At 40.3% G+C, this 46,912-nt stretch carries 52 protein-coding genes; 13 read left to right on the forward strand and 39 right to left on the reverse strand.

The genetic code is table 11. The features are described from left to right. The first annotated feature begins 332 nt into the window (after positions 1 to 332). Positions 333 to 797, forward strand: coding sequence for a MarR family winged helix-turn-helix transcriptional regulator (locus A9Z07_RS02210; RefSeq protein ID WP_004772470.1), 465 nt, complete (start codon positions 333 to 335; stop codon positions 795 to 797). Between the two features lie 55 nt (positions 798 to 852). On the opposite strand, the gene A9Z07_RS02215 is transcribed toward A9Z07_RS02210, so the two are convergent. From A9Z07_RS02215 to A9Z07_RS02235, 5 genes are all read right to left on the reverse strand, one after another. Beyond that, positions 853 to 1,518 (reverse strand): SOS response-associated peptidase, encoded by a 666-nt coding sequence (locus A9Z07_RS02215; RefSeq protein ID WP_069576581.1) that lies wholly within the window; start codon positions 1,516 to 1,518, stop codon positions 853 to 855. A gap of 77 nt (positions 1,519 to 1,595) precedes the next feature. Further along, positions 1,596 to 2,216 carry a 2OG-Fe(II) oxygenase gene (locus A9Z07_RS02220; protein ID WP_004772473.1) on the reverse strand — a complete coding sequence of 207 codons (621 nt, stop codon included), beginning with the start codon at positions 2,214 to 2,216 and terminating at the stop codon, positions 1,596 to 1,598. A 180-nt stretch (positions 2,217 to 2,396) separates the two neighbouring features. Next, a complete protein-coding gene (locus tag A9Z07_RS02225) occupies positions 2,397 to 4,559 on the reverse strand; it encodes a malate synthase G (RefSeq protein WP_069576583.1) in 2,163 nt (720 codons plus the stop codon). A gap of 290 nt (positions 4,560 to 4,849) precedes the next feature. Beyond that, positions 4,850 to 5,995, reverse strand: coding sequence for a cell division protein ZapE (gene zapE, locus A9Z07_RS02230; RefSeq protein ID WP_004772477.1), 1,146 nt, complete (start codon positions 5,993 to 5,995; stop codon positions 4,850 to 4,852). 118 nt (positions 5,996 to 6,113) lie between these two features. Then, positions 6,114 to 7,133 carry an AraC family transcriptional regulator gene (locus tag A9Z07_RS02235; RefSeq protein ID WP_004772479.1) on the reverse strand — a complete coding sequence of 340 codons (1,020 nt, stop codon included), beginning with the start codon at positions 7,131 to 7,133 and terminating at the stop codon, positions 6,114 to 6,116. A 155-nt stretch (positions 7,134 to 7,288) separates the two neighbouring features. On the opposite strand from A9Z07_RS02235, the gene A9Z07_RS02240 reads away from it, so the two are divergent. Both A9Z07_RS02240 and A9Z07_RS02245 read left to right on the forward strand, forming a co-directional pair. Beyond that, positions 7,289 to 8,803 (forward strand): flavin-containing monooxygenase, encoded by a 1,515-nt coding sequence (locus tag A9Z07_RS02240; RefSeq protein WP_069576585.1) that lies wholly within the window; start codon positions 7,289 to 7,291, stop codon positions 8,801 to 8,803. 231 nt (positions 8,804 to 9,034) lie between these two features. After that, complete coding sequence (locus A9Z07_RS02245) at positions 9,035 to 10,261, forward strand: multidrug effflux MFS transporter (protein ID WP_047427859.1); 1,227 nt, start codon at positions 9,035 to 9,037, stop codon at positions 10,259 to 10,261. 25 nt (positions 10,262 to 10,286) lie between these two features. Here A9Z07_RS02245 and A9Z07_RS02250 read toward each other — a convergent pair whose 3' ends face one another. Beyond that, positions 10,287 to 10,862 (reverse strand): TetR/AcrR family transcriptional regulator, encoded by a 576-nt coding sequence (locus A9Z07_RS02250; RefSeq protein ID WP_047427862.1) that lies wholly within the window; start codon positions 10,860 to 10,862, stop codon positions 10,287 to 10,289. A 227-nt stretch (positions 10,863 to 11,089) separates the two neighbouring features. Between A9Z07_RS02250 and A9Z07_RS02255 the strand changes: the two genes are divergently transcribed. Further along, a complete protein-coding gene (locus tag A9Z07_RS02255; RefSeq protein ID WP_047427864.1) occupies positions 11,090 to 12,007 on the forward strand; it encodes a lysine exporter LysO family protein in 918 nt (305 codons plus the stop codon). A gap of 12 nt (positions 12,008 to 12,019) precedes the next feature. On the opposite strand, the gene pyrF is transcribed toward A9Z07_RS02255, so the two are convergent. Together pyrF and A9Z07_RS02265 are read right to left on the reverse strand one after the other, a co-directional pair. Beyond that, positions 12,020 to 12,700 (reverse strand): orotidine-5'-phosphate decarboxylase, encoded by a 681-nt coding sequence (gene pyrF / locus A9Z07_RS02260; protein WP_004772489.1) that lies wholly within the window; start codon positions 12,698 to 12,700, stop codon positions 12,020 to 12,022. Between the two features lie 113 nt (positions 12,701 to 12,813). Continuing rightward, entirely contained in the window at positions 12,814 to 13,362 is a 549-nt protein-coding gene (locus tag A9Z07_RS02265; protein WP_004772490.1) for a helix-turn-helix domain-containing protein, read from the reverse strand. Between the two features lie 89 nt (positions 13,363 to 13,451). Here A9Z07_RS02265 and A9Z07_RS02270 point away from each other — a divergent pair, with 89 nt between their 5' ends. Continuing rightward, entirely contained in the window at positions 13,452 to 14,108 is a 657-nt protein-coding gene (locus A9Z07_RS02270) for an AzlC family ABC transporter permease (RefSeq protein ID WP_005257890.1), read from the forward strand. After that, a complete protein-coding gene (locus A9Z07_RS02275; protein ID WP_069576587.1) occupies positions 14,105 to 14,431 on the forward strand; it encodes an AzlD domain-containing protein in 327 nt (108 codons plus the stop codon). Before A9Z07_RS02270 ends, A9Z07_RS02275 begins: the two co-directional genes overlap by 4 nt. Before the next feature lie 85 nt (positions 14,432 to 14,516). On the opposite strand, the gene A9Z07_RS02280 is transcribed toward A9Z07_RS02275, so the two are convergent. The 28 genes from A9Z07_RS02280 to A9Z07_RS02415 form a co-directional block, all read right to left on the reverse strand. Then, positions 14,517 to 14,882: a lipopolysaccharide assembly protein LapA domain-containing protein gene (locus A9Z07_RS02280; RefSeq protein ID WP_004772496.1), complete on the reverse strand. Its 366-nt coding sequence runs from the start codon at positions 14,880 to 14,882 to the stop codon at positions 14,517 to 14,519. A gap of 14 nt (positions 14,883 to 14,896) precedes the next feature. Continuing rightward, entirely contained in the window at positions 14,897 to 15,199 is a 303-nt protein-coding gene (locus tag A9Z07_RS02285) for an integration host factor subunit beta (protein ID WP_004653854.1), read from the reverse strand. Between the two features lie 157 nt (positions 15,200 to 15,356). Continuing rightward, positions 15,357 to 17,039 carry a 30S ribosomal protein S1 gene (gene rpsA, locus A9Z07_RS02290; RefSeq protein ID WP_004772497.1) on the reverse strand — a complete coding sequence of 561 codons (1,683 nt, stop codon included), beginning with the start codon at positions 17,037 to 17,039 and terminating at the stop codon, positions 15,357 to 15,359. Positions 17,040 to 17,154: 115 nt separating this feature from the next. After that, the gene (gene cmk, locus A9Z07_RS02295; RefSeq protein ID WP_069576589.1) at positions 17,155 to 17,835 is read right to left on the reverse strand and encodes a (d)CMP kinase; all 681 of its coding nucleotides are present in this window, start codon (positions 17,833 to 17,835) and stop codon (positions 17,155 to 17,157) included. A gap of 9 nt (positions 17,836 to 17,844) precedes the next feature. Beyond that, positions 17,845 to 18,285, reverse strand: a complete 441-nt coding sequence (locus A9Z07_RS02300) for an SRPBCC family protein (RefSeq protein WP_004772501.1) — start codon at positions 18,283 to 18,285, stop codon at positions 17,845 to 17,847. A gap of 66 nt (positions 18,286 to 18,351) precedes the next feature. Beyond that, positions 18,352 to 18,861 (reverse strand): tRNA adenosine(34) deaminase TadA, encoded by a 510-nt coding sequence (tadA, locus tag A9Z07_RS02305; RefSeq protein WP_069576591.1) that lies wholly within the window; start codon positions 18,859 to 18,861, stop codon positions 18,352 to 18,354. A gap of 6 nt (positions 18,862 to 18,867) precedes the next feature. Beyond that, positions 18,868 to 19,992 (reverse strand): enoyl-CoA hydratase/isomerase family protein, encoded by a 1,125-nt coding sequence (locus A9Z07_RS02310; protein WP_171067027.1) that lies wholly within the window; start codon positions 19,990 to 19,992, stop codon positions 18,868 to 18,870. Further along, positions 19,989 to 20,702 (reverse strand): uracil-DNA glycosylase, encoded by a 714-nt coding sequence (gene ung / locus A9Z07_RS02315; protein WP_005257897.1) that lies wholly within the window; start codon positions 20,700 to 20,702, stop codon positions 19,989 to 19,991. The genes A9Z07_RS02310 and ung overlap by 4 nt, the downstream gene beginning before the upstream one ends. 43 nt (positions 20,703 to 20,745) lie before the next feature. Continuing rightward, positions 20,746 to 21,342, reverse strand: a complete 597-nt coding sequence (locus tag A9Z07_RS02320) for a 6-pyruvoyl trahydropterin synthase family protein (RefSeq protein WP_069576593.1) — start codon at positions 21,340 to 21,342, stop codon at positions 20,746 to 20,748. 107 nt (positions 21,343 to 21,449) lie between these two features. After that, a complete protein-coding gene (gene gspK, locus A9Z07_RS02325; protein WP_069576618.1) occupies positions 21,450 to 22,409 on the reverse strand; it encodes a type II secretion system minor pseudopilin GspK in 960 nt (319 codons plus the stop codon). Between the two features lie 4 nt (positions 22,410 to 22,413). Then, on the reverse strand, positions 22,414 to 23,031 hold the full coding sequence (gene gspJ / locus A9Z07_RS02330) for a type II secretion system minor pseudopilin GspJ (RefSeq protein WP_069576595.1): 618 nt from the start codon (positions 23,029 to 23,031) through the stop codon (positions 22,414 to 22,416). Further along, positions 23,031 to 23,456 carry a type II secretion system minor pseudopilin GspI gene (gene gspI / locus A9Z07_RS02335; protein WP_227516925.1) on the reverse strand — a complete coding sequence of 142 codons (426 nt, stop codon included), beginning with the start codon at positions 23,454 to 23,456 and terminating at the stop codon, positions 23,031 to 23,033. Before gspI ends, gspJ begins: the two co-directional genes overlap by 1 nt. A gap of 67 nt (positions 23,457 to 23,523) precedes the next feature. Further along, positions 23,524 to 24,072: a Tfp pilus assembly protein FimT/FimU gene (locus A9Z07_RS02340; RefSeq protein WP_069576597.1), complete on the reverse strand. Its 549-nt coding sequence runs from the start codon at positions 24,070 to 24,072 to the stop codon at positions 23,524 to 23,526. An 11-nt stretch (positions 24,073 to 24,083) separates the two neighbouring features. After that, positions 24,084 to 24,692: a TetR/AcrR family transcriptional regulator gene (locus tag A9Z07_RS02345; RefSeq protein ID WP_004772516.1), complete on the reverse strand. Its 609-nt coding sequence runs from the start codon at positions 24,690 to 24,692 to the stop codon at positions 24,084 to 24,086. 40 nt (positions 24,693 to 24,732) lie between these two features. Beyond that, positions 24,733 to 25,506 (reverse strand): TatD family hydrolase, encoded by a 774-nt coding sequence (locus tag A9Z07_RS02350; protein WP_069576599.1) that lies wholly within the window; start codon positions 25,504 to 25,506, stop codon positions 24,733 to 24,735. A 24-nt stretch (positions 25,507 to 25,530) separates the two neighbouring features. Then, on the reverse strand, positions 25,531 to 25,875 hold the full coding sequence (locus tag A9Z07_RS02355; RefSeq protein ID WP_004772519.1) for a PilZ domain-containing protein: 345 nt from the start codon (positions 25,873 to 25,875) through the stop codon (positions 25,531 to 25,533). Positions 25,876 to 26,232: 357 nt separating this feature from the next. Continuing rightward, the gene (locus A9Z07_RS02360; protein WP_004772520.1) at positions 26,233 to 26,538 is read right to left on the reverse strand and encodes a hypothetical protein; all 306 of its coding nucleotides are present in this window, start codon (positions 26,536 to 26,538) and stop codon (positions 26,233 to 26,235) included. 201 nt (positions 26,539 to 26,739) lie between these two features. Then, positions 26,740 to 27,723: a DNA polymerase III subunit delta' gene (locus tag A9Z07_RS02365; protein ID WP_047427893.1), complete on the reverse strand. Its 984-nt coding sequence runs from the start codon at positions 27,721 to 27,723 to the stop codon at positions 26,740 to 26,742. Between the two features lie 4 nt (positions 27,724 to 27,727). Then, on the reverse strand, positions 27,728 to 28,489 hold the full coding sequence (gene kdsB / locus A9Z07_RS02370) for a 3-deoxy-manno-octulosonate cytidylyltransferase (protein ID WP_047427897.1): 762 nt from the start codon (positions 28,487 to 28,489) through the stop codon (positions 27,728 to 27,730). Between the two features lie 9 nt (positions 28,490 to 28,498). Further along, complete coding sequence (lpxK, locus tag A9Z07_RS02375; RefSeq protein WP_069576601.1) at positions 28,499 to 29,506, reverse strand: tetraacyldisaccharide 4'-kinase; 1,008 nt, start codon at positions 29,504 to 29,506, stop codon at positions 28,499 to 28,501. Between the two features lie 2 nt (positions 29,507 to 29,508). Then, positions 29,509 to 31,236, reverse strand: a complete 1,728-nt coding sequence (gene msbA, locus A9Z07_RS02380) for a lipid A export permease/ATP-binding protein MsbA (protein ID WP_062847443.1) — start codon at positions 31,234 to 31,236, stop codon at positions 29,509 to 29,511. Then, positions 31,233 to 31,661: an ExbD/TolR family protein gene (locus A9Z07_RS02385; protein WP_005257922.1), complete on the reverse strand. Its 429-nt coding sequence runs from the start codon at positions 31,659 to 31,661 to the stop codon at positions 31,233 to 31,235. The genes msbA and A9Z07_RS02385 overlap by 4 nt, the downstream gene beginning before the upstream one ends. Before the next feature lie 14 nt (positions 31,662 to 31,675). Continuing rightward, positions 31,676 to 32,305 carry a MotA/TolQ/ExbB proton channel family protein gene (locus tag A9Z07_RS02390; RefSeq protein WP_069576603.1) on the reverse strand — a complete coding sequence of 210 codons (630 nt, stop codon included), beginning with the start codon at positions 32,303 to 32,305 and terminating at the stop codon, positions 31,676 to 31,678. 47 nt (positions 32,306 to 32,352) lie between these two features. Next, complete coding sequence (locus A9Z07_RS02395; RefSeq protein ID WP_069576605.1) at positions 32,353 to 33,240, reverse strand: ParB/RepB/Spo0J family partition protein; 888 nt, start codon at positions 33,238 to 33,240, stop codon at positions 32,353 to 32,355. Next, complete coding sequence (locus tag A9Z07_RS02400; protein WP_004772534.1) at positions 33,237 to 34,019, reverse strand: ParA family protein; 783 nt, start codon at positions 34,017 to 34,019, stop codon at positions 33,237 to 33,239. The genes A9Z07_RS02395 and A9Z07_RS02400 overlap by 4 nt, the downstream gene beginning before the upstream one ends. 17 nt (positions 34,020 to 34,036) lie before the next feature. Then, the gene (gene rsmG, locus A9Z07_RS02405) at positions 34,037 to 34,672 is read right to left on the reverse strand and encodes a 16S rRNA (guanine(527)-N(7))-methyltransferase RsmG (RefSeq protein WP_069576607.1); all 636 of its coding nucleotides are present in this window, start codon (positions 34,670 to 34,672) and stop codon (positions 34,037 to 34,039) included. A 458-nt stretch (positions 34,673 to 35,130) separates the two neighbouring features. Beyond that, on the reverse strand, positions 35,131 to 35,820 hold the full coding sequence (gene murU, locus A9Z07_RS02410; RefSeq protein ID WP_069576609.1) for an N-acetylmuramate alpha-1-phosphate uridylyltransferase MurU: 690 nt from the start codon (positions 35,818 to 35,820) through the stop codon (positions 35,131 to 35,133). Continuing rightward, the gene (locus tag A9Z07_RS02415; protein ID WP_069576611.1) at positions 35,820 to 36,833 is read right to left on the reverse strand and encodes an aminoglycoside phosphotransferase family protein; all 1,014 of its coding nucleotides are present in this window, start codon (positions 36,831 to 36,833) and stop codon (positions 35,820 to 35,822) included. The genes murU and A9Z07_RS02415 overlap by 1 nt, the downstream gene beginning before the upstream one ends. Before the next feature lie 118 nt (positions 36,834 to 36,951). Between A9Z07_RS02415 and A9Z07_RS02420 the strand changes: the two genes are divergently transcribed. Both A9Z07_RS02420 and A9Z07_RS02425 read left to right on the forward strand, forming a co-directional pair. Further along, positions 36,952 to 39,414, forward strand: coding sequence for an LPS-assembly protein LptD (locus A9Z07_RS02420; RefSeq protein WP_069576613.1), 2,463 nt, complete (start codon positions 36,952 to 36,954; stop codon positions 39,412 to 39,414). Next, entirely contained in the window at positions 39,414 to 40,730 is a 1,317-nt protein-coding gene (locus A9Z07_RS02425) for a peptidylprolyl isomerase (RefSeq protein WP_069576615.1), read from the forward strand. Before A9Z07_RS02420 ends, A9Z07_RS02425 begins: the two co-directional genes overlap by 1 nt. Before the next feature lie 114 nt (positions 40,731 to 40,844). Here the strand turns inward: A9Z07_RS02425 and fba are convergent, their stop codons facing one another. The 3 genes from fba to A9Z07_RS02440 all read right to left on the reverse strand — a co-directional run bounded on the left by fba (position 40,845) and on the right by A9Z07_RS02440 (position 43,561). Beyond that, on the reverse strand, positions 40,845 to 41,882 hold the full coding sequence (gene fba / locus A9Z07_RS02430) for a class II fructose-bisphosphate aldolase (protein WP_005230849.1): 1,038 nt from the start codon (positions 41,880 to 41,882) through the stop codon (positions 40,845 to 40,847). Between the two features lie 213 nt (positions 41,883 to 42,095). Continuing rightward, positions 42,096 to 43,247: an ATP-dependent RNA helicase RhlB gene (gene rhlB / locus A9Z07_RS02435; protein WP_005257937.1), complete on the reverse strand. Its 1,152-nt coding sequence runs from the start codon at positions 43,245 to 43,247 to the stop codon at positions 42,096 to 42,098. Between the two features lie 101 nt (positions 43,248 to 43,348). Then, positions 43,349 to 43,561, reverse strand: a complete 213-nt coding sequence (locus A9Z07_RS02440; RefSeq protein ID WP_004653893.1) for a cold-shock protein — start codon at positions 43,559 to 43,561, stop codon at positions 43,349 to 43,351. Between the two features lie 356 nt (positions 43,562 to 43,917). Between A9Z07_RS02440 and A9Z07_RS02445 the strand changes: the two genes are divergently transcribed. The 5 genes from A9Z07_RS02445 to A9Z07_RS02465 all read left to right on the forward strand — a co-directional run bounded on the left by A9Z07_RS02445 (position 43,918) and on the right by A9Z07_RS02465 (position 46,647). Then, positions 43,918 to 44,157: a sulfurtransferase TusA family protein gene (locus A9Z07_RS02445; RefSeq protein ID WP_047429137.1), complete on the forward strand. Its 240-nt coding sequence runs from the start codon at positions 43,918 to 43,920 to the stop codon at positions 44,155 to 44,157. 131 nt (positions 44,158 to 44,288) lie between these two features. Continuing rightward, positions 44,289 to 45,158, forward strand: a complete 870-nt coding sequence (gene rpoH / locus A9Z07_RS02450; protein ID WP_004772546.1) for an RNA polymerase sigma factor RpoH — start codon at positions 44,289 to 44,291, stop codon at positions 45,156 to 45,158. A gap of 107 nt (positions 45,159 to 45,265) precedes the next feature. Then, complete coding sequence (locus A9Z07_RS02455) at positions 45,266 to 45,631, forward strand: DUF423 domain-containing protein (RefSeq protein ID WP_069576616.1); 366 nt, start codon at positions 45,266 to 45,268, stop codon at positions 45,629 to 45,631. A 9-nt stretch (positions 45,632 to 45,640) separates the two neighbouring features. Next, positions 45,641 to 45,838: a sulfur carrier protein ThiS gene (gene thiS / locus A9Z07_RS02460; RefSeq protein WP_005286303.1), complete on the forward strand. Its 198-nt coding sequence runs from the start codon at positions 45,641 to 45,643 to the stop codon at positions 45,836 to 45,838. A gap of 23 nt (positions 45,839 to 45,861) precedes the next feature. Then, positions 45,862 to 46,647 (forward strand): thiazole synthase, encoded by a 786-nt coding sequence (locus A9Z07_RS02465; protein WP_004639328.1) that lies wholly within the window; start codon positions 45,862 to 45,864, stop codon positions 46,645 to 46,647. Positions 46,648 to 46,912: the final 265 nt, after the last annotated feature.

Genomic DNA, 46,912 nt, shown 5'->3' on the forward strand with positions numbered 1-46,912 from the left:
AGAAATTTTTATAAAAATGTCACGTCAAAATTCGTATTTTTTTTCTACAATACGAGTATTCTATAAACAAGCAGCAATGCGAAACTGTAGAACCCCCTTTAGGGTTAGACGACTGGATAGTTCATCTTTAATAGCTGATTTATGTGAATTTTATGATGACTTCTCTATTCAGAACAAAGATAATTTAAAGATTATCTTTAGGCAAAGATGTTAAAAATGGGATGTTAAAAAAATCAGGAAAAGGATTTTTGTTAACAGGCAAATTGTAGACATTTCATGGAATCTAAGAGCTAAATTGGATTAGCTCCTTGTGCAAGCATAGGAAATAAGTAATGCCAAAAAAATATGCGCGTTTTTTACCTACAGCCGATTCATTTAATCTGGAAGACTTCCCTTTTTACTGGATTTCTCAAGTAAATGCTCAGTATGTCCAAAACATCGACAATGTGCTGAAAAAGTACGGTCTAGACAATTCACGTCGCCGCATTTTGATTGCCTTGCACGTCAAACCGCATGCCAGCGTATCTGAACTTTCCGAGATGGTCATTTCAAAAATGTCGACCACCACCAAGATCGTTTATCGCCTGAAAGATGAAGGTTATATTGACACCTATTCATGCAAGGAAGATGGACGTATTACTCGTGTTTACCTTACTGAAAAAGGTCAAGAAATGATTACCAAGATCAATGACCTGACTGCAGTCATCTTAGAACAATCTTTTGACGGTTTAACACCATTGCAAATTGAAAAGACCATGGAAATTCTGCGTCATATGTTTAAAAATCTTGCACGTTAATACAATGATAAAAGATAAAAAAGGCTTCCATCATGAAGCCTTTTTTATTTGAAAATTAAAAATCAAACATATTTAACTGCGGTGTCACTTTCTCAATTTTTGCTTTGGGAACATGTAGACACTCAAACTCTTCCACAGGGAAACCCGTCATAAAATTATAAAGCTGATGGGGCTGTTTTAAGCTTAACCATTCATCTAAACGCTCATACGGAATCACCACTACAGATCGTTTGACATCACCTGGTTCATGAAAATCCTTCATCATCGGGTGGTCTATGGCATCCATCGTTAGCATGGTGGCTGAGCGGATCACCTGATCATTTAGCTTTCTGATCTCATATAACGCCGCAATAAAGAAAGCCTTTCCATCTTTACGGCGTACTGCCCAACGTTGCGGTTTATTATCAATGTACTTACTTTCATAAAACTCAGTGACTGGAATGACGCCAAACTTACATTTGGAAGCAGCTTCCAGAAAACTCGGCTTTTGAAACAGTGTTTCATGTCGGGCGTTATAGGTATGCTTGGAAATATTAATATCTTCCGACCATTTCGGCACCAAACCAAATAACACATTGCGCCACTCAAACCCTTGTTCCGATTTAAACAACAAAGGGGTTTTATAGCTTGGATAAACCTCTTCTACATATTCAAATGGAATCGGAGGCAAACCAAGCTGCTTCGCTTGCTCGTCTGTCAGTGGTTTAAAGTTGGCACACATAGTTCGTTCAGTATTCACCTTCGAAAATAAAGTTAAAAAAAGGAGGTATCAACCCTCCTCTTTCTATTCAGCCAATATTAGCCAAATAATTTTTTCATTTTTGCACTTAAACCATGAATAAAGCGGTGCTTGGCATTGGCTTTATCACTGGTTAAAAAGTTAATCTGGATTGATTGACGTTGTCCTTCATAAGGGACATAACCATGCCAGCCGTTATCGGTAACTTTAAAAGCAACCAATGTACCCGGGCCAGCATCGATCTCTGCAACATAATCATCCATGTTCTTTTCATCATTCAAGATACGTAGACGACCTGTAGGTGCATCCCAAGATTCATTTAAATAAATCAGGATGGTCAAAAGTTTGGTTTTTGAATCCGAGTGGATACGACCATCTTTTTGACGTGAATAACCACGTAAAGTGATCATCATCGGATGTTCCATCACATCCACATCAAATTTTTCAGTTAAAATCTGACGAAATTCTTTGGTATCTAATGATTTTAAGAAACGATCAAAATTAGGCTTAATCTCAACATCTTCAATGTTATAGCTTCCACCTTGCTCAATCTTTGGAAAATCCTGAATCACAGCTTTCACTTCGCTGTCTACAATTGAATTTTCCACCACAAAGTAAGGATATGGCGAAGTTGAAACTTGCGCCTGTTTTAAAGCATCTAATTTTAAAATTTGTGACATCGCTATGATTCGGCTAAATGATCAAACTGCAATAATTATAACAAATATTTCGGTGCTAATCTGTTTTATCCTGTTTTTAAAACATTCGATGCTTAGCTCAATAACAATGAATAAACCTTATCTTTCCAACTCGTAGACATAAAAAAAGCCTCCGAAGAGGCTTTTTTTATTTAGATGAAATTAATCACCTGTATAACCTTTTAATTTTAAACGCGCTGCGTGTAGCAATGGCTCTGTATAGCCAGATGGCTGCTCTGCACCTTTGAAGATCAAGTCAGAAGCAGCTTGGAACGCAATACCATCAAAGTTAGGTGCCATTGGCGTATAAAGTGGATCATTAGCATTTTGCTGATCAACAATCACAGCCATACGCTTAAGCACTTCTTCAACCTGTTCACGCGTTACGATACCGTGACGCAGCCAGTTTGCAACGTGTTGAGATGAAATACGTAATGTTGCACGGTCTTCCATTAAACCAACGTTATTGATGTCTGGCACTTTAGAACAACCAACACCTAAATCTACCCAACGAACTACATAACCCAAGATACCTTGACAGTTATTTTCAAGTTCATTGTTTAACTCTTCCGCAGTCCAGTTTGTTTCTGGTGCAAACGGCGGTGTTAACAAGTCATCTAAAGACAACATGTTTTCAGCAGCTAATTCATCTTGGCGCGCTTTTACATTGATCTGATGGTAATGCAAGGCATGAAGTACCGCACCTGTTGGAGATGGAACCCATGCACAAGATGCACCCGCGTTTGGATGAGCCGTTTTGGTTGCCAACATATCTTTCATGCTGTCTGGTTTTGGCCACATGCCTTTACCAATTTGCGCTTTGCCTTGTAAACCACATGCCAAACCAATTGCAACGTTACGGTTTTCGTAAGCAGCAATCCATTTTTGTGTTTTAACTGCTTCTTTACGAACAACTGGCGCAGCTTCCATAGACGTATGAATTTCATCACCCGTACGATCCATAAAACCAGTATTGATGAAGATCGTACGATCTTTTGCAGCAGCAATACAGTTCTTCAAGTTTACAGATGTACGGCGTTCTTCATCCATAATCCCGATTTTGAGCGATTTTGCAGGTAAACCAATCGCTTGTTCAGCACGTTCAAACAATTCAACAGCAAACGCAACTTCTTCTGGACCATGCATTTTGGGCTTAACGATATACATTGAACCTTTACGAGAGTTTTTGTTCTCGTTTTGACCACGGATATCAGCAACTGTAAGTAATGGCGTCACTAATGCATCCATGATGCCTTCAAATACTTCTTCACCATCTACAAGGATCGCAGGGTTAGTCATTAAATGCCCAACATTACGAAGCAACATCAATGAACGACCATGTAAAGTAGTTGTACCACCAATCAGGTTTTGTACAGTACGATCTTTATTCAAAGCACGGGTAATGGTTTTACCATTTTTCTCGATTGACTCTTGTAAGTCACCTTTCATCAAGCCTAACCAGTTACGGTAGCCTTCAACTTTCTCTTCTGCATCAACCGCAGCAACCGAGTCTTCCAAATCCTGAATCGTGGTTACAGCAGCTTCAAGTGTTAAATCTTTTACACCCGCCGCATCAGTTTTACCCACTGGGCTATTCGCATCGATCTCAATGATCACGTGCAAGCCATTATTTAAGAGTACGATTTCTGCAGGAGCCGCAGCATCGCCATTAAAGCCAACAAATTGAGATGGATGAGCCAAATCAGTGGTTGAACCATCTTTTAAAGTCACAGCCAAAGCGTTGTTTACAACTGCATATTTGGTTGCATCTGCATGTGAACCTTGTGCCAATGGAAAAGTTTGATTCAAGAAGTCTTTAGCAAAAGCGATAACCTTGTCACCACGAACTGGGTTATAACCCTTACCTTTCTCTGCACCACCTTCTTCAGAGATGACATCTGTACCGTAAAGCGCGTCATATAAAGAACCCCAACGTGCATTGGCTGCGTTTAGGCAGTAACGTGCATTACGTACAGGTACAACCAATTGAGGGCCTGCAAGTAAAGCAATTTCTTCATCTACATTTTCAGTGCTTACTTTAAAGTCTGCAACTTCTGGTACCAGATAACCAATCTCGATTAAGAATGCTTTATAAGCATTAAGTTCAAATTTATTATTACGGTGCCATTCATCAATCTTCGCTTGAAGATCATCACGCTTAGCCAATAATGCCTTGTTCTTTGGGCTAAGGTCGACAACGACTTGCTCGAAGTTTTTCCAGTAAGTTTCACTCTCTAAACCAGTCCCTGGTAAAGCTTCATTTTCGATGAAATCATAAAGTTCTTTAGCAATCGCTAGCTTGCCTTTTTGAATACGTACAGTCATTGTCTTTCCTGATGGTGCTAACTTTTTATAACAAGAATTCTAGTATACTGATTTATACTAGCCTGAATAGTAATATCACATTCCTAAATAGTAAGCATTTTCCCCATTAGAAGTATTGACAAACAAGATTTTTTATATTTATCAAAATATCAAATGTCGATGCTTTTCTTTCTAGTTCTGCAACATACTCCCTTTTCAAACTCATCTAGTTATAACAAAAATCAGTCAGGAATAAAGCCTTATCAATGTAAGTTTATAAAAAAAGGCATTCAGAAGAATGCCTTTTTAATTTATGAAGTTTGTGCGACCTGAATCTGTCGATGCTCGGAATGTAGATAATCATCCGATTGCATTTCCAATAAACGTGAACGCGTCCGTTCAATTTCAAATGCCAGTTTCTCACCCTCATACAGATCAATGATTGAATCTTCAGAGGTAAGAATCAGTTTTACACCACGGTCATAGAATTCATCGACCAGATAAATAAAACGGCGTGTTCCTTCTGACAAGAAATCTGTCAAATGCGGAACATTACTCACCAGCACGGTATTGTAAATGTTGGCAATTTCAATAAAGTCGGCTGGACTACGCGGTTTAAAACATAATTCAGAGAATTCACACCACAATACATCTTCAGTATGGCCTAAAGTCTCTACCACACGATTATTGATCATGATTGGAGAATTAGATTGCGCCTGCGTTTGGGTTAAGGCTTTAAAACGACCAGATAACCAAGCTTGAGCATCATCCGTTAATGGATACTTGAATAATTGTGCTTGTTTCAAAACACGTAAACGATAATCCACACCGGCATCTACGTTTAAAACGACACAGTTTTTCTTGACCAGCTCAATGGTTGGCAAGAATCGGTCACGATGAATCCCGTTCTTATACAAACCATCTGGTGCAATATTTGACGTTGCAACCAGCGTAATGCCACGCTCAAATAACTTCTGGAACAAATCGCTCAGGATCATTGCATCTGTAACGTTCGATACGAAAAATTCGTCAAAGCAAATTACAACAGCATCTTTATAAATCTGATCCGCAACCAAATCTAAAGGATTGCGTTGACCTGAAAGCTTATTCAACTCTTTGTGGACATGTTGCATAAAGTGATGGAAATGCATACGCATTTTACGGCGGAATGGAACAGATTCGTAAAACTGATCCATCAGCCACGTCTTGCCACGGCCTACACCACCCCACATATAAACGCCTTTCGGATAGGTTTGACGACGGAAACGTCGAAACGCTTTCTTAGACGCCTTATAGCGAGTGAGTAACTCTTTCCATACTCGGTCTAACTCTCGCACAGCCTGAGCTTGTGCTTCATCTGGCATGAATTGTCCTGACTCAAGTGCTTGAGTATAACGCTCAGCAGGTGACGTTGGGATAAATGCAGTGCTATGTGAGTCTGGTTTAGAATTTGACATAAGGTGTTATTGCAATTTTAATTGGTGAAAATTATATCGAACATTCCGTTCAATGACATTAGATTTTAGGCTTAATTATCATAGAGTTTAAACATCATAATGTACCATTTTTAATCATTTAATGATTGCGATTATATTGTCTTGGGCTCAATCCAAACCACCTTTTAAAGGCATGATTGAACGCTGCCGGCTCAGAATAACCCAACATTTCAGCCACCTGTTCAATCGAATATGAACTGTTTTCGATGAATTTTATGGCCTTCTGCTGGATCAGCTTTTCACGAATTTCTTTATAGCTGGTCTGCATTTGCTGCAATTGGTGCCTTAAAGTTCGCTCAGGAATATGCAAAGCACAGGCCGTTTCTGCCATCGTCGGAATGACCCCATTTTGCATTTCCAGATAATCCTTAACATATTCGACCACTGTCAATTTTAGACTGGCACTTTTTTCTAGATTTTGAATATCCGCTAGGCATTTTTCTTCATAAATGCGATAGGTCAATACATCAGCAGATGGGATCTTAATGTTGAGTATTTGAGTATTTTCTAATATGAAAGCAGCCTCTCTACATCCAAATTTGACATCTATTCCATAATAATCCTGATAGGCTGCAAGCAAATTTAAGTCTTTCGGACGGGTAAATGGCAATTCAATCCGAATATTAGGGATCTCTAATCCCATCATTTTAAAAATATCTTGTAAGAACTTATACGTACCTGAAATTTCGCATTGTGCTCGCAATTGACCTAAATGCGTATTCAGATCAACAGGCTGATAGAACAAATGAATAAAATCTTCTTTAATTTCGAGATGCAAAGAACCAAATAAATGAGTCAACTGCTGAAATTGCACACCATTCAGTAAAGCCTTATGGAGAGTTTCACTGGTGACCAATAACATCAGAAATGGCCCATAACCTGCCAACGCATAATGTTGTCCGATGAACAGACCTTGTTCAGGTGAAATATCCTGACTAATATGTTGCAAGATATCCCATTCGATCTCATCAGGAATAATTGAAGCTGGATCTAAAGCATCGGCTTGTATACCCATATTTGCTAAACGTGCATCCACATCAATGCCGACATGACGCATGCCTTGAATCAAATACATCAATCCGAGGATAGATCTCTTCATAGTTCCGAATACAGTTCTCAAAACTTTAATGTTTTACTATAAAAGTCTGAGCAAATGAATTGCCGAAATGGTCAAGTTTTACGTCGGTACAATCATATTTAATCTGGATAAAACCGTTAAACTTGCACAAAATTTAGCTGTGCAGGATATACGCTATGCGTGATGTAACCAAAAATGCGATTCAAAAAACAAAAGTGGCAATTATTGGTGCAGGTTTTGGTGGTTTAGCAATGGCCATTCGCCTGTTACAAAGTCAAATCCATGATTTTGTAATTTTAGAAAAAACCAATGACGTGGGTGGCACGTGGCGTGAAAACCAATATCCAGGCGCAGCATGTGATGTGCAGTCGCATATGTATTCCCTTTCATTTGCGCCGAAAACCGATTGGTCAAAACGTTATGCAGAAGCAGATGAGATCTTTACCTATATTCAAGACATCACTGAACAATACAAATTAAAAGACTATTGTAAATTCGGACATGAAGTGACCAAAGCCGAGTTTGATGAAAACCGCAATATCTGGACATTGGACTTTAAAGACCAAGCCACTATTGAAGCACAATTTGTGATTTTTGCTTCTGGCCCGTTACATGTTCCACAAATTCCTCATGTCAAAGGAATTGAGAACTTTAAGGGTAAAGTGTTCCATTCATCTCAATGGGATCACGATTATGATTTAACAGGTAAATCAGTTGCATCCATTGGTACAGGTGGTAGTGCCATTCAGTACATTCCAGAAATTGCACCCGAAGTGAAGCAGCTCTATGTATTACAACGTACCGCAGCTTGGGTAATTCCACGTGATGAACGCAAATACTCACAGCTCAGCAAAACACTCTTTAAAGCTTCAAACATCTATCGTCAAATTCATCGTACCCGTCTGTACTGGACCAATGAATCTCGTGTCGTGCCGATTGTACAGCCACAAATAATGAAATATGGTCAAAAACTGGCGGAAGCTTTTATCCGTTTTCAGGTAAAAGACAAAGCACTGGCAAAAAAATTAACCCCAGACTTTGTGATGGGCTGTAAACGTATTTTGATTTCTAATAAATACTTCCCGACCTTTAACCGTGACAATGTTGAACTAGTGACGGATGCTATTCAGGAAATTACAGCGAATGGCATCATCACTAAAGATGGCAAAGAACGCCAAATTGATTGCCTAATTTATGGAACTGGCTTTATTACTGACCCACGTATTTACTTAAAGCATTTCAATTGCATTGGTCGTAACGGTATTGAACTCAAACAAGCATGGAAAGATGGCGCGGAAAGCTATTATGGTATCAGCACCAAAAACTTCCCGAATTTGTTTCAGTTACTTGGGCCAAATACTATTCTTGGTCATAACTCTGTGATTTTCATGATCGAATCACAGGTGAACTACATTCTGCAATTGATTCAAACTGTCGATCAAACCAAGACTCAAGCTGTCGAAATCAAGCAGGATGTTCAAGATCAGTTTAATGAGCGTGTACAAGAGCAACTGAAAGGTACGGTCTGGCAAGCGGGTGGCTGTAGCAGTTGGTATCAGGCTGCTGATGGCAAAAACTTCTCACTATGGCCAACCTATACGTGGATATATTGGTTAGAGACACGCAAAGTAAACGTGGCTGATTATAATTTTATCAATAGCTCAACTGCTGCCAAATCCAATGCTGCATAAATAGCAAAATACAGTTAAAAAGCCCTTGAACTTCTTAGGGGCTTTTTTATTTCTGAATGATACAACGACTTATACCTCCTGCTTACCCGCTCTTTATTCCTTTATCTTTTCCAATTTAAAGCCACATTTCTTTTTATAGGCAAAAACAAAAAATTCATGCTAAGATTTTAACTACCTACCGTTAGGTAGTTACTAATACCTGTTCGCTTTCTGCACTCGAGTTTACAAGATATGCAATCTGCTCCTCCAATTTCAAAAATCAGTTGGTCTTTGTTACTGCTGCTCTCCTTATTTACCGCTTTAGATGCGCTGGCGATTGATATTTATTTACCTGCATTTCCCCTACTTGCAGAAAGCTTTGCAACCACGCCTGGACAAGTTCAATTGACGCTCTCGGTCTTCTTGATTGGTCTTGCAATTGGTCAAGGGATTTACGGGCCTTTACTTGATCGTTTTGGACGCCGTAAACCTTTGCTAATCGGTATTGCGATCTTCATTTTAGGTTCATTACTGGCTGCAATTGCACCGTCGATTGAATGGTTACTGGCTGCTCGATTCTTACAAGCCATCGGCGCATCCGCGGGTTTAGTTGTACCTAGAGCGATTATTTCGGATGTATGCGATGCACAAAGTAGTGCCAAAAACTTTTCCATCCTGATGCAGGTGATGATGATCATTCCAATCATTGCCCCTTTATTTGGTAGCTTTATTCTTCGCTTCGGATCATGGACACTTATTTTCTATACATTGGCCGTACTTGGTACAATCTTATGGTTCTGGGGCAATTACGCCATACCCGAAACCTTAAAGCCTGAATATCGTCAGCCACTCCAACTCGCCACAATCAAAACCAGTTATCAAACCTTGAGCTTAAATAAAAGCTTTACGGCCTACACTCTTGCTGGTGGTCTTATCTTGGGTGCTTTCTTTGTTTACCTAAGCCAGTCACCTTTTATTTTTATTCAGCATTATCATATTCATAATGAAACTTTTAGTACCTTATTCGCAGCCAATGCGATTGGACTAATCATTCTTGGGCAAGTTTCAATCCTGTTATTAAAACGCTGGTCGGCGCAACGCTTACTGATACTTGGAATGTGTATATTTAGTGGGGCCAGCTTGATTCTGCTAACGAGTGTGTCTTTTTATGATTTAAGCTTGTGGCAATACATTATTCTTTTGGGACTAAGTATTTGGTCTACAGGATTTATCTTTGGTAACGTCACCGCACTTACCATGCAACAAAGCCCACAGCATTTAACCGGTGCAGCCTCATCATTAATGGGCTTACTCCAATATGCTTTTGCTTCACTGATTGGTTTTATTGTCAGCTTTATGGACGTTAATATCAGCCTGCTTCCTGCAAGTTTATTCATCTGTGGCAGTATCGCACTGGGCTTATCTATTTTTGCCGCCTCAGGACAACGGGCTCGCTTTCCTGTTGCAGAAGCTGAATAATGATATTCACACGCATCAGTACCTTTTAAATTGAGGTACTGATCAATACATTCAATGCTTTTAAGATGGCATCCAGACGAAGTCGGAACTTTTCTTGACCGCCATAAATCAATTCACTTTGCAATGCATCCACAAAACTCATGCATACCCGAGCAAGTGTCTGGGAATCGAGTTGATGCTGATTTTTAGCCACTTCAGAATTCTGAATCGCTTGCGAAAATAACTGTTCCAGATCAGCCATAAACACATGCATCGGCTCAATCACCTGATCATACAAATGCACGGGTGGACTGATCAAAGCATTCATCCAGAACTGAACCGCATAAGACTCATTAAAGCGCTGTTCGATGCTGATAAAATAATCATGCAATTGTTGTTGTAGATGCTCCCCACCTTGCAAAATTGTTTTGGCATATCCCAGTTCTTCATCAATCATGATGGGAATCAGGCTGAGATAGAGCTCATCCTTATTCTTAAAATGTGCATAAATCGAAGGTTTTTTTATACCAACATCAGTCGCAATTTCATTCAATGACGTGGCGGCAAAGCCCTGTTTTGCAAAACGTTCCAATGCATATTTTTGAATCTTAGCTGCTGTCACAAATCATCTACCTCTTGTACTGATAAAAGTATATTTCACCTCATGCGATATTCATAGATGAATCAGCTCATTCAATCTGCATCTAAAAATAAAAAATGTGCGAGATGCTCTGTTCAATTCTTTCGCATTGTTTCAGCCCCAAATTTTGTTGATCAAATGATATATAAATCTACCCAACTATCAGATTTCCCTGCATAATAAATCAGCACTTTCAACGCTCTGATCGTATGACCTCTTTTGTTCTGATTTTCCAAATTTTTGTTTGTATCAGCTTAGGCTATTTTATCGCACCGCATTTATCTCAATCACTAAAAAAATTTGTATTTAAAATTCTTCCTTATTTCTCTTATATTTTACTGGTCAGTGTTGCGTTTGAACTCACGCAAGCACTCAACCATATTCAAAATCCAGCCGCAATCTTGCCACCAGCAGTACTCATTGCATTTACCACTTCGATTGGTTCTTTTTTTATTTGTTTAATGACGTATAAGCTAATTGATCGCCAAAGCGTGCAAGGGAAAATTTCACTCCACTTGTTTCTAAATGCACTGAAAAACATTGGAAAAGCCTTTCTGGCCTTAGCCGTGGGTATTGGCTTGGGTATGCTTATTCAAAAATTAGATCTGCATATTGCCTTTAATAGCTGGTATTTATTATTAATCTTTATTTTCTTGATTGGTATTGAACTGGCCTTTACTCAATTCGATCGTAGCTGGTTAAGCTGGAAAATCTTATTGGTGCCTGTCGCAGCGTTTATTGGATCTTGTCTTGCAGCAATTGTTAACTATTTTATTCTATCGAATCATTACAGCCTGAATGAAGTTATGGCTTTAGCTCAAGGTTATGGCTGGTATTCAATGTCCGGAATTTTATTTACCGAACTGCATTCGGCCAAACTAGGTGGTATTGCCCTGTTAACCGATTTATTTAGAGAAATCTTTGCGATTTTATTGATGTATTGTTTAGGTTGGCGCTTTCCACGCTCTGCGATTTCCAGCGCAGGCGCTACCTCAATGGATGTAACGCTTGCGATGGTGAAACAGTCATGTGGCACACATTATGTACCACATGCCATGATGAGTGGATTGATTCTGTCGCTCCTCGCACCACTCTTAATCAGCTTATTTCTCAGTATGAAGTTTTAAACTTTGACTTCATTAAATCGAAGCCAAAATTGATTTCAACATCTCAGTCGGTTTTTCCGCTTTAGTGATTGGACGACCAATTACTAAATGCGTTGAACCATCAAGCATAGCCTGTTTTGGGGTAACAATACGTTTTTGGTCATCTGCATTTGAACCCTCTGGACGAATCCCTGGTGTCACCAATGCAAACTGTTGACCTAACATATCGCGAAGGATCTTAGCTTCTTGTGCTGAGCATACCACACCATCTAGCCCGCTTTCCTGAGTGAGTTTTGCTAAACGCTTCACTTGTTCAACTGGCTCGATATCCAGACCGATATCACGCAAATCTTCACGTCCCATTGACGTTAATACAGTCACTGCAATCAACTGAGTCTGATAGTTGCCGGCCTTCAATCGTTCAACGCAAGTTTCCATCATCTTACGGCCGCCTGAAGCATGCACATTCACCATCCATACACCTAAGTCGGCAGCAGCACATACTGCTTGAGCGGTAGTGTTCGGGATATCATGGAACTTTAGATCAAGAAAAACTTCAAAACCTTTGTCTTGCAAGTTTTTCACAATTGATGGACCTTCATGAGTAAAAAGCTCTTTGCCAACTTTCACACGGCAAAGTGACGGATCAAGCTGATCAACAATTGTTAAGGCGTCATATTGGCTTTTTGCGTCTAGGGCAACAATAATACTCACGAATCTAGTTCCATCACATAAAAATCAGTTAATTATAAAGTGATTCACAGCATGAACAAAGCAAGAAAGCACCCATAATGCAAAAAAGCGTTTCGATCATACAGAAATAGCCCTTATCTCTGCTCGGAAATAAGAATTGCTCTAGTATCGTCTTGCAAAGCCTCAAAAATATGGGGCTGATCGGCAGGATAACAAATATAGTCTCCTTCATTCAGCAAAACTGGCTCGGAAATTAAGCCTACTCTGGCCTGACCTTTCATAATCACAATATGCTCAATACTGCCAATCGGATGCGGCTGACTGCAACGTGGTTCACCAGGCTGTGTGGTGAGCATATATACATCACGTCTGGCGCCCGTAGGACAATTGGCCAATAGGATCGCTTGATAATGGGCAATTTCAGAGGAAACAGATGGCCCTTCGCCAAAACGAATGACCTGAGTTTGTGCAATATTGCTTTCCATTAACTTTGCAAATGGAATATCTAAAGCCACACACAAGGCCCACAATGTTTCCAGACTAGGATTTCCTTGTGCAGCTTCCAATTGTGACAAGGTTGATTTGGCTATACCCGCCCGACGCGCGACTTCTGCCAATGACAGTCCTGCTTTTTGTCTCTCTCTTTGCAAACCCTTTGCAACAATTTCAATTGGCAATGCCATAAATCACCATAAAAAACGATTGTTCGTTTTGACGAACGATATAAAATTAATCTATTATATCGTACGGTCGTTTGATATAGAAAATAAAGATGCAAGATAAAGAACGCTATAACTTAATCAAAGCCATCATTCTCATCTCAGTCGCAACAGGAATTGTCGGGATTTCTCTTGGATCAGTTGCAGCCAGTTTTGACCTGCCCATGTGGATTCCTCTCGCTCTTTCCTTAACTGTATTGGCAGGTGCAGCTGAATTTACTTTTATTGGCATGATTGCAACAGGAGCAAATCCTGTATTTGCCGCATTCACAGGTATACTCATCAATTTGCGTCATTTGCCTTTTGGATTATCGGTTGCAACATTTATTGAGAAAAATGTCTATCACTTTATTGCCTGTCACATCATGAATGATGAAAGTGTGATGTTCGGACTGAGTCAACAAGAAGCACATTTGAAAAAATGGGCTTACTGGATGTGTGGCCTAGGCATCAGCATACTTTGGCCACTCGGTGTATTCATCGGTTATCTGCTGAGCAAAAATATTCCTGATATCTACGTCTTTGGCATTGATGCAGCATTCCCAGCCATTCTTTTTGCCTTGATCCTGCCGATGCTCAAGAATAAAACCACACGAAATCGAGTATTTCTAGGCACATCACTTTCCTTAGCTTCTATTCCCTTACTGCCAACAGGACTTCCTGTTTTAGTGTCCATGCTTGGTTTAATGATAGGTCGAAAAACAAAATGAAATACAGCGAAAGTTATATCTTCATCGGCATTGTTGTACTTGCTTTAGGGACGTACCTGATCCGTTATTCAGGCTTTTATCTGGCAAATCGCATTGAGATCAAAGAGCATCATAAACAATTATTGGCTGATTCTGCCTGTGTTCTGCTGTTCACCTTAGCGGTATTTAATACAATTTTTACTGAAGCTCATTTTAGTGGCATCAGTAAAATTATTGGCGTTTCGGTTGCAATCATTTTTGCATGGAAAAAATATTCTCTTATTGTGGTGATTTTAGTCGCCATGCTCATTACCGCTATGTTGAGATATTTCGGTTTAACATAAAAACAAAAAAAGCTCTTTAATCCAATAAAGAGCTTTTAAGGGCCTTATACAATCATCAAGATTTTATAAGGCTACAATATAAAATTTATAACGGAGTACGCGGCTGACTTTCTGGGTTAATATCCAAAACCGTTTTCTCATGTCTTACACTCGCAGCAGCTTCTGCGGCAGCTTGCTGTGCAAGTTGAATTTGCTCTTTACGAAGATGATCAATATCTTTGCGCAATCTCTTAATTTCCCAACTGGTTTGGAAAACGCGGAAAACCTGTACGCCTAGAAGTAAACCAACAACAACACCTAAGACTAACGTCAATAAAAGTAATAACCCCAAACGCATCGCTGGAACTTGAGTAAATAACAAGTCTACTTGTAGCTCAGCCGGGTTTTGAAGTACCAAAGCAAGTGAATAACCAAAAATGGCAACGAGTAATGCAATTAAGACATAACGCATAAAGACCTCAATACTTATTCAGCAGATTCGTTTACTGCATCACGAAGTGCCTTACCAGGTTTAAAGTGTGGAACTGCTTTCGCTGCAACATCAACTGACTTACCTGTTTTAGGGTTACGGCCTAAACGTGGTTCACGGTGATGTAATGCAAAACTACCAAAACCACGAATCTCAATACGATCACCGCTTGAAAGTGCTTCAATCATTTGATCAATCATGATCTTAACTGCATCTTCAACTAAAGGTTCAGCCAAGTGTGGGTTTTTAAGAGCAATCCGTTCAATTAAATCAGATTTATTAAGTGCTTCAGTAGTCATTGATGACCTCTTTAATTATCGCTACTTTCCAATGTTTTTAATAATAACCTGTTTAAATACAAAACGGTAGCGCAGTACATGATTACTACGCTACCGTTTACAGTATTTTTGTATAAAAAAGTACGTCTCTGTTACAAGAAACGTACTTTTTAACAAATTACTTCATTTGAGCTTTAATTAAGTCACCAATAGTCTTAGGACCATTGCTTTCTGCAGCTTGAGTTGCAGCAGCTTGGCGAGCATTGTTCACAGCTTCTTTCTCTTCAGCTTCGTCTTTCGCTTTGATAGACAAATTGATAGAGCGAGATTTGCGATCAACGTTGATGATCTTAGCTTCAACTTCTTGACCAACTTCTAAGAATTTAGTCGCATCTTCAACGCGGTCACGGTTGATTTCAGAAGCTTTAAGTGTTGCTTCGATGTCATCAGCTAATTTAACTGTAGCACCTTTAGCATCAACAGCAGTTACAGTACCTTTAACTAAAGCACCGCGCTCATTCGCAGCCAAGAAGTCATTAAATGGATCGCTGTTTAATTGCTTGATACCAAGGCTGATACGGTTGCCTTCAGCGTCAACAGATAAGATAACTGCTTCAACTGTGTCACCTTTCTTGTAACGACGAATTGCTTCTTCGCCTTGTTCGTTCCAAGAGATATCAGACAAGTGTACTAAACCGTCGATACCACCAGATAAACCGATGAAGATACCGAAGTCAGTGATTGACTTGATCGTACCAGAAACTTTTTCGCCTTTTTCATTTGCTTTAGCAAACTCTTCCCATGGGTTAGCACGAGTTTGTTTGATACCCAATGAAATACGACGACGTTCTTCGTCAACTTCAAGAACCATAACATCAACTTCGTCACCGATCTGAACAACTTTAGATGGGTGGATGTTTTTGTTAGTGTGGTCCATTTCTGAAACGTGTACTAAGCCTTCAACGCCTTCAGCGATTTCAGCGAAGCAACCGTAGTCAGTTAAGTTAGTTACACGTGCTTTAACGATAGAACCTTTAGGGTAACGGCTCATGATCGCTAACCATGGATCTTCGCCTAATTGCTTAAGGCCTAAAGATACGCGGTTACGCTCGCGGTCAAACTTAAGTACTTTAACTGTAACTTCTTGACCAACTTCAACAACTTCTGAAGGGTGCTTGATACGCTTCCAAGCCATATCTGTGATATGTAGAAGACCGTCAATACCACCAAGATCAACGAACGCGCCGTAATCAGTAAGGTTCTTGATCGTACCTGTAACTGTTTGACCTTCTTCAAGTTGAGCAAGTAATGCTTCACGGTCAGCTGAAGATTCAGCTTCCATAACTGCACGACGAGATACAACAACGTTGTTACGTTTAGCATCAAGTTTGATTACTTTGAACTCTAACTCTTTACCTTCAAGGTGAGTTGTGTCACGGATAGGACGAGTGTCAACTAAAGAACCTGGTAAGAATGCACGTACAGGGCCGATGTCAACAGTGAAACCGCCTTTAACCTTACCAGAGATAACACCAGTAACGATTTCGCCGTCTTCAAAGATTTTCTCAAGTTTAGTCCAAGTTTCAGCACGTTTCGCTTTTTCACGTGATAAAACTGTTTGACCCATACCGTTGTCAAGCGCTTCAACAACTACGTCAACAGTATCGCCAACTTGAACTTCAAGTTCACGTTGTTCATTTAAAAATTCAGCACGGTCAACAACGCCTTCAGATTTAAGGCCAGTGTCAACAGTAACCCAGTCAGAATCGATACTAACAACAGTACCTTGGATGACTGCACCCTTTTCAACGTTGAGGTTTAATTCACTTTCTTCAAAGAGGGCTGCAAAAGATTCGGTCATGATATACCTGATAAAGTCCGCGGTCTTGGATCAGACAAGGCCGGTTTAGTTAAGTTGTTACATTGTCCAAAAAATCTGATCAAGCAATGCTTCAACTGAAAATAAAAGGGTTTATCTATTGAATACGGCTATCGATATAGTCCACCATTAACTGAAACACTTCATTGATGCCTATTGTAGAACTATCAATGACATACGCGTCTTCAGCTGGCTTGAGCGGAGCAACAGTTCGCTCCATATCTCTCTTATCTCTAGCCTGTATGTTAGATAAAATGTCGCTTATTTTAGCATCAAGACCCATACCCTGCAACTGTTTTACTCTACGCTCTGCACGAGATTCAGCCGATGCAGTTAAATAAATCTTGGCTTGGGCTTCTGGAAAAATTGATGTCGCCATATCACGTCCATCAGCAACCAGACCCGGCGCCTGAATAAATGCACGTTGACGTTCAAATAATGCTTTTCTTAATTCTGGAACAGTTGCCACTTTAGATGCATACTCACCGACCTGCTCTGTGCGAATGGTATTGGTGACATCAACACCTTCCAGAAAAACAAGTGTTGCTACTTCTGTAGATTTAAATTCGATATCAAGCTGTGTGGCGTATTCAACACACTGCTCTAGCTTGATATCAAGCTGATCCAGCAAACCATGTTGAAACAAAGACAGCCCAAGTAAACGATATAACGCACCAGAATCTAATAAATTAAAACCATAATGTGCGGCAATTTTTGCAGCCAATGTGCCCTTACCAGAACCACTTGGACCATCAATCGTAATAATATGAACTGTCATTCCCATCTCTTATGAAGCAACTGATTTGGCTAATTTTGAAAAACCTAGTGTAATCGCTGCTTTGAGTTGTGCAAGAACTAATTTACTTACAAAAGGTGCTTTTGCTGTAAATTCAATCTTATAGGTCACCAAAGTTACAAAAGGTGTGATTTCTTTAAAGTCAATTTGCCCCAAATGGTGTTTTACCAATGGATTATTGATCAACTTATATTCAATTCGTTTATTCTCTTCCAGTAGCGTGATTTCTTCCTGAAGCGGTTTAATCGGACCAAATCCCATGCGGCGAATTGAACCAATCCCGTCAGGACGTTCTGGATCAGCAGAATCTTTCACACGAACCACCTGTAATGGTGCAAATGCCTTGTTATAGGTTGCGTGTTTTGACAACAAGTCAAAAACCTCAGAGATCGGTGCATTGAATTCTTTTTCTATCGTGATTGCATTACGCATAACTTCGCCTTTTGATTATATCCAAAAACATTGGAGGCTTAGTGTGCCATAACTCATGAGACATTTTTAATCATTTAAGGACGTTTTTGACGAACGGATTTTCTTCTTTTCACTTCTTCTTTGTTTGAAAAAATCACTTAACTGCAAGGAACATTGTGCTTGCAGACAGCCTTGCTCAAAAACAAATTTATGATTGTAATAACCACTTTCGAGTAATTGTCTGGCACTGACCAGAGAACCTGCTTTTGGTTCAGTCGTGGCAAAAACCACACGCTTCACCCGTGCATGCACTAAAGCCCCCACACACATGGTACAAGGTTCAAGCGTAACATACAGTGTCGTATCTTCAGGCAAACGGTAGTTATTTAAAGACTGACACGCTGCACGTAAAGCCTGTATTTCTGCATGTGCAGTGGGATCTGAAAGTTTAATCGGTGCATTATATCCTGCACCAATGATCTGATCATCACTGACAAGAACGGCACCGACAGGAATTTCTCCCTGTGATGCCGCTAATGCAGCCTGCTCATAGGCAAGCTGCATCCAGTATTCATCATTATGTTTTTCTACAGTCATATCAGCTTAAGCAATCACGCCATAGTGCTTCAACAACGCATTCCAGCTCTCAATATTGGTTACAGGTGCACAGTCGCCCAAGATACCTTTGAGTGTTAACTGTTCTGTTGCTTTCCATTCAGGTGATAAGTCTTTATCAACCAGACGGGCACGCACACCTTCAACAAAATCAGGATGACGGATTTTCCATTCAGAAATTTGGGCTTCTAATGCAAAAACTTCATCCCACGCATGGCCTTGTTTACCCCATTGCCATAACAACCAGGTAATTGCTGCAGTGCTTGGTGAACCTTTTTGCAGGTTTTCACTTGCCTGGCGTAACCAGTCACTACTTGCATCACTGAGGCCAATAATCGATTGATAGTCATATTCAAAGTTTTGCCCACGACAAACACTATGAATTACATCAATTGAATTTTGCAAAGGACCCGCAGCAACAGGACGATGTAAGCTATTCAAGGTATCGTCAATTGCACGGAAAGCACCCGCTGGATAATGATTCCAATCGACATTTAAAACTTTTTGCAGCACATTATCTCGTTGTGCTTCACAAATATGCGTTGCCCAACCTACGCTGAATGCGCCTGCTGCGGTCATAATTGAACCAGTTAAACCAGTAAATAAACCGATTTGACCACGGTCAGCAAGGAAGCGGCTTGCGCCCACATCTGGGTATAAACCGATATTGATTTCAGGCATTGCCAGACGCGAATATGGAGTAACCAAACGGAATGGCGCTGCCATAAACAAGCCTAAACCACCACCCATTACATAGCCTTCGCCCCAGACAACGATCGGTTTTGCGTAATTATGTAGGAGTAAATCAAGCGCATATTCTTGCTGGAAAAATTGATTCGCTGTTTCAACTTCTTTATTAATGACAAGCTGACGTAATTTACGGACATCTCCACCTGCACAAAATGCTTTTGGTGTCGTCGAATCGAACCAGATCGCTTTAACACTTTCATCTTCATGAAAATGCTCAAATACTTTAAGCAGAGCACTTACAATCGGCTCATCTAAAGCATGCAGTGATTTAGGGCGATTAAGACGAATGATTCGCCAACCATTTTTTGCATGCTCAATAACTAAATCAGGATGATAGCTATTTAAATCGGGAGAAGTCATTATGCGTCCAATTGCCAGTCTATAGGCTCAATGCCATGTTGTTTCAAATATTGATTAGTTTTAGAAAATACTTTACAGCCAAAAAAACCACCACGGTTTGCAGCAAGTGGTGATGGATGCGCTGCTGTTAAAACAAGGTGCTTGTTACGGTCGATACGTTGTCCTTTACGCTGCGCATAAGCGCCCCATAAAATAAACACAATATGTTCGCGCTGCTCATTCAATACATCAATGACTGAATCGGTAAAGTCTTCCCATCCCTGTTTTTGATGTGAAGTTGGCTGTCCTGCCGCGACCGTAAGTACACTGTTGAGTAATAACACACCTTGTGCCGCCCATTTACTCAAGTCACCATGACGAGAAACAGGAACACCCAGATCAGTATTTAATTCGTGAAAAATATTACGCAAAGATGGCGGTAATGCAACCCCTCTTTGCACAGAAAAGCTTAAACCATTGGCCTGATTTGGACCATGATAAGGATCCTGCCCCAGAATCACGACCTTCACTGCATTTAATGGTGTGGTATTCAATGCATTAAAGATCTGCTTGCTTGGTGGATAGATGACTCTTTCTGCAAGTTTTTCTTGTTGTAAAAACTCACGCAAATTATCCATTTTAGGGCTCAGAAGAAACTCTGATAATGAGATTTTCCAAGACTCGTCCAACTGAACTTTATTAAGTTTGTCCTGTTGCTGTTCAGTAAGTTGCATCAACATTCCTTGAAATAAATTCTTTTATTTAAGTGAAGAATACTTAAATATTAACTTGTAACTCTACATTCGGATTCTGGAATTTTGTTCCTTTTTTCAGGTTTTCGTACATCTGAACGTCACTCCATTCAACCTGTACCTGTTCTGAAAAGACAATCTGTTCCAGACTCAATTCACCCATTTGTGTATTTTCAATATCTTCCTGAAAACTCTGTGCATAGCCAGTATCTGTTTCATGCACAATCACTGAATACACTTCAACGTCCCCTTCACCATTCTGGGTAACAGTTGAATTTAACACTTGCTGAGCGAGATAGAAAAAGATACGCGAAAACTGTTCTGCCGATGGCGAAACGGGTAAGGAAATCCAGCGCGCACTGAATGTCTTGCATGCATCAATATAAGCAGGGTCATCTTTCTGCCAAAAACAGATTGCATGATCGAAGCTATCATATAGCTCCTTAATAACGCCTTTGAGTAAACCGAAATCATAGACCATTTGCCCATGATCCAGCTTTGACGCTTTTAATAATAATTCAACTTTATAACTATGCCCATGAATCGAACGCTTACAACGATCCGATGTACAGTTACGTACAATATGAGCATTCTCAAACTTAAACAATTTACGAATTAACATGCACCAAGCTAATCTTTATCTGCAAACGAATTTTATTATAAAGCAAAAAAACATGGATTGGGATTGATTTTAAACCTTGTCACCATTTGATTAACCAATCCAGAAATTTACTGGAAAGGTGAAAGACTTCTTGAATAAACAGTCACTTGCTTGTCTTTACGCGCTAAAGCGCTGGTAAATTGACGTTTTCGTTCGCTTAAAACCACTTCAATTTGTGCAGTAAAATAGTTGGATTTACTATCCAGCAAATCAGCGGCATCAGATTTATTCTGTTCTTCTATCCCAGAAAATGCATTGAGCTGCCATAAATCATCAATATTATTGAAATAAGTCAAATTCGCCTGTTTCGCTTTTAGCTCTTGTTCAACCGCTTTTACATCGACTTTTGGATCAATACTGGCCAATAACAAGGCTGGTGCCGTATTCATGTTGACTTTGGTTGGTTCAGGTAATGCCGTGACATAAGGTTTAATCAAATCATAATTCTTACCCTCAAATCCTCTGACCAGTTTCAACTCTTCTACACTATGAAATTTGGTATTTGGCGTTAGATAAGCAGGATCCAAACCCTGATAATAACTACTTTCGGCTCCCATTGGCCCCGTGGTTTCGTCATCAACATCTTGCCAGTCAATTACGGCCTGACTTAACTCAGCAGGCAAACCTACCCGTTGTAGCAGCTTTTCAAACCAGCGTTGCGCAGCTTCATCCACCTTTGTTCCATCGGCTTTCACCAGATTATTAAGATTAAATTTTCCAGATTCATCAACCAAACGACCAGAAACATATCCATCATCTACAGGAAATGGCGGCATCGGTTTTGCCCAGTTTTCCTGTAAATGGTCAATACTTTCTCCATTATCGCTATCTTGTATCAGCAATTCCGAGAAAAATGCCTCTGCACTTTTTGCATAAAGCAGAGATTGGTTTTGACGCATTAAATAACCCGTGTTTTCGGCAGTATTGGTTTGTCGCTTGGCAATGGTCGCCGCTAGAATGGTCGCCAATGCGACCATTACCAGAATCGTTAATAGAGCGATGCCATGTTGAGATGAATGTTTTTTCATGACATTACTGACCGCCTGCATCTGAATTATTATTGAGTAGACTATAAATCCACTCATAGTCTGTACCAGCCACTGTCAACTGAACTTTGATTCCAAGCGGTAATTTCTTTAGTTCAGCGATATTACTTGGATCACTATTTTCAGGCCATTGCGTCGATTCTTGGGGATTCAAAACAATCACTTTAAATTGATCTACATTTTCCAATAAAGTACTTGAAACTGGCTGTACCCGATTAGGAATATTCAGATTTGAATATTTGAGGCGATAAACTTTCTTTTGTTCAGCATCATAACGATATTCAATACGCTCGTAAGGCGACAAACCTTGTTTCAGTGGGTCAGAAACACCAGCCTTGCTGAATGCAAAGTGCTGATCATTCAAGACAAGCGCAGCTTGCAACTGTCGTCCATCATTGGCGGTCAAAGGTATGATCTGCAAACTATCCCGCAAGAACTGCTGATAAGCATCCTGCAAGGCAAATAAGTGCAATTCATGTTCTGCATTACGGTCTTTTACTTTTACTAAATAATCAAATACTTTCCAGCCCAGCATCGAAAGTACTGCAAAGATTGCAATTGCAACCAATAACTCGACCAGAGTAAATGCGCGTGTATATTTCATTATGTTCTAGCTTTGGCAGGATAGTTAAAGAACACAAGATTGGTAATCCCCGCTTCGACCTTACCTTGTTCTTTATTGAATAAACTGACTTGGAGTTCAATTCGTTGGATTTTAGGACTGATTGTAGATTGTGCTTTTTTATCGATTTGCCAAGTTTCCCCTTGAGAGGTCACTTGCTTGGATTGTGTTCCATCCAGCCATTCTTGATTCATTTCCATCATTGCCACTTCATTCATGGCCACGAATTGTGCTTTGGTTCTTAAAATGGCATTTGATGTCGATTGCGTATATTGCATCGCTACCTTGGTTAACGCAATCGCAGCAACAGCAAAGATCGCCAACGCCACCATCACTTCAAGTAGAGTAAATCCTGAAGCAGGTCTACGCCGAGCAACGCTCGGCCCTGCTGCAAGGCCGAAAGCTATGCTTGAGGTGCGAGGTTTCTGTTGTACAACAAGACAAGAATCACTCTCTGGACAATATACTAAAGACTTAATTTTCATTGACCTTACCCAAATGATCCAGCTCTAGCTCATGTCCAATCGGCTGTTGCGCATAATAAAACTGGATTCGGACAGGCTTCGCTTCACCATTTCCAAACCAGATGAGTTGAGGAGCCTTACCGCCCAGTAAATCTTCATTTTTTGCTTTGTTATAATTTGCTGTATCTAAACTTTGTATACTCAAAGACACATTATTGGGTAATTGACGCGTCTTAAACTCTTTATACAGTTGCCAAGTGCGGTCAGCCTGCTGAATCTGTTCAAGACTCTGGTCATGATATTCATAGAGGTTATAACTGAAAGGTGCAACATCCGTGGCATTTTGAGTATTTAATGCAAAAACTTTTGCCTGATCAGTGGCTTCTTTATTAATTTTTTTCAGATCGAGAATAAACATCTCTCGGGCTTGCATAGCGCGGCGTTGATCAACACCACCAATATTCAAAACCACAAGAGATGCCATAATCGTCATAATAACGATCACCACCATCACCTCAATCAAGGTAAAAGCCTTTTGTGAATGCTTTGGTGATCTCATTATCATTTCAACTATGCAAGCGCAGTTTCGACCAGCTTCGGTAATGCCAAAGCCTGCTCAATATAAGCGACACGTAAAGTATCTCGAGAACCCAGATAACGCTGATAGAAACTCGAATTCAGGATAACGGCTGCGCCATAGGTTAAAGACCAGATCGAAGCAAGGTAATCCCGCGTTGTCATGGTACTGTTAATACCCAGCAAATAACTTTCCGTCATGCGGATGATGATACGCAAACGCTGTCTACGCACCTTATATAACTCACTGAATAGTAATTGAATACCCTGTCCAGTGGTCGAAAGCCGCTCTTCTATCTGATGGAATAAGGCCGTACGCTCAGGATGATGCAAATGGTGCAACATAAAGAAAGCCAAATGTTCAGGAAATGCCTTTTCGGTATCCTGAATCATTTCCAATAACATGCGCTCATTACGAATAATCAGCAACATATACAGCTCATCTTTACTTTGAAAATGCTTATATAACGTGCCTTTAGCAAGATCCAGCTCAGCTGCCAACGCATCCAGCGTCATACCCGCTTCACCATTTTCTAACAGGAGTTGCTCCGCGATTTGAAAAATTAATACTTCTCGTGCTCTAAACTGAGCTTGACGATCCATTTTCACGTAATAACTCTCTTTCCTAATACAACAAAACCGTTTATTTCAAATTTAAGAGATTTTCAAAATTTTGTGTTGTAATCATGCCAATCTCTTCAAGCGATTTATCATATACATCACTTAAGGCTTTTGCTACAAAAGGAACATATTTCGGTTCATTGCTTTTACCGCGATAAGGCACTGGCGCTAGATAAGGACTATCTGTTTCTATCAAAAGACGATCAAGCGGCACTTGCTTTGCCACATCCCGTAAATCCTGAGCATTTTTAAAAGAAACAATCCCAGAGAAAGAAATATAGTAACCACAATCCAAAACGGCTTTTGCTGTTTCCCAATCTTCGGTAAAACAATGCAAAATACCATGGGTAGACTGCTCTGCACGAATAATATCAATGGTATCTTGCTTGGCTGCACGGGTATGCACAACCACAGGCTTTTTCACGATTTTTGAAGCTTCAATGTGTCGGGCAAAGCAACGCTTTTGTTCCTCGACGAAATCTGTACTGTGATAATAATCCAGTCCCGTTTCACCCAAAGCCCACACTTTATCGGATTGAGCAAGATTGACAAGATAGTCTGTTGTCGCACGCGCCATCACTTGTTCATCCTCGCATGGATGAACACCGACAGAATACCCAACATCGTGATGTCGGGATGCGATTTCTGCCAACTTTATATGATCTTCAAGATCAACCGAAATGCCCATGAATTTCGAAACACCCGCAAGACGGGCTTGCTCAAGTGCCTGATCCAAGTCGCCTTGATAAGGGCTTAGATCCAACATGGTTAAATGGCAATGCGTATCAACAAACACTCTTCTATCCTATTTACTTCATAACTACATGGTATAACTTGGACGATCCAGACCTTTGGATCCGGCCAGCAATTTCTCAGCTTCATTTTTATAATACACGCCTTTTTCACCAGCGAGCTGTATTGCAAAGCCTTGTGGCTTAAAATGCGTCTGTTTATGAGAAATCCAGATCACTTTTCCAGTCAATGGAATCTTTTGGGATTGTTCCGGAAGTGTTGCCAGTACAAAAACTTCCTGTCCCATTTTCACCGCTTGTTTAGTTGGCACAAATAAACCGCCGCCTTGTACAAAAGGCATATAACTTGATTGTAAGGTCGCTTTGTCTGGAATGTTGACCTGTATAATTCCGCCCATCATTTGTGGTTGCATAACTTTCCCCTGTTCAATATTGAAACACAAAATCTAGAACGTCTACTTTCGACGTATAAAACATCCGAATGTTTCCATCTGATTTATAGCCTATCTTTCGTGATCGTTCATTTAATATCTATACGTCTTATATGACTGAATTATAGAAAACAATCCTGCAAACAACAAATGATGTTTAGGTTAAATACAATTTAGGGCATTTAAAAAAGCAGCTTATTTATCACTTTTTCGAATAATACGTGCCGTAGTTTTACAACAGATGACAGCTTGAAAGAAATGATAAGAAAAATACAGATGTGATTTAGAAAAAAACCGCTCTTGTGAGCGGCTTTTTAATAATGATAAAAATAAAGTTTTTTATTTTTCAGTACATTTATAATCAAAGTCTAATTTACTAATCGCTTGATCGGTATTTCTGGCAATGACAGAAATGTTGTTGGCCCCAGCTTCAATATAAAATTTACCACTGAACTGATTTGCGCCAGCACCACGGACATGATTGAAAGAGTAGCTATATACACATTCGTAAGCTTGTGAACCCGCATTAGACGCATTAATCTGAAAAGATGATCCATTAATATTTGAAATAAACTTCGGTTCAGCCATTGCCATGCTTGGTAAAATCACAAATGACAACGCAATCGCGATAGATTTAATTTTCATCTCGATATTCCTTATTTTTTAATATTATTGTGAAGTGTTTCACATTTTATATTCTTTTTTGATCAAGGATTAAAGAGCAATGTACATTTTAGATACAATTTTTACATAAGTAATATAAAGCAAGGTAATGAACTTATTTTAGAGGCAAGTTCATTCCCTGTTTTATTGAAACAATCAGTCAGCCGAGTACTTAAAGCACGATTAAGCTACATTCATCAACTGAATAAACAGCTCATCCATTACCAGTTGGGTTTGAACATTCTGCTCAACCATGCGTTTTTTCTGCTGCAAATCAGAATAGATTCCAAATAGCTGCTCAAGGTTATAACACTCGACCAAACGACTAAAATCCAGATCATCATTTTTAAGCGCCTGATTGAGTTTCAAACTAATCAAATCACCCAGCAAATACTCAAACATGGTCATAAATTCTGAAAAATTAAGCTCTTTAGACCATTTATTTGAATAGTTCAAAGGCATATTTTTTTCTGCAACCAACTTCAACCAGTCAGTAAGGAAAATAGCGCGTTTCTGCAACCATTCACTTTTTTCAATTTCAATCGCCGTTAGCGGCATATCATTGGCAAGATTCAGCAATAATGACACTTGGCTTGATGAAATTTCTGGAATTTGCTGTTTGACAAAAGTCTGCGCATCTTCAAGCGTTAAACGATCTAACGCAAAATGCTGTAATCGACTGCGAATGGTGGCAGGTAATTTCAAATAATGATCAGCAAGTAAAATCAATACGACTCGCTCACCCGGTTCTTCTAGCGTTTTCAACAAAGCATTTGCAGAGGCTGTATTTAATGCTTCCGCAGGCTCAATGACCACAACACGCCAGCCTTCACCTGTTTGTTGAACAAATGGCAGTAAGTCACGTATTTTCTCAATCTTGATTTTTGCGTTTTGTTTTTTATTTTCTTCGTCTGTAGTGATATGCACATAATTAGGATGTGTATCCGATTTTAGCCATTGGCAGCTTGTACATTCACCACAAGCAGCTTGTGCCTGTTTATTTAAACAAAGCACCCAAGCAACAAAACGTTCAGCAAACTCTTTTTTGGCGCAGCCTTTTTTGCCATAAAATAATAACCCATGTCCCAGATGAGGAAATCGTGTACTGAGAAGTTCCCAAGTCTGTGCATGCCAGGGATACAGTGTTTTCATTTGAGTATCGACCATAATCTTATTCAAATGCACTCACAGGCATTGTATTGAGACGATCTAAATCCGCCTGTGTATCTACGCCTGGGGGTAAGTTCGCTTCTGCAACATCAATCGCAATGCGATGACCATTTTCCAAAACACGTAATTGCTCTAGGCTTTCTAGTTTCTCCAGATTGCCCTGTTCCCAAGTCACGTATTCTTGCAATAATTTCACACGGTAAGCATATAGACCTAAATGACGGAAAGCCTGTGTGTGTAGCGTTGGTAAAGCTTGTTTTGCGCCGTCACGATCATAAGGAATGGTCGCACGACTAAAATAAAGCGCTTCATTACGATTGCTCATCACCACTTTCACGATGCTATCACGTTGAAATTCATCTAACTGATGGATCGGCTCGCACAAAGTAGACATTGAGCATTGTGGATTATCAATCAAAAGCTGTGTGACCTGTTGTACCAGTTGAGCAGGCAATAAAGGCTCATCACCTTGTACGTTCACAATCACATCGTCTGCTGACCAACCTTTGATACGAGCAACTTCGCTTAAACGATCCGTACCAGATGGATGCTGAGGATTGGTTAAAACCACATCCACACCTTCTGCCTGACAAACCTCTGCAATACGAGGATCATCTGTTGCTACACATAAATCATCAAAACCAGCAACTTTTTTTGCCTGATCTACCACCCGCAAAATCATTGGTCGACCATGAATAAGGAGTAATGGTTTTCCTGGCAAACGAGAGCTCGCAAAACGAGCAGGAATAACAATATGCTTCATGATAGATCTCTAAGAAAGTTGAATCCCGACCTGTTTTAATTGCTGTTTTAACAACACATAACAGTCAGGCGATAAAACTGCTTCGACGGGTACCACCCAGATCGGAATATTAAATTCAGGATGTTGCTTTAATAATGCCTTGAATTTTACGGCATCTTTTTCAGTGGTAATGATTGCATCTGGATTATCAAAACTTAAATCAGCAATTTCATAATCATGATGATCTGGAAATTCATGCGCTTGATATTGATCAACTTCGAGCTTGCTCAAGGTCTGGTAAAAACGCTGTGGGAAACCGATGCCCACCACCGCATTAAAATATTGCTTTGGATCAAACCAAGGCGTGTCCAGATTGGCATTTAATAAATAAGGCTGGCCTACTTCTAAATGCATGTTCTGCTTAGGCTGAGCAACTTTGGTATGTTCAATCACTGTACTGTGGTTTAGGCGTGATTTAGGTTCTCTTAAATAACCTTCTGGCAATAATTTCTCATTACCCAAACCACGATTTTGATCCAGTACAATCCATTCAATTTCGCGTGCTAAGGCCCAATGCTGTAAACCATCATCACTAATAATCAGATCAAGTTGTTGATTTTGCAGTAACAGCTCGATTGCACCTTGACGATTTGGGCCAACAGCCATCGGAACTTGTGTCGACTGCACAATAAGACAAGGTTCATCGCCAGCAGCATCAGGTTCGGAGGATTGAGTGACCAAGAGCGGAAAAGGCCCTTCGGCCCCATAACCACGACTGATCACACCGACTCGAACGCCCTGTTGTTGCAAGTATTTGACCAACTGGATCAACAAAGGTGTTTTGCCGCTACCACCGACCGTAATATTACCAATCACCATGACTGGGACTGGTGCTTTATACACTTTTTTTAGACCATTTTTATAAAGTGCCTGATTGGTACAGAAGCCCAATCGATACAACCATGACAGTGGGCGCAACACCACCAACCATGAAGCCTGTTCATTCCAGGCATCCTGAATACGTTGCGCCATCGACATGCTTAGTCTTCCTCAAAATTGCGTTGATGTAATTGATAATACATACCATGCTTAGCCAACAGCTCAGCGTGAGTACCTTGCTCAATAATCTGGCCTTTATCCATCACCACGATCAGATCCGCATTTTCAACAGTCGATAAACGGTGTGCAATCACGATGGTAGTACGACCTTGCATCGCTTCATCAAAAGCTTGTTGGATAAAGTATTCAGATTCATTATCCAGTGCACTGGTTGCTTCATCTAAAATCAAGATTGGAGAATCTTTAAGAATTGCACGGGCAATCGCAATACGTTGACGCTGACCACCTGAAAGGTTTAAGCCCTGCGCCCCCAGAATCGTGTCATAGCCTTGTGGCAGATTCATGATGAAGTCATGTGCATAAGCTGCTTTCGCTGCTGCAATCACCTGCTCATCACTTGAATCTTGTAATTGACCATAAGCAATATTGTCACGTACTGAACGGTTAAATAGTACAACTTGCTGATTCACTGTGGCAATTTGAGAACGTAAATAAGCCAGCTCAATTTCTTTGACAGCAATGCCATCATAATAAATCTGACCTTCACTTAACTCTTGAAAGCGTGGCAGCATGTTAACCAATGAGGTCTTACCCGCACCAGAACGCCCAACCAAAGCAACAGTTTGTCCTGCTTTGATGGTTAAAGAGAAATCTTTAATGGCATGTGTACCATCTTCATAACGTAAGTTCGCATGATCAAATTGAATATTGCCTTTTAACACAGGTTTCAACTGACCATCGTTAACTTCTTCAGGTAAATCTAACAACTCAAATACTGAGTGTGCTGCAGCCAAACCGCGTTGCAGTTTTTCATTGATATCAGTCAAATTCTTTACAGGTTTAGAAATTAAACCAGCAGCAGTAATGAATGAAATGAACTCACCCGCAGAGGTATCGCCAAACACTTGCGGACGTAGCGCTAACCAAAGGATGATTGCCATTGCCATCGATAGCAAGAGCTGAATGATTGGGCTGTTAATATTTTGCACCACAACCATTTTCAAACCACGACGTAAGTTTTCTTCAGAAGACTTATAAAAGCGCTTCTGCTCAAACTCTTCGCCAGTAAAACTTTTCACAACCGAATTTGCGGTAATGGTTTCTTGTACCACATGGTTTACATCACCCATTGTATTTTGTACTTGAATCGAGAGCTTACGCATCTTTTTCGATGCGATTCTGACCAGAATACCAATAAACGGCATGAAAACGACGATACATAGAGTTAAACGCCAGTTGGTATAGAGTAGATAACTCAACAAACCAATAACAATCAAACCATCTTTAATCAAAGTCTGCAAAGACTCAGAGGATGCCGCCGTAAGCTGCTCAACGTTATACATCAGCTTTGCGCTGATATGACCCGCACTGTTATCAAGATAATACTGAGCTGGCAGTCTTAAAAGTTTTGCATACACTTCCTGACGAATGCTGAATACCAGACTCCGCGAAATCACCGCTGAGAAATATCCACCGAGGAATAAACCTACGCCGCGGAAGAACATTAACAAGACGATGAGTGCAGGAAACCAGTCCAGATTCTCACGACTACCATTTTGAATTGCATCGATAATGTATTTAAGCAACTTTGCCACAGAAACTTCTGTAGCAGCGTTGATACCAAAACCAAGCAAGACAAATAAGGCAACGCCCCAATAAGATTTTAAATACGATATTAAGCGGACATAAACCTTAAAATCTTGATTCACTCAGTAAAACCTCTAGTTGGAACTTTAGTGCTGATATTGACGTTCATAAAGCCAAGCTGGCCTGCCACATCCATCACCCGAATCACATCTTGATGGGTAGCTTTCGCATCAGCAGCAATAATAAACATCAAATCGCGACGATCTTGAGCAACCTGCTTGATCGCAGTACTTAAATCGGCAATATCTTTACTGGATAAAGCCTGACCATTCACAGCATAATGCCCTGTGGAGTCTACCATGATTTCAATTTTGTGATCGAACTGTTTAGGCGGAACCCCTTGTGCATCGGGCAGTGTCAGATTTATACGACTTTGTTGACTAAAAGTCGTGGATAATAATAAAAACACCAAAATAAATAACATACAGTCAATCATTGGTGTCAAATTAATATGAATATCTTCAACTTGAGAACGTTTAAATTTCATGATGCCACCTCGGCTCAGCTTGCACGACGGTGTTCTTGTAAAGGAGACGCTTTTTTATAGAAAAGCGCAGCATGAAATAAAGTCGATTGCTGTTCCAACTCTGCAATATATTCATGCACGACACGTTGAAAATAACGATAGGCAATCATTGCAGGAATCGCAATCAACATCCCCACGGCTGTGGTAATCAAGGCTTTTGAAATCCCAGGCATCATCATGCTGGCATTGCCCGCAGAACCGACATCAATCACCAAAAATGATTCAATAATCCCCAGTACGGTACCGAGTAAACCCAGTAAAGGTGCAATTGCACTCAATGTACCAAGGAAATTAATATTCTTTTCTAAGGCGCTAATCTCTTGCGAAGCAGTGGCTTCCATTTGCGCACGGGCAAATTGTTCACCCTGATCCTGATGATCATAACCTGCTTTTAAAATACGTCCGAGTGGACTTTTCAATGCTTCATCCTGCTCGAGCTGTGCAATCACAGTATCAGCATCTGTCGCATTGAGCAGTAAAGCCTGAGGTAAAACTTGTGATCGCTTTAAACGAATATATCGTTCAATCGTAATCGCAACCGTAAAAATTGATGACAGAATAAGGGGCAGCATTAACCAGCCACCCGCTTTCACAAGTTCCCACATATTATTCCCCAATAATATTTAAAATATAAAAGGACGTATCCTAAATATTAGTTAGGTAAACAAATATTGAGGATTCCATCCAACTCATCCAATGAGTGGTAGTGAATGACCATTTTCCCTTTACCTTTCTGGTTATGGTCAATTTTTACATTTGCTCCGAAACGTTCTGAGAGTTTCTGAGTCAATTGTTCAATGTCAGGAGAAATCTGAGCCTTTTCCTTTTCAGGTTTTGGTTCACTCCACTCACGTACTAACTGTTCAGTTTGACGTACAGATAAACCTTTTTCAATCACGATCTGCGCGACTGAAATCTGGTCTTTGGTTTTTAGCGCAAGAATGGCACGTGCATGTCCCATATCAATTTGGCCTTGTTGCATCAAGTCTTTAATCGGATCAGCAAGACTCAAAAGGCGCAATAAATTACTCACGGTGGTACGTGCCTTGCCAACGGTATCAGCAATTTCCTGATGACTTAAACCGAACTCATCATGGAAACGCTGTAAAGCCATTGCCTGATCAATTGGATTTAAATCCTGACGCTGAATGTTTTCAATTAACGCTAAAGCAATGGCAACCTGATCATTTAAATCACGCACAATCGCAGGAATTTCAGTCAAACCCGCCAACTGCGCTGCGCGCCAACGACGCTCACCGGCAATAATTTCGTATGGTTGCTGCTCATCGTCGACAGGACGAATGACAATCGGTTGCATCACACCATGTTTTTCAATCGATGCTGCAAGCTCTTGTAAGTCTTGTTCATGAATAAAGCGACGTGGCTGATATTCACCACGTTTTAATAAATTGACATCAATTTGCTTGAGTTGACCATGATCCAAGGCCTGTGCTTCAAGTTGCAATTTCTCTTTTTGAATTGAACCTAATAGCGCATCTAAACCACGACCTTTAGCCAATCCGCGTTTTTTGATGCTCATACAGCACTTCCTTTTTTCACTTTACTTTTCTTCAATATTTCTGCAGCGAGATTCAAATATGAAATAGCGCCTTTAGAACTTTTCTCAAAATAGATCACAGGTAAACCATGTGCTGGCGCTTCCGCCAAACGGATATTACGAGGAATCACTGTCTCGTATAACTTTTTACCAAAATATTGCTCTAACTCGGCAGAAACATCACGTGTCAATGCATTACGAGCGTCATACATGGTACGTAATACCCCTACAATTTCCAAGTTTGGATTAAGGGCTTTTTGTATACGGTCAATGGTTTGCGTAAGATCAGCCAAACCTTCCAGTGCATAGTATTCACATTGCATTGGAATAATCACGCCGTTTACGGCAGCTAAGGCATTTACGGTAATCAAGCTGAGGCTTGGTGCACAATCGACAATAATATAGTCAAAGGCAGACTCTACTTCCTGCAAGGCATTTTTAAGAATGAACTCACGCCCTTCCTGTTCTGCAATTGCAAGCTCTACCCCAGCCAATTCACGGTTCGCACCTAAAACCTTATAACCGACTTCTGCTTTCTGAATCGCAGTTTCAATCGGCACTTCACCCAGCAATACATCTGTCACCGAGTACAGTAAATCATTCTTTTGAATGCCAGACCCCATGGTGGCATTCCCTTGTGAGTCCATATCAACCAACAAGACACGTTTCTTCAAGATCGCCAAAGAGGCAGCAAGATTGACTGCTGTCGTGGTTTTCCCTACACCACCTTTTTGGTTTGCAATCGCAATAATTTGAGCCATGATTACCCTTAATATTTTTATTGAATACGTTGAAGTAAAAGTAAATGACGTTGTTCATCTAATCTCGGGACACGAAGTTCAATGATCTTACATGAATACTCATTTTTCATTTGCTCAATTTCATCAGCTGGAATCAAGCCTTTCATTGCAGCAATAATACTCTGCTCATGCATATATGGTTGTGCAGCATCGACAAAGTCGGTTAAAGACGCAAATGCGCGACTTGTAATGACATCGAACTGACCTAGTTCACCAATACTATCTTCATTTTCAACACGTGTTTGAACTGCAATTACATTTTGCAGTTTCAAGTCAGCAATAAACTGCTTCAGGAAACGAATTTTTTTTCCGTTCGAATCCAAAAGGACACAAGAACGTTCTGGTTGGCATAATGCAATGATCATGCCTGGCATTCCACCACCCGTTCCTACATCTAATAAACGACCTTGCGGCAAATCATTCAAGATACTTAAGCTATCTAATAAATGTTTAACCAGCATTTCTTTCGGCTCACGAATAGCCGTTAAATTATATGCCTTATTCCACAGCACCAGAGCATCTTGATATTTCAATAAGAGTGTTAGGGTGTCCTCACTCAGGTTCAGACCCAGAGCTTGACTACCTTGCTTTAATTCTTGAAAAAAAGGATGCATAACAGTGCAACATCTCGATAAATTTGCTGTGCAGTATACCGATTTCTGATACAAGGCACAGTAGGACTTGTTGAACGATTATGCAGTTAATCATTTACAAGCATGATAAACTGCACAATCCATTAAGTTTTTGTCTTTTCTTAGGCAAATCAAAGATAGACAAAGCATTTTTTTTAGGGTCTGTTGACATTTCAGCCATGCATTGCGTTATCGGCTAAAATGACATAAACAAGGCATGAAACGCAGGCAATGGCACACCCTTGTCAAGTTTCATAACGCGGTTTATGGAGATTTTAGCCATAACCCTACGGGACAGGGATATTTTTTTGCCGCTACTACGTTATCTTACACAGCTTTAGTCGCTACTCATTACTTAGAATAACTAAGTTGCGCAAAACATGCCTTGTATCATCTAAAAAATCACCCTGTCGCAAGCATCTGTGAAGTGTAAACAGCCCCTATACAAACGCGCCTTGCTTGATTTGTTGATCAAGCTGTTCTAGACGCTCAGGCGTTCCTACATCGACCCAGATCGCCTGCATCTTTTCAGCTGAAACTAGCTGCTGTTGCATCGCCTGTTTCAACAAAGGCGCCAAAGGTCGTTTGCCATTTTCTAGCCCAGTAAACATGTGTGGCGCTAGAACAGCAACACCGCTATAGGTTAAGGCTTCTCCCAACTGTTCCTGCTCAAAAGTATAAGCTAAATCATTTGCCAGGATGAAGTCTCCTTTTAAATGTTGAGGCGGGTTTTCGACCAAAACCAAATGCGCCTGCTTGTCTTCTAACTGAACATTTAACAGCGTTGAAAAGTCCATCGTGGTCCAGACATCCCCATTCACCAAAATGAACGGTTCCTCACCCAGCAATGGCAAAGCGTTGATGATGCCGCCTGCTGTTTCCAGACCTTCGCCTTCATGTGACCACAAAATAGTGACACCAAATTGCGAACCATCACCTAAAGCAGCAACAAGCTTATCGCCTAACCAAGCCGTATTGATCACAATCTCTGTGACACCGACCTTCTGCAACTTTTCAATATGCCAGACAATCAGCGGTTTCCCGCCGACTTCTAGCAAAGGCTTCGGCGTATGCAAAGTCAATGGACGCATGCGATTGCCTAAACCAGCAGCAAGAATCATCGCTTTCATTATGCTGCAACCTCGTAATCACCATATTGGGCAATGAACTTAGGCATGACAACGTCACGGATAAATTGCATAAAGTCATTCAACTCATCATAACCTTGGCTTTCTTCAAGTAAATACCACATCACTCGCGGTAAGTCTTTTAAGTAACCTGATTTGCCATCACGTTCGAATAAACGGACAAAAATACCTAAAATCTTGATGTGACGTTGAATCGCCATCAGGTCTGCATCACGCTTGAACTGCTCAAAACTACGATTTTCTTTGGCAGAAGCTGGCAATAAGTTGTAGAACATTTCAAACCATTGATAAACACGCTCAGCATTCCACTGCACGTAGGCATCACGCGTAATCGAAATCAGATCATAAGTATCTGCGCCAATCACAGCATCCTGAAAATCAATCACCCCTAACTCTTGTTCATTTTCAATTTTCATTAAATTACGACTATGAAAATCACGATGTACAATTACTTGCGGCTGCTGAGATGCTTCGATCGCCAGAAAATCAAAAGCTTGCTCAATGGTTTCCAACTGCTGCTCTGTCGGCTGAATCTTTAATGAAGGCAACATCCATTCTGTTAGCAAACGCATTTCCGTCATGAGCTTTTCATAAGAATACGCTGGCAAATGAGCCTGCCCATCAATCTGTTGTAGCTCGATCAACTGTTTAAAGCTTTGAGCATAGTATTCATCAACTGTTTGATCATTCAGTAATGTTGATAGCACCACATCACCAAAATCTTCCAGAAGCAATAAACCCAATGTCAGGTCTTTGGCAACAATATGCGGAACACGCACACCATTTTTGTCAAAGAACTCATCGATATTTACAAATGGCGCACAATCTTCTTTTTCAGGCGGCGCATCCATGAGCATATATGTTTTGTTTTGTAACTTAATTCGCGCATAACGACGAAAGCTTGCATCTCCTGCTAAAAAGTTGATCTCGAATTGATCAGATTGGAGAGTGGCTTGAAGCCAAGTTTGTATCAATTGTTCACGTTGTGTATTCATTTGCAATAAAATCTAAAACTAGCTGAGATTTTGAAAGCTTAAGTGTAGCCACTTATCAACTTTTTCTCTATGATGCGACAATAATTAATTGTGAATTAGCGTACTGGTTAATGAGACAATGAAACATCAGTTTAAATTTAATCCTTTAGCAACAGCTATTTTGACACTCTTGTGTGGCGGCTCGATTCAATCCAGTTTCGCGGCACAAGCTGATGCTGTCTCTACGCTTGACAACAAACAGCTCAAAGCAGCCATTCGAAATCAAGGACAGCAAGACCAAGAAAGTTATCCTGGGGAACATTTTTTCCAGCAATATTATGTAGACAAATCTGCACCAGAAGCCCAATTGCGTGATAACCGCTATTTAAGCTCTTCTTTTTGCCAAGGGACTTGGGTAACACCAATTAACCCTGAAACCAAAGCGGGAGATGCGAGTACCACCACTTCAGTGATTACCGCTGACTATGGACACTACAATCCAGCGGGCGATTCAGTTCTGCAAGGCAATGTTGTCATTGATCAGGAAGGCCGTACTATTCGTGCCGATCAGGTCACTATTGACTCAACACAAACGCATGCCAATGCCGAAGGTCGAGTACAACTTGCTCAGTCGGGTCTCCTCACCCAAAGTGATGCAATTGACTATAATTTAAAGACCCAGACTGGGGATTTAAACAATAGTTTCTATATCTCAGAACAACAACATGCACATGGTCATGCCACTCAGATCAAACGTGCCAACGAAAATCTGGTGATCTTTAAAGATGCAAGTTATACCGCATGTCCACCAGAACAAAAACCAGCATGGAAAATTCAGGCCAAAGAAATTGAGTTAAATCAGGATACAGGTCGTGGTGTCACACGCGGTACAAAATTCTATGTTAAAGATGTGCCGGTACTTGCAGTTCCATATTTCAATTTCCCAATTGATGACCGCCGTACCACAGGTCTACTGAGTCCAAACTTTGGCTACAGTAATGACGGTGGAGCTCAACTTGCTGCACCAGTTTATCTAAACCTTGCACCGAATTACGATCTTACGCTCACACCGAGCTTTATGAGTAAACGTGGAGCGAAATTAGATGCTGAATTCCGTTATATGACCGAAAATTTTGGTTCTGGTCGTATTTGGGGCGGTTATATTGGACAAGATAATCAATATGATGACCAAGATCGTGAAGACCTACACTTTCTTCACAATTGGAGCATCAATGATCAGTGGTCGACTAACCTAGAATATAACTACGCATCAGATAAAGATTATTTTGCAGACTTTAATAACAACCCCAACACACGTACAGATCTAAATTTACGTCGTGCTTGGGAACTGAATTATGGTAATGGCATCCCCGGTCTTAGAGCTCAGTTAAAAGTCGAAGATTTCCAGACTTTGGATAAAACGATTGAAGACAAAGACAAACCATATGCACGATTGCCGCAATTCTTATTAAATTATGTCACTGGTGACCCACAAGGCCTACAGTATGAGTTTAATAATGATACCGCATATTTCAAGAAATCAATTGACGATGGTTCTGCACCCGAATCAAGTGGTACCCGTATCTACAACCAGTTTGCAGTTCGATATAATTATCTAACGCCATCATGGTTCTATGTCGTTCCAGAAGTTTCTGTTCGTAGTATCAATACGTTCTATGATAAAGATGCACAAGCAAGTCAGGGAGCTGATAATCAAGAGAAATCTGTGGTTGTACCTCAATTCACACTTGCAACTGGTGTAACTTTTGAAAAAGATGGTAAATACCTCCAAAGTATTTCCCCTCGTGCTTTTTATGCATATTCACCTTATAGAAATCAGGATGATCATCCAAACTTTGACTCGACTTCAGCGTCAATTAATTACGACCAACTGTTTAACCCCTACCGTTTCTATGGGCATGACCGTTTAGATGACAATAATTTCCTATCACTTGGGGTGACATATAGCCTTTTAGATACTGAAGGTTTAGAACGCATCAAGGCGAGTGTCGGGCAAAGTTACTATTTCAGTGATCGTCGTGTAAGCCTAAATGAAAAACCAGATGAATTTGATACACAACGTCGCACAGGCCCGATTGTAAGTTTATCTAGTCAGCTGAATCAAAATTTCACCATTAGCTCTAACTCAGCATGGATGGAAAATGGTGATAATGCGCAACGTGATTTCCAAGCCTACTATACAGGCGATAAAGGCAATCTCTATAACTTAGGTTATTTCTATAGAAAGAAAATTGAAGACCGTCAAAATTCTTACGATCAAGTGGTTGCATCCTTTATACAACCTGTAAAAGACAATTGGCGTATTATGGGTCATGCTCAATACGACATCGACAACAATGTCATGCGCGAATACTTACTTGGCGTAAATTATGAATCTTGTTGTTGGGCTGTGTCAGTCTATGGCCGCTCTTACTATAACGATCTGGATGATCCAAATACCCCAGACGTGCGTAAAAAGAATGCGGTTATGGCTGAATTCACGCTAAAAGGTCTTGGTGCTTTAAACAATAAGCTCGCTTCACTTCTGGAGAATAGAGTTTTAGGTTTCAACAAAATTAATCAATCTTGGACACAACGTTAATGAAGATAAAACCTTTTCAACATATCTTTAGAGCCACTGTTCTCGCTGCCCTAATTTCTTCATCAATGCAAAGCTTTGCTCAACCAACGGATGAGGTTGTTGCAATTGTGGATAGTAGTGTCATTCTTAAAAGTGATTTAGAACAAGGTGTTGCTGAAACAGAACACCAATTAAAAGCACAAAACAAAACTGTTCCACCGCAACAATACTTGCAAATGCAGGTTTTAGATCAACTGATTGTACGCCAAGCGCAACTTGAACAGGTTAAGCGTTACGGTATTAAAGCCGATGAGAAAAGCTTGAATGCTGCTGTACTGAAAGTTGCAAATCAGTCTGGTGCAAACTCACTAGAAGCTTTTCAGCAAAAACTAGATGCTATTGCACCAGGTACTTACGAAAACTTGCGTAACCGTGTTGCAGAAGATCTTGCAATTGGCCGTTTACGTCAACAACAAGTGATGTCACGCATTAAAATCAGTGACCATGATGTTGAAAACTTCCTGAAATCACCAGAAGGTCAAGCTGCACTGGGTACACAAGTTCATGTCATCCATATGCGTATCTCGGGTGATAACACCAGTGATGTACAGCAAGTCGCTCAGCAGGTTAAACAATCACTCACTACCAGTGATGACCCTAAAGCGATTAGCACCAAGTTTTCAACTGGTGCTGTAAAAGTAGATGGTCTTGATATGGGCTTCCGTTCATTATCTGAGATTCCAACTGAATTGGCAGCACGTATCACCCCACTTCAAGTGGGACAAACAACCGAGCTGATCAATGTACGTGATGGAACACACGTATTAAAGTTATTAGAACGTAAGCAAAATGAACAAAAAGCACTGATTCCACAATACAAGACTCGCCATATTCTGATTCAACCTTCAGAAGTCGTAAGCTTAGATCGCGCCAAGCAAATGATTGATAGCCTCTACAATCGTGCTAAAGCGGGTGATGATTTCGCAACCTTGGCAGCTACTTATTCAAATGATACTGGCTCTGCACGTGATGGCGGTAGCTTAGGCTGGGTTAGCCCAGGTGTGATGGTGCCTGAGTTTGAAAAAGTAATGAAAGAGACACCTGTTGGTCAAGTTAGCCAACCCTTCCAAAGTCAATTTGGCTGGCACATTCTGCAAGTCACCGATACTCGCCAACAAGATATGACTAAAGAAGTGCAAGAACGTATGGCACGTCAAATCTTGGGCGAACGTCAGTTTGACACTGAAGTAGACAGCTGGATGCGTGAACTTCGCGCCAATGCTTATGTTGAAATCAAAGATGCCAACCTAGACTCTAAAGCTCAGCAAAAAAAGTAAGTTGAGCTTAAGTGAAGTGAAAATGTCAGCCATGTGCTGACATTTTTATTGCCCAGAAAAATACAAATAAAAAAATAGCGACAATTGCCGCTATTTTTCTGCATTACAAATCAATTATTTGTAACGATCAACCATTTTCTCTAAAGAAATTGGACGAATTTTGTCTGCATGACCTGCTGTACCGAATGCTTCGTAACGAGCAACACAGATTTCTTTCATTGCTTCAACAGTTTCACCAAAGAATTTACGTGGATCAAATTCACTTGGTTTTTCCGCCATCATACGACGCATTGCACCCGTAGAAGCCAAACGTAAATCGGTATCAATATTAATCTTACGCACACCATGTTTAATCGCTTCTACAAGCTGATCTACAGGCACACCATAAGTTTCTTTAATATCACCACCATACTGGTTAATTACAGCTAACCATTCTTGCGGCACAGAGCTTGAACCATGCATTACAAGATGCGTGTTTGGCAATGCAGCATGAATTTCTTTGATACGGTCAATTGCAAGAATATCGCCTGTAGGTGGACGAGTAAACTTATACGCACCGTGTGAAGTACCAACAGCAATTGCCAAAGCATCCACATTGGTATCAGCAACAAACTGAGTCGCTTCTTCAACAGAAGTCAATAATTGAGAGTGATCAAGTACGCCTTCAGCGCCAACACCATCTTCTTCACCAGCCATACCAGTTTCAAGGCTACCTAAGCAACCAATCTCACCTTCAACTGAAACACCACAAGCATGCGCCATTGCAACTACGCGACGGGTGACATCAACGTTATAATCATAAGTTGTTGGTGTCTTACCATCTGCACCCAATGAACCATCCATCATGACTGAGCTAAAGCCCAACTGGATCGAACGTTGGCAAACATCTGGACTTGTACCATGATCTTGGTGCATTACCACTGGAATATGTGGCCACTCTTCAATCGCAGCTAAAATAAGATGACGTAAGAAAGGTGCACCTGCATATTTACGCGCACCAGCTGAAGCTTGCACGATCACAGGTGAATTTGTTGCATCCGCAGCGAGCATGATTGCACGCATTTGTTCTAAGTTGTTTACGTTAAACGCTGGTACGCCGTAGTTATATTCTGCAGCGTGATCCAAGAGCTGGCGCATTGAGATTAGAGCCATAATATCCTCCCAGGTAATGCGCCATATTCTACATGTTGATTTATTTCAATTCAGCAACTAATCACAGGAATTATAAAAAAATCTTTAATCTTTTGTGTAATTTGAGTAGCAAATCTTACTAAATAATAAAAAAGACCAAATCACAAAATAATTTGGTCTTTTTTTGAAAAACTTTCTCTGTCAGAAATCGCTTAAATCAAAGTAGTTTCAGACTTAGCAATAACCATCCAGACGCGTTAAAGGCAATTTCTTACCAATCGCTTTTTCAATTTCAGGCAAATAGAAAGCATCATCTTCCGATAAGAAGCTAATACTTACACCTTGCGCACCTGCACGACCAGTACGACCAATACGATGTACATAGTCATCAGACTGTTCAGGTAAGGTAAAGTTAATGACATGCGAAACGCCATCCACATGAATACCACGACCAGCAACATCAGTCGCGATCATAATATTGTTCTTACCTTGCTTGAATTGATCTAACATCTTCAAACGCTTATCTTGTGCAATTTCACCCGACAACATACCCACACGATAACCGTCACGTTTTAAATGATCATACAAACGACGCACCTGATCACGACGATTTGCAAAGATCATCACCTTATCAATCGGTTCTTCGCGCAAAATCTCTTGCAATAGTTTGTATTTATCTTCTTTCGCAACCACATACACACGCTGTTCAACGTCGTTATTGGTTTTTTGCTCAGGTTCAATTTCTACCGTAACCGGCTCAAATAACCATTGACGCGCAAGATTAAGAACATCGTAGCTAAATGTTGCAGAGAACATTAAAGTTTGACGTTGCTCTTTAAATGGTGAAAAACGAACAATTCGCTTTACTGACGGGATAAAGCCCATATCGAGCAAGCGATCTGCTTCATCAATGACCAAGAATTCAATTTTGTCTAACCAGACTTCTTTTTGCTCGACAAAATCAATTAGACGACCGGGAGTAGCCACAATAATATCGACAAAATTACGGTCTAACATTTTCTTTTGTTTTTCAAAATCTACGCCGCCCAACAAAGTGACCAGATGTAAATTTGAAAATTTGGTTAATGCTTGTGCATCACTTTCGATCTGTAACGCTAACTCACGAGTTGGCGCTAAAATTAACGCACGTGGCTCACCACGAAAACGCTGTTCTTGAACTGGATTATTTAACAGATCATTGATCACGCTAATCAAAAAAGCAGCGGTTTTACCCGTACCCGTTTGCGCTCGACCAATGGCATCATGCCCTGCTAATGTATATTTTAAAACCTTTTGCTGAATTGGGGTCATTTTTGTAAAACCCAAAGCATCAATCGCTTTCTTCAACTGCGGATGTAAATTTAAGGTTTCAAAACCAGATGTCATATATGCTCTCGAACCATCAATGACCAAAAGAAAGTGGCTATTATAAACAAAAACGCCCCAAATTACATTGGAGCGTTTTTATATTGCGTTAAAGCAACAAATTAGTCTAAAGGCTGAACGTTTTCAGCCTGGAAACCTTTTTGTCCTTGAACAACACTGAATTCTACGCGTTGGCCGTCACGTAAAGAACGGTGGCCATCACCCATAATTGCGCGGAAATGAACGAATACGTCATCACCACCATTACGCTGAATAAAACCAAAGCCTTTAGTGTCGTTAAACCACTTTACTACGCCTTGTTCACGAGCTGTCATAAGTCAATCCTCAGATATTGAAAGATAAGGACCTTCCGGTGTTGCAAACAGCAGAGCCAACAAGGTTTTAAAATATTTATAATTTTAAAGCTTGTAATCATTCTGTAAAACTATCAACAATTTCCGGTTACATCCATTTGTTATAGGGTTTATTACATTAATATTGTATTAAACTCTTCCTAAAACGCATCGAGCTTAGCACGGGTTTATGACAATTAATAGGATTATTTTTAGTTATTTCCACATGTTCTATCAGGTTTTTTCAATAATTTAGCTGTTTTTTTAATGAAATTTTTATCATAAAAATTACGCCAAAATTTGTTAACATACATTTGAATGGAACAATTTAAATGCTTATGACTGGTACACCAAATTCACCTGAAATTATTGATGCCTTGGGACAACCCTGCCCAATGCCCCTATTGATGTTAAAGCGCGCTTTAAAAAAAGCAGACCGTCCAATACAGTTTTTATTGAAATCATCAGATCCGCACAGTGAAATTGATGTAACACGATATTGCCAAATTCAGCAACTTCAGTGCCAGACACAAAAAATTTCAGACAATGAATTTCACTATTTAATTGAATCTATGTGATTCTTTGCTAAACTCTTGGTAAAGATAAAATAGTTAACTTTACATTTCTATACTCAAATTTCCTTAGTGATGAAGAACATTCGCATTAAGATGAAATTGTTGACTCAAATACCATCCTATAAGGAGACTCCATGACTACTGACAGCAGCAATCAATTGATGCCCCTGTCATTGTCTGCGCCAGGCGTAAACCTTGGTGCATATATCAGTACTGTCAATCAAATTCCAATTTTAACGGCCGAGCAGGAAAAAGAACTTGCTGAGCGTTATTATTATGACCAAGACCTTGATGCTGCCAAACTATTGGTAATGTCACATCTCCGCTTTGTCGTACATATAGCACGTAGCTATGCAGGTTACGGATTACCACAAGGTGATCTCATCCAAGAAGGTAACCTCGGGTTAATGAAAGCCGTTAAGCGCTTTGATCCGAATATGGGCGTTCGCTTAGTTTCTTTTGCTGTGCACTGGATCAAAGCTGAAATTCATGAATATGTGATTCGTAACTGGCGTATCGTCAAAATCGCGACCACCAAGGCTCAACGTAAACTATTCTTTAATTTACGTAGCCTCAAGAAATCAAGTAAACGATTGACGCTAGAAGAAGCAAAATCGATTGCTAATGATTTAAATGTAACACCTGAGCAGGTGTTAGAAATGGAAGGTCGTTTAACCGCTTATGATGCTGCTTTTGAAGCGCAAGGCGATGATGATGACGATACACCACACACTGCTCCAGCGCTGTATTTAGAAGATAATCGTTACGATCCAGCACGTCTAGTTGAAGAAGAAGACTACGAAGAGCAAAGTACTTCTGCTTTACACGAGGCAATGGATCAGCTTGATGACCGTTCGCGTAATATTTTGCAACGTCGCTGGTTAGATGATGACAAGTCAACTTTGCATGAGTTGGCAGCTGAATATAACGTTTCTGCTGAGCGTATCCGCCAGTTAGAAAAGAATGCAATGGAAAAAATCAAAACCGCTATGTCAGCGAGTTAAGATTAAATCAAACACAAGGGCTTTCATGCCCTTTTGTTTTATCTAGCTTTGTTTAAACATCCGAATATGTTAACTTTGTTCATCAAGTTTCTTGTTCCATTCTCATTATGTGGATAGCAATCTCAGCGCTTAATCTTGCGCTTGCAGTCATGGTCGGTGCTTTCGGTGCGCATGGTCTTAAATCTTTTGCTACACCAGAGCAGCTCGCTTGGTGGAGTACTGCAACCCAGTACTTTTTCTATCATGCGCTGGGCTTACTGATTTTAGGTGTCCTACATAAAACCACGCCAACTTTCTCAATAAAAATTCCTTATATTTTGATCCAAATTGGCATCATCTTTTTCTGTGGTTCGTTGTACATTATGGCGCTTGGTCTACCGAGAATCTTAGGTGCAATCACCCCAATTGGCGGTGCATTTATGATTGCAGGCTGGGTAATACTCGCATGGCAAGCGATTAAGCATGCGAAATAAGGATTTATCATGCACATCTATTTAAATGGCGAGTCAACAGACACGTCTTGTGAAAATCTACAGCAACTCATTCAAAGCTTGACGCTTGAAGGTAAACGCTTCGCTGTAGAGAAGAACCAACAGATTATTCCGAAAAGTAGACTTGAGCAGACCTTAATTGCTCCTGAAGATCGTATTGAAATTATTCAAGCTGTTGGTGGCGGCTAATTGGCTAAAAATGGAGTAAGCCCATGCAAGATTCCCCTTTAATTATTGGTTCACGTACATTTCAATCACGTTTATTGGTCGGAACTGGTAAATATAAAGATTTAAATGAAACCGATTTAGCCATTCAAGCAAGTGGTGCAGAAATTGTTACCGTTGCGATTCGTCGTGTAAATATCGGTCAGCATGCCGATCAACCGAATCTACTTTCAGTGATTCCACCTGAGAAATACACGATTCTGCCAAATACCGCAGGTTGCTTCGATGCGGATAGCGCGATTCGTACCTGTATGCTGGCACGTGAGCTACTTGATGGTCATAATCTGGTAAAATTAGAAGTACTCGGTGATGAAAAAACCTTATATCCAAATGTCACTGCAACCCTGAAAGCAGCGCAAACATTGATTGATGATGGTTTCGAAATCATGGTGTATACCTCAGACGACCCGATTGTTGCGCAAGAACTTGAAAGCATGGGCTGTGTTGCGATTATGCCTTTGGGTAGTTTGATTGGTTCAGGTCTTGGTATTTTGAATCCACATACCATTTCAATCATTAAAGAAAATGCTAAGGTTCCTGTCTTGGTAGATGCGGGTGTTGGTACAGCCAGTGACGCTGCCATTGCAATGGAACTCGGTTGTGATGGCGTTCTTATGAATACGGCGATTGCTGCCGCTCAAAACCCGATTCTGATGGCTTCTGCCATGAAGAAAGCCGTTGAAGCAGGTCGTGAAGCATTTTTAGCAGGTCGTATGCCACGTAAGCGTATGGCGAATGCCAGCTCGCCTGAGACTGGGTATTTCTTTAAATAATTTGTTTAACGAAGGGATAAATTCTACCCCTTCGTTACTTTTCTCTTATGAACAATACTATTATGATGAAGTTGTGTTCAGCTTAACTCTAGTGAAATTAACTCATTAGCTAGAATTTGTTACGCAAAAAGTCAAACTCTTTCTTATTTTATAATGCTGTTATCCAAGAGTATAAAATGAAGTTAAATATAAAAAAAATTCTAACTTTTGTAGTGTTAGCAATTTGCTTAGCATATTTTTCTAATTACATGATAAATAGGGATTA

Origin of the sequence: Acinetobacter sp. YK3 (genome assembly GCF_001729365.1) — a bacterium.
In the GTDB taxonomy this organism is placed as follows: Bacteria; Pseudomonadota; Gammaproteobacteria; order Pseudomonadales; family Moraxellaceae; genus Acinetobacter; species Acinetobacter vivianii.

Bases quoted from the DNA above. Each gene is read 5' to 3' on its own strand.
- A9Z07_RS02210 (WP_004772470.1), top strand. From the start codon at position 333: ATGCCAAAAAAATATGCGCGTTTTTTACCTACAGCCGATTCATTTAAT.
- A9Z07_RS02215 (WP_069576581.1), bottom strand. From the start codon at position 1,518: ATGTGTGCCAACTTTAAACCACTGACAGACGAGCAAGCGAAGCAGCTT.
- A9Z07_RS02220 (WP_004772473.1), bottom strand. From the start codon at position 2,216: ATGTCACAAATTTTAAAATTAGATGCTTTAAAACAGGCGCAAGTTTCA.
- A9Z07_RS02225 (WP_069576583.1), bottom strand. From the start codon at position 4,559: ATGACTGTACGTATTCAAAAAGGCAAGCTAGCGATTGCTAAAGAACTT.
- zapE (WP_004772477.1), bottom strand. From the start codon at position 5,995: ATGTCAAATTCTAAACCAGACTCACATAGCACTGCATTTATCCCAACG.
- A9Z07_RS02235 (WP_004772479.1), bottom strand. From the start codon at position 7,133: ATGAAGAGATCTATCCTCGGATTGATGTATTTGATTCAAGGCATGCGT.
- A9Z07_RS02240 (WP_069576585.1), top strand. From the start codon at position 7,289: ATGCGTGATGTAACCAAAAATGCGATTCAAAAAACAAAAGTGGCAATT.
- A9Z07_RS02245 (WP_047427859.1), top strand. From the start codon at position 9,035: ATGCAATCTGCTCCTCCAATTTCAAAAATCAGTTGGTCTTTGTTACTG.
- A9Z07_RS02255 (WP_047427864.1), top strand. From the start codon at position 11,090: ATGACCTCTTTTGTTCTGATTTTCCAAATTTTTGTTTGTATCAGCTTA.
- A9Z07_RS02265 (WP_004772490.1), bottom strand. From the start codon at position 13,362: ATGGCATTGCCAATTGAAATTGTTGCAAAGGGTTTGCAAAGAGAGAGA.
- A9Z07_RS02270 (WP_005257890.1), top strand. From the start codon at position 13,452: ATGCAAGATAAAGAACGCTATAACTTAATCAAAGCCATCATTCTCATC.
- A9Z07_RS02275 (WP_069576587.1), top strand. From the start codon at position 14,105: ATGAAATACAGCGAAAGTTATATCTTCATCGGCATTGTTGTACTTGCT.
- A9Z07_RS02280 (WP_004772496.1), bottom strand. From the start codon at position 14,882: ATGCGTTATGTCTTAATTGCATTACTCGTTGCCATTTTTGGTTATTCA.
- A9Z07_RS02285 (WP_004653854.1), bottom strand. From the start codon at position 15,199: ATGACTACTGAAGCACTTAATAAATCTGATTTAATTGAACGGATTGCT.
- rpsA (WP_004772497.1), bottom strand. From the start codon at position 17,039: ATGACCGAATCTTTTGCAGCCCTCTTTGAAGAAAGTGAATTAAACCTC.
- cmk (WP_069576589.1), bottom strand. From the start codon at position 17,835: ATGACAGTTCATATTATTACGATTGATGGTCCAAGTGGTTCTGGTAAG.
- A9Z07_RS02300 (WP_004772501.1), bottom strand. From the start codon at position 18,285: ATGCGTAATGCAATCACGATAGAAAAAGAATTCAATGCACCGATCTCT.
- tadA (WP_069576591.1), bottom strand. From the start codon at position 18,861: ATGACTGTAGAAAAACATAATGATGAATACTGGATGCAGCTTGCCTAT.
- ung (WP_005257897.1), bottom strand. From the start codon at position 20,702: ATGCAACTTACTGAACAGCAACAGGACAAACTTAATAAAGTTCAGTTG.
- A9Z07_RS02320 (WP_069576593.1), bottom strand. From the start codon at position 21,342: ATGTTAATTCGTAAATTGTTTAAGTTTGAGAATGCTCATATTGTACGT.
- gspK (WP_069576618.1), bottom strand. From the start codon at position 22,409: ATGAAAAAACATTCATCTCAACATGGCATCGCTCTATTAACGATTCTG.
- gspJ (WP_069576595.1), bottom strand. From the start codon at position 23,031: ATGAAATATACACGCGCATTTACTCTGGTCGAGTTATTGGTTGCAATT.
- A9Z07_RS02340 (WP_069576597.1), bottom strand. From the start codon at position 24,072: ATGAGATCACCAAAGCATTCACAAAAGGCTTTTACCTTGATTGAGGTG.
- A9Z07_RS02345 (WP_004772516.1), bottom strand. From the start codon at position 24,692: ATGGATCGTCAAGCTCAGTTTAGAGCACGAGAAGTATTAATTTTTCAA.
- A9Z07_RS02355 (WP_004772519.1), bottom strand. From the start codon at position 25,875: ATGCAACCACAAATGATGGGCGGAATTATACAGGTCAACATTCCAGAC.
- A9Z07_RS02360 (WP_004772520.1), bottom strand. From the start codon at position 26,538: ATGAAAATTAAATCTATCGCGATTGCGTTGTCATTTGTGATTTTACCA.
- A9Z07_RS02365 (WP_047427893.1), bottom strand. From the start codon at position 27,723: ATGGTCGATACTCAAATGAAAACACTGTATCCCTGGCATGCACAGACT.
- kdsB (WP_047427897.1), bottom strand. From the start codon at position 28,489: ATGAAGCATATTGTTATTCCTGCTCGTTTTGCGAGCTCTCGTTTGCCA.
- lpxK (WP_069576601.1), bottom strand. From the start codon at position 29,506: ATGTCGATGGCGCAACGTATTCAGGATGCCTGGAATGAACAGGCTTCA.
- A9Z07_RS02385 (WP_005257922.1), bottom strand. From the start codon at position 31,661: ATGAAATTTAAACGTTCTCAAGTTGAAGATATTCATATTAATTTGACA.
- A9Z07_RS02390 (WP_069576603.1), bottom strand. From the start codon at position 32,305: ATGTGGGAACTTGTGAAAGCGGGTGGCTGGTTAATGCTGCCCCTTATT.
- A9Z07_RS02395 (WP_069576605.1), bottom strand. From the start codon at position 33,240: ATGAGCATCAAAAAACGCGGATTGGCTAAAGGTCGTGGTTTAGATGCG.
- A9Z07_RS02400 (WP_004772534.1), bottom strand. From the start codon at position 34,019: ATGGCTCAAATTATTGCGATTGCAAACCAAAAAGGTGGTGTAGGGAAA.
- rsmG (WP_069576607.1), bottom strand. From the start codon at position 34,672: ATGCATCCTTTTTTTCAAGAATTAAAGCAAGGTAGTCAAGCTCTGGGT.
- murU (WP_069576609.1), bottom strand. From the start codon at position 35,820: ATGAAAGCGATGATTCTTGCTGCTGGTTTAGGCAATCGCATGCGTCCA.
- A9Z07_RS02415 (WP_069576611.1), bottom strand. From the start codon at position 36,833: ATGAATACACAACGTGAACAATTGATACAAACTTGGCTTCAAGCCACT.
- A9Z07_RS02420 (WP_069576613.1), top strand. From the start codon at position 36,952: ATGAAACATCAGTTTAAATTTAATCCTTTAGCAACAGCTATTTTGACA.
- A9Z07_RS02425 (WP_069576615.1), top strand. From the start codon at position 39,414: ATGAAGATAAAACCTTTTCAACATATCTTTAGAGCCACTGTTCTCGCT.
- fba (WP_005230849.1), bottom strand. From the start codon at position 41,882: ATGGCTCTAATCTCAATGCGCCAGCTCTTGGATCACGCTGCAGAATAT.
- rhlB (WP_005257937.1), bottom strand. From the start codon at position 43,247: ATGACATCTGGTTTTGAAACCTTAAATTTACATCCGCAGTTGAAGAAA.
- A9Z07_RS02440 (WP_004653893.1), bottom strand. From the start codon at position 43,561: ATGACAGCTCGTGAACAAGGCGTAGTAAAGTGGTTTAACGACACTAAA.
- A9Z07_RS02445 (WP_047429137.1), top strand. From the start codon at position 43,918: ATGACTGGTACACCAAATTCACCTGAAATTATTGATGCCTTGGGACAA.
- rpoH (WP_004772546.1), top strand. From the start codon at position 44,289: ATGACTACTGACAGCAGCAATCAATTGATGCCCCTGTCATTGTCTGCG.
- A9Z07_RS02455 (WP_069576616.1), top strand. From the start codon at position 45,266: ATGTGGATAGCAATCTCAGCGCTTAATCTTGCGCTTGCAGTCATGGTC.
- thiS (WP_005286303.1), top strand. From the start codon at position 45,641: ATGCACATCTATTTAAATGGCGAGTCAACAGACACGTCTTGTGAAAAT.
- A9Z07_RS02465 (WP_004639328.1), top strand. From the start codon at position 45,862: ATGCAAGATTCCCCTTTAATTATTGGTTCACGTACATTTCAATCACGT.